Raw genomic sequence first — 55,290 nt, 5'->3', positions numbered from 1 at the left:
CTCGACTCGCGGCCGAAGCGGGCGGGGCCTGGAACCGCTACGCCCCCGATGACCACAGACGGTGACCTCCACAGTTCCCAGCACAAGGAACACAGATCACTCGATCAACGACTCCTGCCAGTCTCACGGCCCGACTGGGGGACGGCCGACGCCATCGCCTCTCGGGTTAAGTTCGCGCAGCAGCGCTTGGGCCTGCCGCTTCCGCTGGTCTGTGCCGCTGCGGTCCGCGCGGCAGCACAACCGGGCTCGGCGCCGGACGCCTTCCTCGTTCTGAACAACCGTGTTCCCTCGTCGGCCTGGGCTTCGGGCAGTTCCGCCGACCCTGTTCATGTCGCCGAGTTGCTGCGCCGGACTCGACGCCAGCTCCTCGGCCGTCGCCCTGCCACCACGAGTTCTCCGCGCGAACGCGACACGTCGCCGTGACGATGGTGTGCCAGGAGGGCCCGTCGCCGTGTGCCGCAAGCGTCGGCCAGGGCGACGCTGTCGTTTGCGATGTCGCAGGTCGCGGCGTGGCGCGAGGCGCTAGTGTGTCGCCTCCGCGACGGCGCGACGCGGAGGCGACATCTCAGGGGCGGGCTCGGGGGAGTCTGCGCCTGATGTCGTGTCGCGATCCCGGCAACGCACGCCCAAGGCGACGCCGCCGTTCCCTTTGCCGCAGTTCAGTGCGGAGTTCTAGTCGTCACGCGCGGCGGAACCCGTCGATGTCGGCCGCGACGGGGTCGGGGGCGGGGGTGAGGTACTCGGTGACGGCCCGGCGGCACCAGGCGGTCGTGGCGGTCGTGTCGGGGACGCGTTCGGTCTCGCTGTCGAGTTGGGCGTTGGCGATGCGCTGGGCGTCGGCGGGCGGCTGGTGCCGGGTGGTGAGGTCGTCCAGGGCGTGGCGGATCGCGGTCCGTTCGGGGCCCTCGGGGAGGGCGCGGCGGGCGGTGTGCAGGGCGCGGGCGATGGTGGCCTGCCCGACATCGAGGAACGTCCGGTAGGTCTCCCCGCCGCGGGTCAGGCGGGCGGTGGCCTGCTGGCGGGTGAGGCCGCCGCGCTCGGCGAGCGCGTCGATGAGTGCGTCCTGTTCGGCGCGGCGCGCGGCGTCGATGAGCCGGGTGCGTTCGGCGACGGTGGGCTGGGGGAAGCGCTGGCGTAGCTCGCGGCCTTCCTGGGTCCAGTCGTGCAGGTCCCGGTCGGGGTGGCGCGGCCCCCAGTCCTCGGCCCACTCATACGGCCCGCCCGCCCCGATGTCCAGGTTCTGGGCGATCAGCGCCGTCTGCCAGTCGGTCCAGACCAGGGTCCTCCAGCCGGTGCCGGTCCACACGATCAGCGAGGAGTTCGGCGGGTTGCCCGGTCCCCGGGTCCAGGCGGGTTCGGGCACCTCGGACCGGCCGGGGGAGGCGGGACGCGGGCCCTGGGCGACGGTGGGGCGGGGGCGTTCGGGGGCGTCGGGGGCCGGGAGGTAGGTGTCGACACTGCGGGAGACGACGCCGTGGTCGGTGCCGTGCTCGATGACGTCGGCGCGGGCGTAGTCGCCGCGGTGCGCGGTGAACGCGCGGGCGATCTGGCGGGCGTCGTTCCGGGTCGCGCACCAGCCGACGGTCCGCCAGTGCGAGGTGCTGCCCGCGTAGTCCTCGCCCAGCACCTTCCTGCCGCCCGCGGTCAGGTCGTGCCAGACCGTGACCTGCCAGCGCAGCTCGGGCGCCGGCGCGAAGGCCTGCGGCGGGTCCACGAGCTGGCCGGGGGTCTCCACCGGCCAGCCGGTGTGAGCCCAGATCCACCCGCCCTCGTGCAGCCACGCCCACTCGGGCATCGCCACCACGCTCACGGTGCCGTCGGCCGCGCGCACCGGGACCGGCACCCGGGGCCCGCGGCTGGTCGCGGTGTAGCCGGAGCGGTTGGGCCCGTACCGGGTCTCGCGCAGCACGTAGCCGTCCACGGCGGCCTCCACCGACGCCCACCAGCGTCCCTGCGGGTCGACGCCCTTGTCCTGGGCCCGCCGCCGCGCCTGGACCACCTCGGGGTCGGGCTCGGCCATCCGCAGCGGCAGCAGCCCACCCTCGGCCGCCAGCGCCCGCAGCCCCTCCACCACCAGGCGCACGTCCTCGGGCAGCGCCTGGTCGTCGAAGAGTTCGAGGCGGGGGTGAAGGCCGTCGGCCTCACGCAGGGCGGCGACGCTTGTGCCGCAGTCCTCGGCGAGGCGGCGGGCGGCGGCGGTGTAGGAGATGCCCTCGGCGGCGGCCAGCTCGCGGGCCGCGCGCTTGCGCTGCTTGTCAGCGGTCATGATCCCTCGTCCCGGCGGAGGTCCCACGCACACCCCGCCGAACAAGATCACGTCGCGATGACCGGCGGAACACGCACACGAGAGGCGGCGCCCCTTGTCCTCGTCGCGCGGCCCGGCGTGGGCGGGACCGGCTCGGAGTCAGGCCGTCGTGGCAGCCGCCTCCACGGTAACCGCGCGCACCGACACAGCGCAGAAGAACCACTCAGACGGGGCATGACGGCATACCGGGCGCCTGCCCAGCCGCCCCAATTGTCCCCACGAACACCGCGCCGCCCCCCGAGGCTCAAAACTGGTCGGGGTGGTGTCTGAGTATGGGCAAGGTCGCGTTCGGCGCTTAGCGGCTACCTCAGAGCCTTCTGTATCGTGATCTTGGGTTCAAGATCTAGAAGTTTTGACTTTCAATAATTATGAAATACTTATGGATTCTGCGAAACGAAACTGCTAGCATAGTCTCATGACGGAGACGACTGTGGACGCGGCCGGTCGGCCGTGCGGGTACAGCCAGTGCGACCGCCGGATCACCTACTCGGGTGCCGGTCGGCCGCCCAAGTACTGCACGCCGACCCGGCACTGGCCCGAGCACGGCGGCAAGACGTGCAAGGCCCTGGCGGCCGAGGAGCGCGCCGCCGTCCGGACGGCGGAGCTGGAGGCGGTGACCGCCGCCTACGCCTCAAGCGAGGATCCCGTGCTGTCGGCGATCAGCACGCTCACGAGCGTGCTGGCCGACCGCGCGGCCGCAGGGGAGAAGGTGCTGGAGGCGGTCGGCGGCCGCGTCGCCGAGGTCGAGCGCCTCGCCGCGCAGGCGCAGGCCGAGCGGCAGCGCGCCGAGGACGAGCGCGACACCGCCGTCCGGGACGCCGCCGCTGCTCGGCGGACCGCTGAGCAGGCCGCCGAGGCCGCCCGGGTCAGCGAACGGAGGGCCCGTGACGCCGAGGCCGCGCGGACCCGGGACGTGGACGCGGCCTGGCGGCAGACCCTGGCCGCCGAGCGCGCCCAGGCCGCTGCCGAGGAGCGCGCGGCCTCCGCGCGGGCGGCGGCGACCCGCGAGGCCGAGCGCGCCGACCGCGCCGTCGCCGACAACAAGACCCTGACCGCCGACAACAAGACACTGACGCGGGAGAACACCAGGCTGGCGGCTCAGGTGGAGGCGGCGACCGCCCGCGCCGGGGCGGCCGAGCAGGCCACCGCCGACGTGCGCGCGGAGCTGGAGGATGCGCGCGGCGAGCTGGAGACGGCCCGGACGGCGTTGCAGGCGATGGGGAAGGAGTTGCAAGGCGTCCGCGCCGAGCTGGCCGCCGCGACCGCCCGCGCGGACGCCGCCGAGCGGCACGCCGCCCAGCAGGGCGACCGCGCCGTGCGCGCCGAGGCCGCCGCCGCCACCGCCGAACAGGCCACCGCCGACCTTCGCGCCGAACTGGAGAGGGCGCGGGCTGAGCAGCAGGCCACCCGGGCGAAGCTGGAGGCGAACCAGGACGACCTCCAGCAGGCGCGCGGTGAGCTGGCGGATGCGCGCGCGGAGCTGGCCGCCGCGACCGCCCGCGCGGACGCCGCCGAGCGGCACGCCGCCGAGGCGGCCGAGCGGGCCGAGCGCGCCGACCAGCGTGCCGACCGCGCCGAGGAGCGCGCCGACGCCGTCCAGGGACGCGCGGACGCCGACCGGGCCGAGCAGGCCGCGCGTGTCCGGGAACTCAAGGAGCAACTCCGCCAGGCCCGCGCGGTCGCCGAGGCGACCGGCCGGGACGAGGGCCAGGACGAGGGCGGGGCCTGATGTCGCCGGCTCACGGCGAGGTCGCCTTGCTGTGTCCGGTGTGCGGTCGGCCGGTACCGGATCGGACCGGGCTGCCCGGACGTCGGTCCTCGTGGTGTTCCAAGGCGTGTCGGCAAGCGGGGTGGCGGGCGCGTCGCGGAGCCGAGCAGGCCGCGCGCGCCGCCGCCGAGGTGGCCGGACGGATCCCCGCCGCCCGCCGTGACCTGGACGAGGTCGCCGGGGCCCTCCAGGCCGAGCTGGAGCGCGTGGCCGACGCCCACGACGTCGCTGCGACGCTGCGGCGGGCGACCACCCGCGACCCCAACGGCGACATCAGCGGCGACATCGGCGCCGGGGACGTCACGGGCCCGCCGGTGGCCGGGTGGGAAGGCGACGTCGCCGAGGCCGCCCGGCGGCTGGCCGTTGTCGCGACGCGCGTCGCCGAGCTGGCCGACGCACACGCCTCGCATGTCGCCGAGCACGAGCGGCGGGCCCGCGCGCTGATACGTCGCGCGCCGGCACCTCGCGGCCGCGACGACGAATCGTCCGGCGGGATCGTCGCCCGCACTGCGACGGGGGACCCGGAGACGAATCACCCCGCCGCCGCGCCGCCGCCCACCGCGACGCCTACCGGGCGGCAGGGCGGGCGGCCGCCGCGAGGACTGCTGAGTGAGCCGCTGTGGCGGGCGCTGGTCGAGGTGTACGGCACCGGCGAGCATGGGCTGTCCTACCGCAGGCAGTCCGGCGCCTGGAGCCATCTGGGCGAGTACCGGTACCGGCGCGGCCAGGACCGGTTCGTCACCGACATCGCGCCCGGCGGCGGGCCCAGCGACCGCGATGAAGACCGGCGGTGGATCACCCCGGCGGGCCGTGAGCACGTGACCGCGCACGCTGCCCGGTACGCCGAGTTGTACCCCCATGTGGTCCTGCGCGAGCCGGGCGAGCGCGCCGCCGACCCGCTCGTCGACCCCAACGCCTGGCGAGTCCTGGTCGGCGTCGCCACTGGCGCCCTGGCCGATGGCCCTTGGCAGGCCGCGGGTTTCGCCCTTCCGGGTTGGGACGGCCCCACCACCCGCCACCGCCTCGGCGAGGGCATCCATCGACACCTGGAACACCTCCGCGACCTCGGCCTGGTCGCCGTCGACGGCGGTCGTTACGCCCTGACCCCCGCCGGACACGCCCACTACGCCACCCACCACGCCGCCTATCGGCACGACTGGCCCGACGTCCCCGCCCCGGCGCCGCGCGGCCGCGACGACGAACCACCCGGTGGTGTCGGCGGAATCGTCGCGCCCGGACCGGCCGAGGCCTCGGAGACGAATCATCTGGATCGTGACGAGGTGTTCGACGCGATCGAGGATGTGGTGGCCGAGGTGGTGGACGCGCCCGGCATTCCGCAGGACCTCCTGGCGGGACTCCCCGACGCTCCTGGAGGGGGTTTCGCGGACGCGCTGGAGGCGCTGGTGGCCGCACATGAGGGCGCGTCGGGGGACGGGCCGCTGGAGGGTCTGGTGGCGGCCGCCGCCATGGTGGTGCGGACTCGTCCTCCGCACCTGCCCGCCCGAGCTGAGCGCGCGCTGAGGCGCCTACAGGACGCCCTCGACAGCGGGCCTGTCGGTGGGTGAGCGGTGGCCCCGCTGGGCTCCTGGTGCTCCTCCTTCGCCCAGCGCTGCCCGGCCGCGTCGTCCTGGCCCTCGCCGTCCTGGACCTCCTCGGCGACGTCGTCCTCGTCCCGGACGACGTCGGCGGGCTCGGCAGCGGCGGTCAGTACCGGGGCCGGGCGGGCGTCGCCTCGGGGACGTCCATCGATCACCCAGTCAAGACTATGGGCAGCTTTCGTAACACATCTGCCCAGGTCGGATGCGGTGTGGCCTCAGAGAGATGTTCGACGCATCGGTGAAATAATGCCGTGACCTCGGCAAATACCATCCGCCCGCCCGCTGATTCGCGTTAGGCTCCCCTCCAGAGCGGGCAGAAGTGTGCCCGGTCGACGTCAAGCCCTTGATCCCCAGCGGGATCAGGGGCTTTTTTCGTTGCGCCGACCTCCGCCCGCTTCCACGACGGCCCCGCCCTAGGGCGGGGCCGTTGGCATGCTCACACGAGGAGGAAGCACGTGTCCCCCCATCCCCTTCTGCTGGACGCTGTCCCATGGGCCGTCCTGCTGGTCATCGCCTGGCCGCTCACAGCGGTGATCACGTATGTCCTGCGGTGCCGGATCGCCCGGGCGGCGATCAACAAGTCCGACGCCCGCGACCTGCCCCAGGTGCTGACCGCCTTGGGGCCACTGCTCAGCGACACCTCCACTTCGGTCCCCAGTTGGCCGGCGCCACCGCTCCTGGTCCTGCCCGCCGAGACAGCGGCCCCGGAAGCGGCGATGAACTTTCAAGAGGCACCAGGGACGGCGGAGACGACACAGTGACCAGGCTACGTACGACCTTCCGTGATCCGGTGGCGGACCTGGCGACCCGTGACCCCGACTACCTGGAGGCGCTGCTGAGCGACCTGCCTGAGCGTCATGCCCTGCTGCTGAAGGACTTCTACGTCACCGAAGGCGGACGGCTGTCGTGGGCCTATCTGGAGATCAGCCACGGCATCGCCAAGGACAAGGTCCTTGAGGCCGTGGCTGAGGCCATCCAGGCGGCACGGGAGGCGGGCCTCGACCGGCGGTTGCCGGACGGCCTGATCGGCATCGGTCGTTCCCATCTTCCGGCAGCGCTGCCTGGCGAGGTCAGCGTGTGCCTCTACGAGTGCTGCGACCGCTCAATGGTCGCGGGCATCCCGGTCGATGAAACCTGGGAGGTGACGGTGAACGGGACTGTAGTTCCCGTTCACCTGCAGATGGTGATCCAGCGCGGCCGGCCTCGTAAGTACTGCTCCGACCGGTGCCGTCAGGCGGCACATCGCAGCAGGAAGGCCCGCGACGCAGCAGCCAGGCGCGCACGCCGCTAGCCGCCGAATCAATCGCCGGCCGGTGGGAAGTTCCCGGCTACCGCCGACTGGCGATGAGTCGCTGCTCCCCGACCGAGACCACCCCAGTGATTCTCAGAAACCCTCGATTGCGGGACGGTGCTGGTCAGTGGGTGCGGTGGGGTGGGGCGAGGATGCCGGTGATCTCGGCGACGGCTTCGCTGCCGGGGCGGGTGTAGCGCATGGCGGTGCGGGGGTTGCGGTGGCGGGTCTTGGCCATGATGAGCTGCAGCGGGACCTTCTGCTCGCCCAGGTGGGTGGCGGCGGAGTGGCGGAGCTGGTGGGGGTCCAGGCCGAGGTGTTTGTCCATGAGGACGCGGACGCGGTCATAGCCCAGGCGGGCCCGCCCGGTATGGGGGCAGATGTGCTCAGGCCCGGGGCGGCGTGCGGGGACTGGGCGCCGCTCGGCGAGGAACAGGGGCCCGTGGGTGCGGACGGGCCCGTCGGGGTGGCCGTCGGGGAGGCGGAGGAGGCGGGGGAGGAGTCGGGCGGTGCCGGCGTCCCAGTAGACCCATTCGGTGTCGCCGCCCTTGGAGGTGAGCAGGGCGCGCCGGTTCTCCAGGTCCAGGTCTTCGACGTTGAGGGAGAGGATCTCGGCGACGCGGGCGGCGGTCTCGTACAGCATCCGGTAGAGGGTCTTGTCGCGCAGCGGGATGTCGCGGCGCGACAGCAGCCGCTCCAGCCTGGTCTTGGGCACGGCTTTGGTGTGGTCGACGTTCTCGCGGCGGCGTTCGGCGTCGGCGGGAACCGTCGGGGCGGTCCATCTCTTCTTGGTGGCGCACCAGGTCAGCCAGGAGGAGACGGCGGCGCGGTTGCGGTTCCAGGTCGCTGGCGCGCACCGGCCCCACAGTGAGGTGAGGGCGTCGCCGATCTCGGTGTCGGCGACGTCGGCGAGGCGGCGGTCGCGGCCGCCGACCGCGGCGATGGTGCGGTCGATCGCCGAGGCGTAGGCGCGGTGGGTGTTGGGGTTGGCGACCCGGTGCGTCCCGAGGAACTCATCGGCCGCCTCGGCGAGCGTGACGCCGCCGCCGCGCAGCGCTGTGATCTTCCGTTCGGCGGCCGCGCTCACCGGCCGCTGCCCGACGTGGGGGCGATGTACCGGATAACGTGCCCGAGTCGCGCATCGGCTGGCGGGACGGATCCCCAGCTCGGCCGGAGTCGCTGATGGCTCATGTACGTGATAATAGTCAATTATCACGTACATGCATGTGGGGCGATGGACGGGAAACGGCTGGCTCGGGGGTCAGGTAGTGAGGCGGCGGGACTCCCTAGCCGATCATGAAGTCGCGGCGGGCGGCGTGGAGCCGATCCTTAACGCGCTCGGAAAGCCGCACAGGCTCGTCCCCGCCGTCGACAGGCAGGTACGTACAGTGAGCAACTCAAGATGAACGGCGAAATGGTGTGCTGGCTCGGTACGGATGGGTGATGCCGCCTAGGCCGGGCCCCCTGCGGAAGGATGACCCGGCCGCTCGGTGTGCGCAGTCACCGGAGGGTGGCGATGTACTCCTGGACGTGACGCCGGTGCAGCAGGTCGAAGACGCGGTTCCTAGTCCACCGCTGGGCGTTGCCGGGGGTGGGCATCCCTTCCCTGTTCAACTGGTCGCTGATCGCGGCGAGGCTCAGGCCTTGCAGGTGCAGGGCCACCACGCGGTGGCGTACGTCCGGGGGGCAGACCGGGGGTCGGCCCGGACGCCGGGCCGCAGGCGCGGCCATGGTCGAGGAGGTCACCGGCGCCGCCAGTGAAACAACCGCAACAGGTCTCGGAAGACTTGGTAGCGGATCTTGGCGCGGGCGGGGTCGGTAGTGAACAGCGTGACCGTCATCGCGGCCCCGATGTACACAACGAACGTCGCAGCGATTGCCGCAACGAACACCGCCACCCAGGCGGCCATCGGCCCCATCTCCGCCGACAGGCGCAAGATGATGTTCAACATGGACCAAGCTCTCTCTGCTCAAGGCGAGGAGCATCGGTCCTAGCGGGTTGCCAGCACTGTCCTCGCCGAGGTCGTTCGGCATCTGCGTTTAAGCAGAGAGAACTGGTGCGGATCATCATCGTTTCGGGGCCCGGACCGTAGGCGGGCCACCAGCACGACTGACAGGAAGGTGATGTCCCAAAGCCGCGGCACCGTGATGCGGGCGCAGGCCAGGACTCGCATGACGAAGGCGACGGCAATGAGGAACATGACGGCGACGATGGCCAGCAGCAGCCGCTGCATGCGCTCCCGATGATCGGCGCCCGCTTCGGCGGGGACCTCAACTTGCTGCTTCAACGCCACCTGCTCCGGGACGGGTATCGCCAACATCGCCCGGAGCGGCGTCAGCGCACTTTCCGTTACTCGGTCGTCCTCCTCGGGCATCCGGCCAAGCCGATCAGCAGGCTCAAGGCAGCGCAGAAGCGCCACGGCCGCCGCGATCACCGGACTCGGATCAGGCCACCGCCCGGCCCTCACCTCGGCGTCGGGATTCAGCCAACGGGTGATGAGCCTGAGCTCGGTACGCCTGCGCTGGCTCTCCCTGACCAGTCCCTGCAGCACCTTGTCTAGGCGCCCAAGCAGGCCACCGCCCAACAGAGCGGATCCTCCCGGCAGCAGGCCACGGGCCAGCGACCCGGAAACCTGTGACCGCAGCGCTGCGGTGACCTGCGAATTCAAGCCGGTGAGACCTGTGAGACTCCCCGGTGGCAAAGTCGACACCAGCGACCGCGTCGCCCTCGGCGAGAGAGCCCGCATCACCGAGGAGTTCACCGGCAGCAGGCCACGGGCCAGCGACCCGGAAACCTGTGGCCGCAGCGCTGCGGTGACCTGCGAATTCAAGCCGGTGAGACCTGTGAGACTCCCCGGTGGCAAAGTCGACACCAGCGACCGCGTCGCCCTCGGCGAGACGCGAGCCAGCGATGCGTTGAGCTCGGGCGTTATCGACCGCGCCAGAGAGCGAGAGATCTGCGGCTGTATCGCCTTGGCGACCTGCAAGCTGACGATGTTAAGGCTTCTGTTCACTTCGGGTTGCAAGCTGCGCAGCATAGACGCCGCCAGCCTGTTGAGCGAAGAGGACTCAGGACCGTAAGCGGTCACGCGGTCCTCCCCTCAACGATGCCTCCGAACGGCTTGCCCAAGAGCCTAACCGGATCGAAATGCTGTTCGGGTAATTCCTCTGGCATGGAAGGACGACTCTGCAGCAACTGGGACCACAACCGCAGGCACGACTCCAATGACGACAAGCAGGATGAGGTACTGCGGCTGCTAGGCGCCGGTCTCGATCCACCCGCACACCACATCGACTAGAAGCCCTCACCGCACCAACCGCACCAACAAAGAAGATCCAGCATGACAACCAAGGCGGCGGGCCACGACGCCGTGAGCGCCGACTGCTGCGCGGGTTTAGGACTGGCCGAGGTAACCGCGCGAACGAGCCGGGGGCCTGCACCCGAGCACGACACGATTCCCAACGCCTCCCGGATACCTCTTCGCCATCTCCCGGCACGCTCGCGCTACCCGCCTGGCCGTCCGCAGGGGCGCAGTCGGCCAGCGCCGCGCCCATCCTCACCGCGTCGGTGGGGCTCCTTGATCGCCTAGCTGCTCAAGGGAGCGGTGGCGGCCCCGCGGCGACCTGCTCAGCGCCCGCACCTGCTCGCCCGGCATGGTCGCGTCGATCGGCGTGCCCGGGTTGAGGACCAGCGTCCACGACACGTCCGGCCACGCCGACACCATCTCCAGCAGCGTCGGCATGACGAACCGCGACGACCCGATCGCCTCGTTCATCCACTTCAACGACGTGAACAGCTGGACGCACACCTCGCCGTGCACGGCCACCGGCCGCCAGGGGAACTCCGGGTCGTCCGGCGCGATGCCCCACGGCGTCTCCGGCTCCGCCGGGACGAGCACCTGCGCGCCCAGCAGCACCTTGAAGAACGCGTCGGTGTCCCGCCGCGTCGCCGCCTCGAACAACCGCTGCTCGACGTCGTTCTGCGGCTCGAACCCGTCCGCCATCCGCTGCGCGGCCTGCTGGTCCGCCCAGCGCGCCAGGTCCGCCAACTGATGCGCCAGGATGGTCCCGCCCGCTGGGGCCCCTGGGTTGATCACCAGCGACCACTCAGAATGGGGCCAGTAGCGCAGCGCCACGGTAAAGGGCAACGCGATGTACTCCATCCCCGTCCCTGCCGCCCGCGCCGCTTCGATCAGCCGCTCGGGCGAGGTGAACACCGGGACCACCGTCGCCCCGTCCACCTCTCGCCTCTGCCACGGGAACCCGGTACGTCCGGGCCGCAGCGTGTAGTCCATGTCCTCGGGCGTGGGCAGCAGCACCTCCGCCCCGGCCATCGTCTGCAAGAACAGGTCATGGTCGTTGTTCGCGGCGGCCCGCAACAACTCCCGCTCGACCTCGTTGGCAGGCTGGAGGGGCTGTAACCCGGGCCACCCCGGGCTAGTTCCTTGACCTGCGTTCGAATGAGCTTCAACGGCTGGCTTCTGGATCTTCTCCGTCCTCACCGACAGCGTCTCGACCAGGTCGGCCTTTCGCTCGGCGGCTTCGGCGCGCTGACTCGCCTCGACCACGCGCCGCCGGATCTCCGCGTGCTCTCGCAGCGCCTCGTCCCGCAACGCGTCAGCTTCGGCGCGGGCATGTGCGATGAGCGCGTCGGCCTCGGCACGGGCGGCCTGCAAGGCGTGATCGCGCACTCTTTCGCGTAGCCGATCCAACTGAGCGGCCTGCGGGCTTTCATCCCCCCGCAGGCCCATGTTGTCTTTGACGCGTTCCCAGGCCCGCACCCACGGCAGCACATCAACGCCCGCCAACCCGCAGGCACATACGAACGCCACCAACTCATCCCTCCCCAGGAAGCGGGTGCCGTTATAGATGTCGCCCACCTTCGACTTCGACAACCTCATGCCCAAGCCACGAGCGCGGATCTCCATAGTCCGATAGGACGGGCTGCCCGCACGGTTGTACAGCATCAGCAGCAACGCATACAGCTGCTCGTCGGTAGTGGCGTCATCAAGGTCCAGGTCCCCCGTGTAAGGAGCAATATCCACCCCGACCCCTTGTCCGCGAGCGTCCGACAATGTCCACGAGCGTATGACTGCCCAACGCCTGGAACAGGGTGAACGTCCACGCCTGGTCGCCCGCTGTCCGTCCCTGGCCACCCCTGGCAGCGATCCGTCAGTTACTGGCGCCTGATCGTCTTCCCCCTCGAAGCCACCGCAGCGCAAGCGTTTGCTGGTCGTACGCCAAGCGCCCCTGATCGGGGGCATGCCAGCGCCATGACGGGCTCCAGGGAGGCGCCATGACCGACAAAATGATCATCAAGTCCCTCACCATCGCGATCATCACCCTGTTCGGTGTCCTGGCCGGGATCGCCGTCGGTGGCATGGCGTTCCTGCTCGCCGCCCCCGCCGCGACCGCCGTCGTCGCCGGCATCATGGCCGGGCTCGCCGTCATCGGCGTCAGCTTCGCCGCGCTCGCACACCTCACCAAGTAGCCCGGGCCTTACCGAGATCAAGGCGCCCAGGTCACGCCGCCCGTTCACCGGGTCCCTGCGCGGGTCACGAAGCCGTGGCCGCCGCCTGCCACGCGGGCGATGGTGATCACTAGGCCGCGGCCAGCGCCACATAAGCGGACACGGCTTTTAAGACAACGAGAACGGCACCAACACCCGCGTACGGCCTCGCCACCGTTTCAGATCCGATCGATTTACGACAAGTGATCAGCCATGCCATCCGGCAAGCTCAGAGGCCGCTGACCAGCCGCCCCGGCGTTGAGCGGAGATCGATGATTTTCCGGTGCCGGGCGGGTCTGCACCTCAGACCGTGCGAAGGAGAGAACATGGACCTGCCCCAGGGAGACCCCGGACTACTGGAGTCCGACACCGCCAGGCGCCTGCTGCGGTCGACCATCCCGGCACGCGTCGCCTACATGGCGGTAGACGGGACGCCGCGGGTGATGTCGAGCTGGCACGTCTGGACGGGCGAGGAACTGGTGATGGCGACCTACGTCCGCTGCCCGCCCATGGGGATGCTGACGCCCGCACGGCGGCTGAGCGCGTTGCGCGCCAACCCCGCCGTCGCGATCACGATCGACACTGAGCGCCAGCCCCCGGAGGTGCTTCTGCTGCGCGGCCGGGTCACGATCCAGGAGGTGGAGGGCATGGTGCCCGAGCAGGCGGAGGCCGCCCGGCGCTTCCTGGGAGAGAAGGGCGGCGCCGAGTACGTCGCGGGCGCCATGCACCCCGAAACGCGGATGGCCCGGATATCACTGCGCCCGGACTGGGTCGGCGTGCTCGACTTCCAGACCCGGCTGCCCGGGATCATCGGCGCCCCCTGAGCAGCGAACCCCACCCTCGAAGCAGGCGGACCCGGCCACCTGGCTCCACTGATCGAGAAAACGAACGACAAGGTGAACGGATCGAACCGGACAACCAGGGGATGTCCCGACGATTACGGGGCGCCCGCGCGCACGTTCGTCAGAGGTTCGTTAAATGAACGCGTGACCGCGTGAAGCGGACGCGGCTGCTCGGCGATTCGCAGAGCCTTCGGAAGGTGAGGTGTCGGTAGCGGTATGGGCCGGTCTGTCCAGGCGTTGTTGACCCCCGATGCCAGCGGAGCTCACTCTCGTCGAGGAGACAGCCAACGAGAGAAGGTTCTCCCATGGGCAGCGTCATCGACGTCACCGACAGCAGCTTCCCCGGCACGGTGGAGCAGTCCAAGATCACGGCCCTTGCGGTCTTCGGCGCCGTGTGGAGCGATGTGTGCAGGGCGCTGGACCCGGTGCTGGCCGACGTCGCCAACGAGTACGACAGGCGCCTCGTCGTGGCGAAGGTCGACATCGACGACGAACCGCAGACCACCAAGAGGTACGACATCACCTCGATTCCCACCCTGCATGTGTTCAAGGGCGGCAAGATCGTCGGGACCTGGATCGGGCCGGCCAACAAGGCCCGCGTGGTGTCGCTGGTGACGCCCCACCTGTGACCGGGCGCCGGAGGCACCCGGAGCCCGTAAACCGGGCTTCGGGTTTGACCTGCGTCTACGGCGCCCCAAAGACGACCTCGGCGTGCGTCTGGCACAGCCCGCGAACCTTGCGCCGGCGGCCCGGGAGTTTCTCCCCGCACACCGCCGCCAGGCCGCACAGCCAGCAGGCCCCGCCGGGCGAGGGCACTCGCTGCACGCCAGCGGTGCCCTCGGGGCCGCCTTCGTCTTTGGGTCTGCCAGCAGCACGACGGTCGGTCATGCCTCGATCGTGGCGGCCCGCGCCCCGGCAACACATGGCGGTGAAACATCCTCGGCCGCGTCCAGGGGGCGGGGCTTGGCCGAGCCGACGGGCTGGTCCGCTCAGGAGGTGACCAGCACGCTCCTGGTGTTCCGGAACTCGGCGCCGCTGTCGGGGTCGAGCCTTCCCGCCAGGCCCTGGCAGTCGTCGTCCCTGTAGATCTCGAGGATCGTGTTGGTCCTGTTCCCGATGGACTGGACCGTGATGCCGGTCTTGGAGTTGTAGCAGCCTCGGTCGGGGTTGAGGTAGACCACGTCGTTGAGGTAGAGCTTGCCGGTGGCCGCGAAGGCGTGGGCGGGCGTCACCAGGGTCAGCGTGCCGGCGGTTGCCAGGGCGGCGAGCAGGGCTGTGAGGCGTCGCATAGGGGGCAGTTCCTTCCGGTGTCGTCCGAGCGTGTGCCCGGACCTGGGGTGATCAGACCAGTCCGACGTCCCCAATTGCACACATTAAGAAAGCATTTGACTACTAGCGGTAGCGGGATGGAGTTGTGCGGCACCCGGCGGCCCGCACCCGGACGCGGTGCATGGGGGGCGCGCCCTGGAAACCCACAAGGTTCGCTTTCCGTGCGTTGACCAGCGGCAACGTAAACGACCGCGTCCGCCTGGCCTCGACCGCGGGCTCGGGTGGGGCCGGATAGCGGCGCGGTGTCGCCTCGGACGCGGGGGGTTCTGTGAAACCTGTGCTGGTCAGCGGCCGGGTCCGGCGGCGGTTGCGGGCTGGGGGGCTCCGGGTGGTGTGCGTGCCCTTGTGACGGTGCATTCATCAGGAGACCGGGCGTTTGCTCGTGTGGGGATCAAGAGGGGATGAAGATCATGAGTGAGTCTGAGTTCTCGCAGATCAACGAGGGATCTGCCGCTGAGCCGGTTGCCTTGACGCTGCCTCAGGCGGCGTCGTGGATCGGCCCGGGCGCCAATGAGCCGGTGACCGCTGCCGAGATCGCCGACGCGCTCGGCGAGGAAGACCTGGGACGGGTCGCGGTCGCGCTCGGAAAGGATCCCGCTGAGGCCGCGGCATATCTGGCTGACCGGCTGCCGCAGGCGACCGACGCAGCGACGCCGGACGGGCCGGTGACGCGCGCGCTCCGTCAGGACACCCTCGGTCCTGACGTGCTGCTTGTCCTGTTCGCCGCCGTGCCCGACGAGATCGAACTCTCTGAGCCCCCGGAGGGGATCTCCTTCGGGATCGATTTGGCTCCCTTGGATCGCTAAGGCCCCCAAGCTCGTCCCCGGATCCGCCGCCCGCCGCCTCCCCAGGCGCCTCGTCCCCTGCCGTCTCGAAGACGTCGCCGGCGCTCCCTCGTGGCCGCCGCGCTCCGGGTTTTTCGACTTTTTCGACACGCCTACGCGCGCACGCGCGTCTTAGGGCGTCGCGAAAGTCGCGGACGGGCGCGGTCGGGCGCGCGGTTGCCGCTGGGTGGGCGGGTGGTGATGAGGGCGGGGAAGAGCTGGTCGAACAGGTGGGTCTTCAGGGCGTCGCCGGTGGGGAAGCGGGTCGGGTCGGTCAGGGGGTGGGGTCGGTGCCCAGGGTGAGGTAAACGGCGCGCAGCAGCCACAGGCCCAGCGGGGTCGCGGCGACGTCAGCCAATGCCGCTGCGGGGTGGCCGGGTGGGCGCCGGTCGGGCGGCGGCGCGTGTCGTAGGGCGTTGAGGGTGTGCTGCCAGTGCGGCCCGGGCTCGGGGGGCAGGCAGGTTTCCAAGTAGGCGGCGGCGACGTGGGCGTCCAGCGGGCGGGGCTCCAGCACGGCCGCGGAGGTGATCACGTCCCCGGCCTGGGTGACCGCCTGGGTGAACTCGGCGGTTCGGCTGGTGAGGATGAGCTGGTCGTCGCCGCCCAGCGACCGGTTCAGCGCGCCGATGACGGCAGCCTGGACGGGTGGAGGGAGTTCGTCCAGCCCGTCCAGGACGGGCAGGAGATGCCCGCGCGCGGTCAGCGCCCGCACCATGCCCTCGCCGAGTCCGGGTGCGCGCAGCGCGAGATAGCCGGCCAGGAGCCGGTCGGTGAGCCAGTCATGCAGGCCGGGGTGCCGCTCGGTGTCCCACCCAGCGATCGGGAATAGGACGGGAACCGGCTCGCCGGGGTGTTGGGGGCGGGTGGCCAGCAGGTGCAGCAGCAACTGCACCGCCAGGGTGGTCTTGCCCGCCCCCGGGCCGCCCAAGATCACCAGGCGGCGTCGTCGGGTTCGCCGGAACCGGGTGGTGAGCGCGGGGATGTCGGCGCTGGAGGCCGTCCACCACAACCCACGGCTGTCGACCACAACGATCACCGGCGCCACCGCCGCCACCACCACTGTCAAGGCAGCCATCATCTGGTCCGCTCCCCGTCCCAGCCCGCCCGGAGCCTCGCCGACATGTGCTCCGCGACGGCGGGCCGTCACCCGTAAGAGACCTGAACGCAAGATCAACAGGAACCCGAGACCAAGATTCTTTTCTCGGCGCGGTTGTTGAGCGCGAAGAGATTGTCAGTCGCCCTGGCGGATCATTTGTCAGTCGGTAGGCCTCTTGTTGGCCGGCTTGGGCCGGGGATTGACGCGTGTTTGCTGGGCGAGGGTCATGTCCAGGACCTGCGTGTCGCCCGGCGGGGGCTTGGTGATGTCCCACCAGCAGATGGCGCTGATCTCGTCGTTGGGGACGAAGTCATGGTGGTGGGCGGGAACCTCGGCAGTGTAGACCGCGGCGTATTCCTGGCGTGGCGGGACGATGAGCCGGAAGCGTGCGTACCCGGCGAGGGTGAGGCCGGGCAGGTCCAGGCCGCTTTCCTCGCGGAGTTCGCGGAAGGCGGCTTGGCGCGGTGTCTCGCCATGGTCGATCCGGCCGCCTGGTAGCTCCCATTGTCGGCGAAAGCGGTCGAACACCAGGAGCAGTTGCCGACCGCACCAGACCGCGGTCAGCGCTGCCGGCATCGGTGCGTCGTCAGGCACTACAGCGTCGTCTACGGCGTGCACGAACGCCGTCAGCGTGTTCCCCGTGTTCTCATCCACGGCCAAGGGTTGGTCCATCTGTCCACTCTGGCCTGGCGGGCGACCGTTCCGGCTCCTGTGGATATCTGCCTCGAGGCCGGTGTTGAGCGACAGGCTTTGGGCCAGAGCCAGAAGTTGTCAGCGCTGTCGGCGGAGTAGATGTCCTGGTCCGGGGCGGTCGTCTGACAGGAGCGTGCGGCTTGCATCAGATGAAGGCCGCCTTCATCCGATGCAAGGGCCGAGGGGGGATTACGGCGCCGGTCGCCGGTTTGGTGATGGTGACCGAATCCCGGCCTCGTCGGCCATTAAGACGCTGACCTGGTGAGAAGCGTTGACAGACGCCGGACAGACCCGCGCTTCTGCCCGGTCAGCGCCACCTCCCGGCCCCTTTCCGCTGTATTCGGTGGCACTCCATCGCAGCCGGACCGTCGGTACGTCATCGTCTTCACGTACGCGATGACGGTCGGCGGTGCAGGGCCGGAGCGGCCCGCCGCGGGGCACGGACTCAGTGGTCGTCCGCGGAGGACTCGGCGGAGCCGGCCTGGCCGCCCGCGATCGCGACGGTCTCGTCGAAGTCCATGGCCCGGGCTCCGCGGTCAGGGGGGCAGGTGGGAGTTCGCGACGGGGATCTCATGGCCGATCGCCGAACCGCGGGGGGCACAGCCGGTCGATCCCGTACTGACCGGACGTTGGCCGGACTGACGGATGGCGAGCGGAGAACGCCACGGGCGCAACCTCTGATCGCGGGCGTTGGCGGGTGCCGGACGTACGGCCTGTGCGGGCGCCGTTCCCGCCGCCTGCGAAGTCCCCAGGGCTGTCCGGGGCGGTCCTGGGGACTTTGCGTGGTGTGGTGGTGCGGGGTCAGGGGAGCTGGGCGGGGGTGGGGGGATGGGTGTTGATGCGGTCGCCGGTGGTGGTGTCGATGCGGAATATGCCGGTGGCGCCGCGGACGGCGTTGGTTCCGGTGCGCAGGAACAGTTGTCCGCGCACCGCGTCGGTTCCGGGGCGTTGGTGGGTGCCGTTGGGGCCGAGCGACGCTTGGGCGATGGCGTCGGCGGTGGTGAGGGTGGCGTCGTGGGCCAGTGCCGCCCAGCCGGAGCCTAGGTGCTGCTGGGGGAACTTCTGGTCGTGGACGAAGTCGGTGACGAAGCGCTGGTACAGCTCCCGGTCGGGGTTGTTCTTGCCGGTGAGCTGGCCGGGGTCTGCCAGCGGGCAGTAGATCAGCGTGATCGGTGCCTGGTCGTCGTGCAGGGCGGGGTCGTTGTGGCGCTGCCCGGTGGTCTCCGATCCGGCGATCACGGTGACGGGGATTCCGTGGCAGGGGCGGTCGTGGAGTTTCTGCAGGAGGGTGGGCAGGTATGCCTGCCGGCCGCCGTAGAACACCAGTTGGGGCTGGGAGCCGCACAGGGTGTTGGAGATGGTGGTCAGGACCGTCTCGCCGCTGCGCGGGTCGAAGGGGAAGACCAGGTTGCCGGCGTCGACGTAGCGTTTGAGGCCGAGCCGGGGGTCGAGGAACCCGTCTTTGAGGGTGCGGGCGTACAGGTCGGGGGTTCCGTTCGGGGTGACCTGGGACCACACCAGCGCGGCGGTCTTGTACCGGCGCTGGCCGGCCAGGTACTTCTCCAGGGCCCGCAACTGGGTGCCGACGTTGGTCGCGGTGCGGACCAGCCCGGGGATCGGGCCGCGGCCGTCGATGGTGCCGGTGGCGTTGAACCCGTCGGCGGTGATGATGTCGGCGACCATCGGGATCTTGGCGGCCGCGAGCGCGCGGGCGGCGTCCACGCTTTCCTGCTGCGATAACCCGAGTCCGACCGCGGCCACTAAGTGGCCGTCACCGCTGGTCATCGCGGTCAGTGGGCCGGTGGCCTGTCGCCAGTGGGTCTCGTCGGCGCCCATGTTGGCCACCACCAGCCTGATCTTGAAGGTTCCGGTGCGGTTGGCGTTGACCTGGGCGACGTGGGCGCCCTCCAGTTGTTGCAGGGTGCGCGAGACCGTGGGGTCGGCGGGGTCGACCGGCGACCCGAACGCGCCGCCGCCACCGGGGCGGCGCAGCGGTCCCACGAACGCCACCGTCACATACCGCTCGGGGTTGTCGATGGCGCGGGCGTTCTCGGCGGCGATCTTCGCCATGACCGGCTCGTACTCGGCCCCGAACACCTTCGCGCCGCCCTGGCCGGGGCTGCCGTCGCTCACACCGACGCACTCGCCGCCCTGGGCGGTCAGCGTCCGGCTGCGCGTGCCGCAGTGATCGCCCGAGGGGGCGTGGCCGGTGATGAGCCAGCCCGCACCCGCCGCGCCCAGCGTGACCGCCAGCGTCGTGACGGCGATCGGACGCCGCCGCGGGGGAGCCTGGAGCAGGCCGGCCCACCAGGCACCGACCGCATCCCACCAGCGCCGCCCGGGGAGAGGGTCTTCCGGCTCTGTCTGGGATACGGGGGAAGCCTGTCCTGGCCCGGAGTCGGAGGAGGAGCGGGCAAGCTGATTTCGAGTCGTCATCCAGGCGCCGTGCCGGTCGTCCCCTTCCTCGACCGGCAGGCACACCTTCACGATCTCCGACACCGCCAGCGCGCTGGGCGGCCGGTCGTCCTTGCGGGTGTTGACGTAGACGGTGGTCCGGCCGATACGGCCGCCGCTCTTGGCCGGGATCGAGTTCAGGGTGTTCCCGCTGCTCTTCATCAACTCCCGCAGCCCCTGGCGGAGTGCGTGGTTGCTGGTGAAGCACGTGGGATCGATATCGCGGGGATCGGCGACGGAGGGGCTCACGGCTCACACCTGGCCTTCGGTCACGGCGTGCCGGTCGGTCCTGCCCAGCCACGAGGCGATCTCGATCGTGGATGCGGCGACGGCCAGCAGCAGACGGACCAGATCGGCGGCGGCGTGGTCGACCGGCCAGACCACGGTCACCACCACCAGCACGACCACCAGTGTGATCACCAGTTTGGTGAGGCGGCTGCGGCGTGCCGGCAGGCAGGGGGGACGGAGGACGGCGAGACGGACGGGTGTTGCGGACATGACGCACCTCGTTCTTCCTGAGCACGGCGTACTAGCCATCGAGGGAACCGGCCGGGAGCGAGGGCCGCCACCGCGGTTACCGGCCGCCTGGCGCCCCGAACCGCTCCCGGAACCTCAGGCTTGTTCAGGAATTGACGCCTCCGCAACGGGTCAGGTCGTTTCAGAATCACCCGCCCCTGCCGGCCGGATGGTTCTGTGGTGACCGGCCCCTGGGACCGAACCCACCATCCAGCCGCCTTGCCCGCCAGCGCCGCCCCCGGGGGGATTGCCCAGCCTCCGGTGTCCGCGTTCGCGCACCCGGGCCACGATTCGGCACCGGTTCGACAACCCCGACCGGACACGCACGTGTCGAGCGCGGAGAGATTGTCAGTCGTTTCGGCGGATCAATTGTCAGTGGTTATCTGTGATCTACAGCTTCCGTGGCAGGTGCTGGCGTTGACCTCGCTGCGGGTGTTAGAGGTAGCGCAGCCGTAGGTAGGGGACGCACAGTGCGATGGTGATGGTGGTGACGATCAGGCCGTAGCGGGTGAAGTGCCAGAAGCTGATCGGGGTGCCGTTGCGGGCGGCGATGCCGAGGACGACGACGTTGGCGCTGGCGCCGATGGCGGTGGCGTTGCCGCCGAGGTCGGAGCCCAGCGCCAGCGCCCACCACAGCACGTGCCCGTCGGTGCCGGGGTGTTGCTGGACCAGGTCGGAGACGATCGGGCTCATGGTGGCGACGTAGGGGATGTTGTCGACGATCGCCGACAGCACGCCGGAGGCGCCCAGTAGCAGCATCGACGCGGCGCCCAGGTCGCCGCCGGTGACGTCGGTGGCGGCGCGGGAGACGTCGGCGATGACGCCGGTTTCGACGAGCCCGCCGACCATGACGAACAGCCCGGCGAAGAACACCAGGGTCGGCCATTCGACCTCTTCCAGTGCCTGTTCGGTGGTGACCTTGGTCGCGGCGACCAGCAGGCCGGCGCCCAGCAGCGCGACGACCGATGGCTGGTAGTGCAGCACGGGATGCAGGACGAACGCCGCGATCACCGTTGCCAGGACGGCCAGTCCCTGCCACAGCAGTCGCCGGTCGGTGATGGCCTCCTTCTCCCGCAGCGCCATCACCTCGGCCGCGCGTTCGGGGTCGTAGACGAACGCTGACCTGAACAGCCATCGGCACAGCCCGCAGAACACGGCGACCAGCACGACGATCAGCGGCGCGAGGTGGACCAGGAAGTCGTTGAAGGTCAGCCCGCCGCGACTGGCGATGATGATGTTGGGCGGGTCGCCGACCAGGGTGGCGGTGCCGCCGATGTTGGAGGCCATCACCTCGGCGAGCAGGTAAGGGGTGACGGCGAGGGCGAGCCGGTCGCAGACCAGGAAGGTGACCGGGGCGATCAGCAGCACGGTGGTGACGTTGTCCAGCAGCGCCGAGGCGACCGCGGTGATGAGGATCAGCATCACCATCAGCCGGTACGGTCTGCCATGCGCGCGTTTGGCGGCCCAGATCGCCACGTATTCGAACACCCCGATCTGGCGGAGCACCGAGACGATCACCATCATGCCCAGCAGCAGGAAGATGACGTTCCAGTCGATGCCGGTGTGCTCGGCGAGGACGCCGCGCGGGCGTCGGTGATGTGCAGCAGCAGCATCAGCGCCGCGCCGCCGAGCGCGACCGCGGTCCGGTGGATCCTCTCCGAGGCGATCAGCGCGTAGGCGACGACGAAGATCGTGACTGCGGCTGCGGCGGTCAAGGCGGCTCCTGAACATCACGGGTCGTCACGGGGTCGTCATGGTCGTCAGGGGGTTGTCATTGGTCGGTTCGGTCGGTGCCGCGGACCACGCCGCGGGCGGTGTCGCGGGCCCGGCCGAACCAGGCGGGCACTTCGTGTTCGTCGTCGAAGCCGCGGGCCACGATGATGTCGGTGGAGGAGTGCGCCAGGATCGACAGTGCGATGGTCACCCCGACCAGGTGGAAGATCTTCTCGCCGGTGGCGATCCCGGCGTCCAGGACCAGCAGCCCGTACACCACCGAGGCGAACCCCTTGGGCCCGAACCACATCACCGCGGCCTGCTCGCGGGCGGTCAGCCCCGAGCGCAGGAACGACACCCAGATCGCCGCCGGCCGGGCGACCACCAGCGCCAGCACCGCGAACGCCCAGCCCGCCCAGCCGACACCGCTCAGGAACGCCGGCGAGATCAACGCGCCGAACACCAGCAGCGCGGCCAGTTTCAGCAGTTCGGCGACCAGTTCGCCGAACTCGGTGAACGCGGCGCGGTGCTGCTCGCCGACGGTGGCCACGGTCACCCCGGCGGCGAACGCGGCCAGGAACAGGTTGCCGTGGGTGACCTGCGCCAGAGCCAGCACCAGCAGCCCGATCGCGACGGCGTTCAGCGGCTGGTACTTGGGGGAGATCGCAAACAGCCGGGTGCGCACCAGCATGATCGCCGCCCACGGCACCGCCACCCCGATGGCCACCCCACCGGCCAGCTCGGCGGCCAGCTCACCCAGGTGCAGGTCGCCGGAGTCTTTGGCGAGCGCCAGGAACACCACCACGAACGGCAGGATCAGCCCGTCGTTGACGCCCGACTCGACGTTCAGCAGGTGCCGCAGCCGCGGCGGCACCCGGTCGTTGCCCACCAGCGCCGCGGCGAACACCGGGTCGGTCGGGGTCAGCACCGCCGCGATCAGCAGCGACTCCACCCAGCCCAACCCCACCACCCAGTGGGCGAACACGGCGGTGAGCAGCAGGGTCAGCGGCAGTCCCCAGCCCAGCGCCCGGCCGGGCAGCCGCCACGCGGACCGCAGGTCCGCCCAGCCGGCGCGCATCCCGTCGGTGAACAGCACCGCGAACAGCGCCAGCTCCGCCAGTCCCGACACCAGCGGGTCGCCCGGCCGCAGCGTCACCGCGCCGGTGACACCCTCCCCCAGCAGGAACCCGCCGATCAAAAACAGGGCGGCCGTGGACAGCACCGTCCGGTGCGCCAGGCTCGACACCAGCACCGCCAGCAGCAACAGGGCGGCGAACGCCAGCAGCAGACTCATCATCACCGGGGTCTTTCAAGGGTCGACGAAACCAACGCCGACCAGACTTCCCGGCACACCGATCACCGACCCTAACGGCAACCCGCTGCCGGAACCACATTCCACCTGGCGAGGCCAATCCTCGGCCGTCGCCGCGGCGGCGGTGCGGGGCGGCACAGGACCCTCACCGCGGACGGGTCGTTCGCATAAATGACCGGTTGTGCGAGACCGGCGAACGGCCGTGGCGGTGCCGTGTCCGCCCAGGTCGCGATTCTCAGAATTCCTCGCAGAACCTGAAGGTTATGCGAGGGGGTTCTGCGAGACTGGCCGGGTGGAGTTGACCCCGGATGAGGCGGCGGACGCCGTCGAGGCGCACGACTGCCCGGCATGTGAGGTGATGGCGCCCTCGCCGTGCCGCACCCGAGGCGGCAAGGTCGCGGCCAAGTACCACACCGCGCGGTTCATCCTGGTGCCCGCGCTGCGCGACCTCCTGGAGGTGCCCGTCCCGGCCGGGCGCCGGCCCGGCGCGACCTGGCAGGCGCTGCCGCCGGTGCCGGCCGCCGAGATCGGCCCGGCCGCGCCGCCGATCCGGATCGGGTACGCGCGCTGCTCCACCAAGGGCCAGGAACTCGACAGCCAGCTGGTGGCGTTGCGCGCCGCCGGGTGCACCCGTGTCTTCGCCGAGAAGATCTCCACCCGCGTCAAAGTGCGGCCCGAGTTGGAGGCGGCGCTCGCGCTGTGCCGGGACATCAAGTCGGCCGCGCCCGGGCAGACGGTCATCTTCACCGTGCACGAGCTCAAGCGGCCCGCGCGCAATGCCGCCGAGCTGATGACGCTCGCCAGTGGGTTGCAGGCCGCCGGGATCCAGCTGGAGTTGCTGTCGGGGCCGCTGACGGGCATCTACGACCCGAACGGGCTGGGCGCGATGCTGTTCGCGGTGCTGGCGGTCGCCGCCCAGCTCGACCGCGACTACATCCGTGACAAGACCCTGGAAGGCCAGCAGGCCGCGGCCGCGCGCGGCAACCACGGCGGCCGCCCGAGGGTGATCGACGACGACATGCTCACCTTCGTCCTGGCGCTGCGCGCCAAGGGCGTCCCGGTGCCCGCGATCGCCGCCAAGCTGAAGATCGCGACCGGCAAGAACGCGGGCAAGCCGCCCTCGGTGGCCTCGCTGTACCGGGCCCTGGCCGACGCTGACGCCTCGGGCGTGGAGGTGGCCGATAGAGCCAGGTGATCGGGCGGCGGCCGCGATCAGGACCACGAAACCGCGCCGGTCAGCCGGGGAGACGGCGCGCCTCAATGGTCTGGCACCTGGCCGGCAGGATGCTGTTCACCTGCACGGCAGCGCGGATGGAAGGGCACAGCGATGGGCAAGGCCGCAAGGAACCGGGCACGACGCGGTGAGGGGCGAGGCGAGGGGCGAGGTGGCGCCGGGGCGGGCCGCGCTGCCACTGGGAGTTCGGGCTCGCGACGGCGTCACGTGGTCGTGGAGACGAGGGAAGTCGGCCATCGCGAGGGGATGGTCACGGTGCGGATGGGCCCGGAGGACGGCGAGCCGGTGCGCTTGGCGGTCCCAGCCCGGCAGGCCGGGTCGCTGCTGGAGGGGCTGCGGGCGATGCGGCTGGACGCCGAGGAGACCTACTGGACGCAGATCGCCCCGGGTGAGGTCGCCAAGCAGCGCCAGGGCGTGCCGTTCCCGGTCGTGCTGGCCGAGCGCCGGGACATGCTGCTGCGATCGGACTGGGACAAGGTCTTGGCCGCGACTCCCGATGGAGGGCGCGGGTTGTTCCTGGTCACCTTCGCCGGCCATGTCGGGTTGTGCGCGGAGCCTCCGCACGCCGCCGGGTGGGTGCTGGCCATCATCGATCCCCTGCAGTTGCACCGGATGGACCAGAGCTTCAACGCCGCGCTGGCCGGCGCGCTGGCCGAGGAGCAGAGGCTGACGCACCAGCCTGTGCTCGCGCGGATTCGTTACGTCCACCGCTGCCTGGAGGCGCGGCCCTGGCCGTACGCGCCGCCCGGGTACGCCGATCCGACCCCAGAGCAGGCCGAGGCCGAGGTGAGCGGCCGCTATCGCGACTTCCTCGCCCGCGCCCCCTACCGGCGGCCCCTTGAGCACGACCTCCCCGGCGCCGCGAGCCTGTGAAAGCAGTACGCCACCTTCACGGGGTGCGCTGATCACCGGTGCGAACCCGGCTGCAGGCGGAGGTCATGGACGAGGCGACGGCGTATCAGACGACGCTTGAGTGCGTTCGCGAGCGCGTGGCGTGGCTGCGCAGCCGCGCCACCGAACCCGCGGCGATGCCGGCATCCCAGGCGGTGCGGTTGCCGACCCTGGAGTTCGTGGAAGATGTGCTGGCCTGCCTCCTGGCGAAGGTTCACGCCGAACAAGCGGTCGCCGCTGTCGACCGGCGCGAAGCGTGCCGTCACTGCGGTGCTGTGCTGCCGCCGAGCTTCCGGCGAGGCCGGCCCCGGGTCTTCTGCAGCGACCGGTGCAGTGCACGTGCTCGCCAAGAGGCCGCTCCCCGAGGAGCCGCTCGCCGTGGGACCGCCCGGCCGATGCCGCCGCACTACCTCAAGGTCTTGCAGCTGCGCCGGGAACATCCGCAGGCGTCGCTGTCGCAGCTCGCCGCCCGGCACGCGCCTGCGATCACCAAGCACGCCTTGGCCGGCCGGTTGCGGCGAGCGCGCGAACTGGCCGAACTGCTGGACATCGACGCGTGACCATCCGTTCGGCTCCGCGCGTCGGCCTGGTGACCGGATTCGGCCGAGAGGTCGCTTCCCGGAAGTCGCTCAACTGTCCGTAATTCTCCTGCTACCTTCCGATGTCGTTCGGTTGCGCGTCGTGAGCGATTGACCGCTCTCATCCGGATTCGGGTGTCGGGTCGAGGGCCATCTCGCGGGAGGTCTGTGGTGCCGTGGGTCAGCCGGGAGCAGCGGGAGGCCACGACGGTCCGGCTGCGGCACCTTCGCCAAGCGGGTGATCTGTCGGCCGAGCACGTGCGGCTGGCCGCGTCGGGGCTCGGGATCACCGAGCGGACGGTGTGGCGGTGGCTCGCCACCCCAGAGCAGGGCCGCAAGCCGCAAGGCCGGGCCCCGTACCGGCTGACCGACACCGACCGGGAGGCCTACGCCTACTTCCGCGGCAACGTCGCCGCGGTGCACCGGGCCCGGACCGCCGCAGTGTCGGGCTCGGGCAGTGCCGCCGAAGTCAGGGCTGCCGGGGTGGCGGTGCCGGACTTCCTGCGCGCCGGGTGGGCGGACGCGGCTGCGGTGTCGCTGCGGACGTTGCAGGAGAGCTTCGCCCGGGAGCTGACGCCGGCCGAGCGGGCGGCCTGGCGCACCGGGGAGGAAGGCCGCCGGGTGGCGAGTGTCTACTTGACCCGCGCGCCGGCGCACCGCAACCAGATCTGGGAACTGGACCACAAGCAGCTGCCGGTGCTGGTGCTGCCGCCGCGCGGCACGGCGGTGTGCCCGTGGCTGACCACGATCGTCGACGACGGGACCCGGGCCCTGGTCGGCTGGGCGATCTCCCTCACCCCGCACGCCGGGACGGTGCTGACCGCGATCCGGATGGCGCTGGTCTACGACCCGGCGCGCGGCCCGTTCGGCGCGGTGCCCGCCTCGTTCCGGATCGACCGGGGGCTGGAGTTCGCCGCCCGCGCTGTCGGCGATGTGTTCGCCGCGCTGTGCGTGACCGGGCATCGGCTGCCCGCCTACCAGCCGCACCGCAAAGGGAAGGTGGAGCGGCTGCACGCCACCATCGACACCACGCTAATGAGCGGTCTGCCCGGGTTCACCGGCGGCCCACGCGACGCCGCCGGGAAGCTGTACGGGCCGCTGGACGACCGGGCCGCCGCCCGCGCCCGCGCCCGCGCCGCCGACCCCGGCACCGGTGGAGCTGGCGAGGCCGCGGTGCGGCCGATGCGGATCGAGCGATTCGCCGAGACCTTCGCGAGCTGGGCGCGCTGGTACAACACCGAGCGCCCGCACACCGGACTCGGCGGCCGCACCCCGGCCCAGGCGTGGAGCGAGGACACCACCGCGCTCGTGCGGATCGGCGCCGAGCAGCTGCGGCACCTGCTGCTGGCCGAGGCCGAACGCACGATCGGCAAGGACGGCATCCGCTGGGGCGGCCTGTCCTACGTCGCGCCCGAGCTGCAGGGCCGGGGCGGGCAGAAGGTCGCCGTCCGGTACATGCCGCACGACGACCGGTTCCTCGAGGTCTACTTGAACGGCGCACACCTGTGCACCGCGCACCCGGCTGAGCGGCTCACTGCCGAACAGGCGGAGGCGTTCCGTGAACACGCCCGCGCCGAGAGCCGGCGGCTGGGGCGCGCCCGCCGCCGGGCGACCGCTCGCGCCCGCACCGAGCTGGTGCCGCTCACCGGGGACGGTCCGGCCACCGAATCGCGGATCCTGCCCGCGCGCGCCGGCGACGAGCTGGCGGCCCGCCGCAGCGACGAACGGCTACGCCGCCGCGCCCGCACCAACCTGCTCGGCCTGACCGACCCCACCACCCAAGCCACCCCGGCCCCACTCGAACCCGCCCAACCCGACCCCGGCGAGCCGGCTCCGCCCGGCATGATCGAGCCCACCTGCCCGACCGCGAGCGACTCCGCAGCCGCCCCCGCAGCCGATGCGGCGGCCGATTCCACTGCCGGGCAGGAGAGCTGATGCCGGCCCAGTTCGCGAACCTGGCCGGGGCGGCCACGCTGACCACGCGCGAGTTCCAGCTCACCGGACGGATCATCGATGACCTGATCGCCCACGGGGCGACCGGGGTGGTGCACGGCGCCGCCGGCACCGGCAAGACCTACGCCGTCCAGGCGAGTTTGGAACGGCTGCGCCGCGACGGCCAGGACCGCCACCTCGGCGTGGGCGTGGCCGCGGTGACGCTGGCGTTCCCCAGCCGCCCGAGCATGCGGCTGGTCGCCGACGAACTGCTCCAGGCGCTCACCGGCGCGGCGGCCCCGCGCAGCCGCAACCGCTTCTACCTGACCGCCGCGCTGGTCGAGCACCTGTCCGGGCCGCAGCGGCTGATCGTCATCGACGAGGCCCAACGCCTCAACGGCGACTGCATCGAGCTGCTGCGGCATCTGCACGACCATCCCGACACCCGGTTCGCGCTGCTGTACGTCGGCGGGGACGGCTGCTGGGAGGTGCTGTCGCGCGAGCCGATGCTGGCCTCCCGGGTGTTCCGCCGGCTGCCGTTCAAGAAGCTGCCCCGCGACCAGGTCCCCGCGCTGATGCGCACCTACCATCCCATCTACCGCGGCGACGGCCGGTCGGTGGGCGGGACCGATGGTGGGGTCGACGGTGGGGTCGACGACGCTCTGCTGCTGGAGGTCGACGACGGCTACGGCCACGGCACGCTGCGCAACTGGGCCGCCTTCACCCAGACCGCCGCGATGCTGTGTGCCGAATCCGGCCGCGACCGGCTCGACAACGACGTGGTCGCCAACGCCTACGCGCTGCTGGGCGGAGGACTGAATTGACCTCGCCATCGACCCAGCCTCCCGTTCCCGGCCGCCGCTCCCGCGTCCGCCCCGATCCCGGCGACCCGTGGAACCTGCGGCCGGTCACCCCACCCGACGCGCCGCCGTCCCCGCCCGCGGGCCGGCCGCCGCCGCTCCTGCTGATCGTCGACAACGCCGGCGACGACGTCGCAGCGGTCCGGCATCTCGCCGCGCTCGGCCATCCACTCGAAGGCCGGGTGGTGGTGCGCCCCACCCCCGGCGCCGGTGACGTGGGCACGCTCGGGTTGGACCTGCTGGTGGCGATCGGCAAACACCCACACGCGGCCAAGTCCGAACGCCGCGCCGGCTTCACCTGGGAGCTGGGCACCGCGTGGCTGAACGGGACCGGCGCCCGCGACGTCGTCATCGACCGCGCGCACCTGCTGAGCGCCGACCAGCTCACCCAGCTCGCCGCCACCGCCGCCGCGATCGGCGCGAACCTGTGGCTGCTGTGGTCGGCGCCGACCAACCCCTTCCACGACCACGCCGTCGCGCGAGTCCGCGGCATGTTCGGCGACCGCACCCAGATGCTGGACCTGTGGGAATTTCAGCAACGTCTGCCGCCGCCCGCGCGGCCGCCGCTGGCGACCGGGCACACCGACCCCGCCGCGTGGCCGGTGCTGCCCGCAGCCGACTTCACCACCTTCCTGGCCGCCTGCCGCCGCCGGCTTTCACGCGCGGACTTCGCACCGGTCCAGGCGGTGTTCTACGACACCGCCGAAGCCACCGACGCCTGGTACGCCGCCGTCTTGGACAACCCCGCCGGCCCGCACGTGCGCCCTACCACCGGGATGACCCGCGCGCAGGTGACCGGCGCGGTCACCGGGTGGCTGCGCGACCACACCGTCGGCCCCGCCCCCACCCCGCGCGCCGCGCTGGTCCGGCTGCGCGCCGTCCAAGCCGCGCTGCTGGTGCGCGGCATCCTGCTGCGCTGGCAGCCCGACGCCCTCGGGCCCGATCCCGCCCACCGCCTGCCCGGCGACCTCACCCCGGACATCGCCGGACGCCTGCACGCCATCGTCCGCACCGACGCGGCCGCCGCCACCGCCCTGAGCCTTCATCTCAACCACACCGCCTACCGCCTCGGCGAGCTGAGGATCGCCGACGTCGCCCCCGACGGAACCCAGGTCCGCGGCCCCGGCGCCGGCCGCCATCCGGTCCGGCGCGTCTACCGCCTGCCCGGCGCCTTCGACACGCCCCGCTCACGCGCCGAAGACAGCGCCTGGTGCGAACTCGCCGGTCCCGAGCCGATCGAGATCCCCCGCCACGCCCGCACTCTGCTGACCGTGCACCTGGCCTACCGCCGCAACGAAGGCGCCGGCGACGACGACCCGCTGTTCACCCACCCCGCCGACCAGCACCGCAACCCCACCCCGATGCTGCGCGATGCGATCCGCCGCACCTGCCGCGCCCTCGGCCTGGACCCACCCTGGATGCACCCCGCAAGCTGCATCAACGGCCTGGACATCGGCCACCTTCCACGCGCCGTCGGGTGGCTGGTCGAACGCGGCCTGACCGTCACCACGCTCGACCCCGACCTGGCTGCGGCGCTGACCCCACGGCACCTGGACGTCACTGACAACCGGCCCCGCTGGATCACCCCCGCCTCCACCAACACCTACCTCCCCGACGCGCCCGTGTCCGGCCCGGCCTCCATCGACGACCGACCATGAGCCAGCAGTCCGGCCCGCCCCCAGAGCCGATGAGCTTCGCCGACCGGCTGCGCGCCAGCGGCCTGTCCCTGTGGGAGCTCGGCGACCTGCTGGGCATCCACCCCCATGATCTGCGCGGCCGCCAACCCGACCTGGACAGCCGCTCGGTCACCGTCCTCATCGAAGTCTGCCGACGCCTCGACATCCATCCCGCCGACCTAGTCCCCACGCTGGAAGGCATCCTGCGCAACCGGCGCGGCACCGCGCCCCAAGACCAGGAACCGGGCCCCGAGCAGGACGCGCAGACGGTGCTGACCGCGTTGACCGTCGCCTCCGTCCCACTCACCCGCGACATGCTCGCCGAAGCGCTCGACTGGACGATCCACCGCGTGCAGCACGCACTCGACCACGCCCAGGACCATCCCGAACTCGCCGGGCCGCTGGCGCTGCGGCGGGTCCCGCCCGACGCCTACACCCTCACTGCCCGCCTGGACATCCTGACCTCCGAGCAACACCTCGCCCTGGCCGGCGCCACCCGCCACCACTCCACCCTCACCGACGACGAAGCCACCGTCCTGCTCGCCGCGATCGGCGTCAGCCGCTGGCCATCTCAGGTCGACTGGAACGAGCTGCGCGCCGACCCGCGCTACCAGGCCGCGGTCGCCGCGCTGAAGGAAGCCGGAGTCCTCTACAGCGACACCGGCCCACACCGCATCGGCGTGCACCCCGATGTGCTGTTCAGCCTGCGCTACGAAGACGACACCCGCCTGGCCCGCCACCTCGGTGAGGACCTGCCGCCCCTCCCCCACCGGGACCCGTGGCCCGGCACGCTCGCGACCAACCCGGACGGCACGGTCGCCGACGACGGCCCCACGCGCTGACAACTACTCCGCGTCGCCCGCTGACAACTAGTCCGCGTTCCCACTGACATTTGCTCCGCGCTCGACAAATACCGGCCCCATCTGACGCAATACATCTTGGTCCACCCCGGCGGAGCAAGATGAAGAACAGGCGCCTGATCGGCGCGACGAGCTTCCGCCCGAGTGGATCACCCTCCTACCTTCGGAGGGTGATCATTCCGCCCCTGGATCACGGGGCGGGCGCTCCGCTCGGAAGGGGGGCCTGCAGGTGGACGACGGTGAAGGGACCGCCGACGTCGACGCCGACGTCCCGGCTCCTCGCCCAGCCGAGTCCGTCACCGGACCGAGCGCCGAGCGGAACGAACGCCAGGGCGAGGCGGGGCAGCCCGCGCGGCGGCGGCGCGCGCAGGGCGGGCGAGGCAACAAGTACAGCGTCCGGTTCACCGACGAGGAGCAGCGCCTGGTTCAGGCTGCCGCCGACGCAGCTGGTCTCACTGTCCCGCACTTGATCGCCGAGACTGTGCTCGCCTCGCTCACCGGACGCGGGACCCGGCAGATGCCGGTCGCCGACCGGCGGGCGCTGGCCTCCGAGCTGGCCGCCGTCCGGGGGTTCCTCGCCGCGATCGGCGGCAACGTCAACCAGCTCGCCGCCGCCGCCAGCTCCGGGAACGTCCCGGCCGCCGGTGCGGTCGAGGCGACTATGGCCGCGGTGGCTCGCGCCGTCGCACGGTTGGACGTGGCGATCGCGCCGCTGGACCCCCGCCCCACCCGCCACACCGCCCGCTGCGGCGAAGACGAACGGCGGGTTACCGGATGAACAACAAGATCATGAAGCGGGGCTCGAACATCGGAGGGCTGGTCCGCTACCTGTTCGGCAAGGGCGACTCCGATGAGCACCGGGACCAGCGCGTCATCGCGGCCGCCGCGACGCTGGGCATCGCCGACGGCACCCGCCTGGAGCGGCCCGGGGACTGGCCGCGGGTGCTGGAGGTGGCGCGGGACCTGGACGCGCACCGCCGCATCGCCGGGGTGGCCCCGCACGACGGCTGGGTGTGGCACTGCGCGATCTCCCTGCCGCCCGGCGAGCGCCTGGACGATGGGCAATGGGTCGAGGTCGCCCGCACCGCCGTGCGCCGGCTGGGGTTCGAGGCCGACGAGGCGGCCGGTACCGCCGGGTGCCGGTGGATCGCGGTTCACCATGGCCCCTCCTCTGGCGGCAACGACCACATCCACATCGCCGTCAACCTGGTGCGCGAGGACCTGAGGATCGCGGTCCCGGGACGGGACCGGATGGCCATGTCCCGCCTGTGCGCGGACATGGAGCGCCGGTACGGGCTGTATGTCGTCCCGGGCCGCGCCGGGCGCGGGATGCCCGGCTACACCCGCGCCGCCAAAGAGCGCGCGCAGCGCGCCACCGACCGGGCGCGGGCGCAGGGACGGCCCGGCGGCCGCGCCGTCCCCGAGACCCAGACGCTGGCCCGCAAGGTCCGCGCCGCCGCCACCCTCGCCACCGGCGAGGCCGAGTTCGTGGACGCGCTCGCTGAAGCCGGGCTCCTGGCCCGCCCCCGCTACGCCCGAGGCGACCGCACGCAGGTGATCGGATACTCCGTCGCGCTGCCCGCGCAGGCCTCCGGCACCGACCGGCCGATCTGGTACGGCGGGGGGAAACTCGCTGCCGACCTGTCGCTGCCCAAACTCCGCACCCGCTGGACGACCTCGCCGGCGACGGCCAGGACCACGCCGCCGGACGCGCTCCCGGCGTGGCAGCACGCCAACGACGTCGCCGCCGGCACCCGCGCAGCGCCGAACCCGGCGGGCGCGGCGGGCGCGGCGGGCGCGCGTCGGCACGTCGACGCCGCGCCGTCCGCGCCGCCCCTACCCCCTGCAGGTGGGGCGGCCGGGCAGTGGTGGGACGCCCTCGACCGCGTGGAGGCCGCCGCCCGCCAACTGCAGGACCTGCCGTTGGAGAACACCCTCGCGTGGTCGAAGACGGCGTCCGATACCGCCGCGCTGCTGAGCCTGCTGGCCGACCGGATCGAGGGGGAACTGCCCGCCGACCTCGCGGCTACCGCCTACACCCTGGCCTGGTCAGCGCAGACACCCCACCGCCCGCACCCTGCCGCCCACCATCACGACCATCACCACAGCGGCGCCCGCCACGGCGGGCCCGCGCGGGAGCTGGCCGACGCCGCCCGGGCCGTCCGCGCCGCCTCCCGTCCTGGCGGCGGCGCCGAGGACGTCGCGGTGGTGGTGGCGATCGCCGCCCTGGTCCTGGCCGTGCTCGCCCTGGTGGCCCTGATCCGGGCGTGGCACGACCATCAGCAGCACCGCCGCCAGGCCGCCGCGCTGACCGAAGGCGCGGGGCGCTGCGAGTACGTTGCGCGCGCCCATGTCGACGGCGTCGCACCGCCCTGGCACCGGCGCCCCCACGGACGCCTCGGCGATGCTGCCCTGCACCGCCGGATCGACCGCGCCGCCGCCGACCTGGCCAGGGACAGCGCGCTCCAGGACCGGACCGCCGAGCTGCTGCGGCAGGCCCGCGCCGGGGACGGCCCGGCCGCCACGCGACTGCGCGAGCGCGCCGGCGCCCTGGTGGACGCAGCCGCCGCCGAGGTCGAGTTGCCCGCCGCCCGGATGCGCCTGGACGCCGCTCGCCAGGACCAGGACACCGCCCGCGCCCGCCTGGCCGAGCTGGCCTCCCTCGCCGACCGAGGACGCCTGGCGCTGTATGCGCACGGCACCACCCGCGCCCAGCTCGCCCGCGCCCAGGCCGCCGCCCACGCCGAGCTCGCCGCCGCCACCACCGCCCACCAGTACGCCCACGCCCACCTCGCCGACCTCACCCGCCGCGCCGCCGCGCCCTACCCCACACGTGGCCCCTCGGCCTGGCGCGAGGGCACCGCCACCGCCGAACACACCGACCTGACCGACCGCTGGAACCACCACCTCGCCGCAGCGATCACCGACGACGTCCACACCGCACCCGACCGCGCCGCCGACCTGACCCCCGAGGCCCGCGCCGCCTACCGCGCCGTCCGCCACATCCTCCACGCGTCCGCCCAACACGCCCCCACCACCGCCCGTGCTCGCCTCGCCGAACTCCGCACCGAACACGCCGCCCGCAACGCCCTACCCGCCGACCGCGCCGACCAGGAACAGCGACAACGCCAGCACACCCCACCCCAACAACCCACCCAAACCACCCGCCCCGACGACCCCCACCGCCGCCCCAAACCACCCCACCACGGCCCCAGCCGCCACAACGGCCCGACCCGATAGACCGCCGCCGCTGGCCGGCTGCGGACCGCGGTGATGCGCGCCCTTCCCGTCCCCGGGCATCACTCATTCCCAGCCCAGCCGGACGTCGCCAGAGACCTCCAAGAGCGGTCGCTAGCTCGACTTCCAGCCGCCACGAGGTTGGATCATCTGTCCCCCGCGGTACAGGTTGCCGTTGCAATCGCGCCAGTCGGCCGGGGCGTGCGACACGCTTGGCGGCTCGGGTCCGAAACCACCCCCGCCGCCACCGCCGTCATTTCCGCCGCGCAGGAGTGCCAAGCCCGCCATGACCACCACACCCAACAACACCAACAGAACCGAGGGGTGCGAGCGCATGAACTGCACTGCCTCGTACAGAACAAGGAAGACAAGAAGCCCGACGATAAGGCTGGCCTCGATGCCCAGAATGATGTAAGCCGCCCGGCGCCCAGGCGTGGGCTGGCCGCCCGTAACCGCAGGCGCTTCCTGAGCGTACGACGGCTGCTCGTAGGACTGGGCGTACACCTGACTGTAGAGCTGGCCGTAAGAGTCGGTGACCCAGCCAGACGGCGTCCAGTGCGCCGTTGCGCCACTGCTGTGATAGGCCCAGACGCCGCCGAGGTTGTGAACGACGGTCGTGTAGCTCCCGTCGGGATGCCAGTACCGGTTCTCGTGTGCCGCAGTCGTCATGGCAGGCCCCCTTGAAAGGAGTATGCGCTCGCAAAAGTCCCCTTTCCTCGTTGTGACCGGACCAGGCCCTCAGACTGCAAGATCCCAAGTGCCCGGAAACGCAAGCGGCCTCCTTATCCCGTCGTGCCGGACCGGAAGCCAGTCGGCGGGCGAGGCGCGACGTGTGCCAGGACGTCGGCGAGGCGGACGCGCAGCGCTAGAGGTCGGTGGCCGCGCCGACCGGTGCCCTGTCGAGTTCGACGGTGTCCTACTTGCCGGGGCACGGGTGTTGCACCGGGGGCTCTACGGTTGCCGGGGGATGATGAGGGAGCCTCCGTGTGATGGGGGCGGTGATGCGGGCGGCTCAATAGGGCGTTGTGATGGGTTGAGCGGCCCAATGGGGCCTGTGGGTGGCGCAATGGGTTCTAGCGGTGAGTGGAACCCCCTAATAGGGCGTGGTGGGGGGAGGGGAGGTAGGTCGTGCGGGAGGGCGGGCGGGGCGGCTGCGCTTGCGGTGGTTCCTGCCAGCAGTAACAGCGCCAGCGTCGCTGCTGTCAGCGTGCGGCGGGTGGAAGGCGGTGTCTCCGGCCCTGCGGTCGGCTGAGCTGATCGGAGTCGTTGTTCAGCGGCGGCTACCTGGTCTCTCAGGCTGTTGGCCTGTTCTTTCAGGGCGTCGACCTCGGCGGTCAGGCGGGCCTTGTCCTTGCGGACTTGCGCGAGCGCCCGTTGGCGTACCTGCTCGCGCAGGCGCTTGAGTTCCATGGCGTGCGTGCCGCCGCTGGCGATGCGCTCCCAGGCCGCCACCCATGGCCTGAGCTGGTCGGCCGGGATTTTGCAGGCGCGCACCAGCGCGATCAACTCGTCCCGGGTGGGAGCGCGGTCTCCGTTGAGGATCTTGTTGGCGGTGGCTCTGGGCAGGTGCAGGCCGGCGCGGCGTGCCCTGCTCTCCAACTCGCGCAGACTCAGCCTCCCCGCCCGGGCCTGCAGGATCCGCAGACTCGCCACCAGCTCGGCATCGGTGGCGACTGCGGCCAGGTTCAGGTCGTGGATGTCGGGAGGGATGTCACGATCGTTTTCGTCCACAGCCGTCTCCACGTGTCCATGGGCGCTGCAGCCCAGCGTAGGAGCGGTCGCCGCCGGTGAGGGCCGGGTGTCCCCGGCTGTGGTGCCGGTGTCCACAACCGGGCGTGATCGGTCCGCTGGCGCCGGTGACCCGTCCACGCCCCTGGCGGCTCGGAGCCGACCGCAATGTCCTGGTCGCAGGCCCCGGGGCGTCGCGCTCCGGCCCGGCGATCCCCGGGCACCCTGGCCCGGAGGCAGGAAGGACCACCACGCCATGACCGACCCCAGCACCGACCCCGGCCACACCCGCGACCAGGCCCCCGAGAGCCGACACGCCGCCAGGTACTGGCGCGCCCGGCTGCGGCTGGAGTACCTGCGCCTTGCCCTGTGGAGCGCTCTCCAGATCGTCTGGGAGACCCTGCGCTGCGGCTGACCCACGCGCCACGCGACGCCCTCCTCATGCTGGCCCCCGTCGAATGCGAACTCTGCGACATGGTCGACCGGTGCCCTGCCGTATTCGACTGTGTCGTATTCACGACGGCAGTCCTCGCTCGGCGACACCGTTGCGAGGATGGGATGTCTCGGCTAGTGACTCGCCCATCGAAGGGAGGAGCGTCTGGGCCGTCAGGTCCAGAGTTCCTCTCCGGCAAGTGCTTCGAACGCCTCCTGACGTGGTGAGGGTGCTAGCGCGCGTGCTGCATAGGCCCCGGGAACCCCCACCTCGCGCCGAGCTTGTTCGTGGAAGTCGTTGATGGCTCTGTTGTAGGCCCGTTGGGCGTCTTGCCACTGCTCGTTGTCTGCAGTAAGGAGGCCCCTGGCATAGCCTTCCAACTGCCAGCTTGCTCGGTTCAAGGCCCTTGCCGCGCGAAGAGTCTGCGCATCAGCCAGTAGGGACATCTTTCCATCGCTCGACCTCGCGCTAGCTCTGCTCTTCGTAACAGCTCCAAGCCCTCGTCCCGATCGATTGGGGGTGTCCGATCGACCAGACCGGCGGTGGCGGCGAGCGCCCTGGTGAGCGTGGTGAACTCCTTGATGCTGGCGATGAACTCTGTGTAGGTGTCCAGTCGCTTCTCAGCCCACCTTTGGTTTTGCTCTCTGCGGGATCGGGTTCTCTCATTGAAGGCGCTGGTCAGGTAGGAGGTGAACGCACCGACCATGACGCCTAGCAGGGTGAAGACTTGGGCGGCCATCTGACCTCCATCGGCGGCTGTTGTGAGTCGGTGTGATCGTGAACTGGGATGACGTGGTGGGGGCCGGGGGGCGGCGTTGGCGGTGTCATCGGGACCTTTCGCGCGTAGTGGAAGGACTAGGCACCGTGTTGTCGTCGATGATGTCGCGGTGGCTGGGAACCTCGCGGCGCGGCGGCGTCGGCGTTTGCAGGGCGGGAGGCGGTTCCGGGTGTCGGTGCGGTTCACCGAGGAGGAGCATGCTCTGGTGCAGGCGGCGGCCCGGGCAAGGCCGGTGTCACGGCGGCGAACCTGGTGGCTGAGGCCGCGCTTGAGGCCGCCCGGTCCGACGGCGCGCCTGTTGACGAGCGGGTGCTGGCGGAGTTGCAGGTGATGCGGCGGCTTGTGCAGGCGTATGGGAGTCGGCTGACGGGTCAGGCCGCGGCGCGCGAGGGTGAGCCGGATCGTTCGCGGGTGGACCATGCCGCTCGCGCGTTGGAGGCTCTCAGCGGACGTCTGAGCGGGTTGTTGGACGGCCTGGAGGGCGCGCGGGCGCGTCACCGCTGAGCGGGGTAGCGGGCCCACGTTCCACCGGCGGCGGCGACGTGCTTGGTGGCGGTGCCGGGGTTGTAGCCGAGTGCTTGGGCGACGACGGGGGCCGGGGCTTGGAGGACGAGCTGGCGGAACGCGGCGGTGCGGGTCTGGGCGACCGGAAGGCCCAGGGCGCGAAGCTGCTGATGGAGAGCACCGGGGGTGAGAGGTCGCCCGGCGCGGCCGCCGGGGAACAGCCAGTCGGCCTCGGGGTTGGTCGCGGTGTTCATGTTGGCGCGGTTGGCGGCCAGCTCGGTGAGCATAGTGACGACCTTCAGAAAGTCCTGCACGACCGGCTACCCCCCGCCGGAACTTCCTAGCCGCGTCCGCAGTCGTGACACGCACCCTCGCCCGCCTGGACCAGGCGGGCGCTGACCCCACCCCGCCCCGAGCACGTGGGGACGGCCCCGGAATGCGCAGCGAGCATGGTCACCCACAGTGACTTTTGGGCGCTTCTGGGATGGAGAAGCATCCGATGAAGCCGTCAGAGCATCGGAGAGCCGCGAAGAGACTGAACGGGACCTGGCATATCGCGCGCAGGAGTTAGGCGCCAGAAGCCCTCTGAGGGCTTCAGTCGTTAGATAGAGGGGACGAGGGGCGCTTGAATATCGAAGCCACCAGCCGGCGCATCTTACTGGACCGTCGTTGACGGGACTTTTCGAGCGGTACCGCAGGGGGTGGCGGCTTTGGACTATGGGCGCGCAACTGCGGAGGGGGTGCGCGGTGGACCTGGTGCTCTGAGGGGGCCGGCGCGCCCGCCATGACCAATGAAGGTGGTAGGTCGCTGGCGGGGATGCCGTCGTGGGACGCGGCGATGTCGCGCAGGTCGCTGACACGACCGAATGCGTCCTGGGACTGCCAAAGCCGGAGTTCGCTGCGTTCTTGCCCCAGTTGGTCAAGGATCTGCTCGTTGTGCGCCCGGACACGTTGCAGGGCGATTCCCAGGCTGGCGGCCCTCTGATTGGCGGCGTCCTGGAGCGCCTGGTGCTGTTTGATCTGCTCCTCATACTCCTCGAACCGGGATTGGGCCTGGGTCCGCTCGTGCTGGACCGCCGCGTCGATCTTTGCCTGCCAGGCGTCCTCTACCCGCCTCCACTGAGCGGGCACTGCGGCCAGGTGCTGGATCTGCAGGTCAGCAGCGTGCTCGAAGTCCTCCCCGCGCTCGATCCCGTCGTGGAACACGGCCGCGAGGGTGCTGTCGAGCTCATCGACCACGCCCAGGGCCTGCGCTGAGAGGGCACGAGCCTCTTCTCGTGCACGTTCGAACGCCTGGTGGTCCTCCGTGCGCAGCCGCTGGAAGATCTCGGCCTGCCGCTGATGGATCTCGGATTTGCGCTGGTAGCCCTCGGCCAGTTGGAGATGCCGGTCGGCCCGGTGCTCGTACAGCTTGGCCCGCAAGCTGGCACCCAGCTTGTCCAGCGGGGTGACCGCCGGCTTGGCTGCGGCAACGGCGTCCCTGTACAGCCGATCGAGTTCGGTGCCCTCCTCATCGGTCAGCCGCCTCGCCTTATCGAGGACCTTCAGGATGAAGTACCCCAGGAAGTCATCACAGGGCAGCACATAGCCCAGGAAGCAGTCGTTGAGAGGGGTGCGGTCACCGATGCCCGCTAATTTTCTCACTGCTTCGGTGGAGAGATAACGGGTGTCTCTCAATTCGCACAGGAACCGCGCAAAGGCCTGGCCCTCCGGAGACGCGTCCGGATTGATCTGACGTTGCTTGCCCTGGGACATCGGAGCCGTCCAGAAATATTTTGATGTTGCGGGGGTTTGAGGACCGTGACCTGCAGATATGTAAGATCTTCTGAGGTGCTGAAGATTGTGATCAATGCTACGCCACGTTATCAACGAATAGTCCGAAAATGATCCGGATGGTTCCCCTCCATTCCTTGCGATGCCACGTTCCGGATGGAGGGGAACCGGCGCGAGCCCGGATCTATCGCAGCGATCCGCACTCAGGAGTCCAGCATGAGGCCTACACCTCGCGATGGCCAGCCCCCGGACGTCCTCCCGGGCGCACGTGAGGAGGGCGCGGAAGACCAGGAGCGCGTCCGGCCTGTCGGCAGGGCCGCCTGGATCGACCCGACCAGCAAGATCGGAGCCTTCTTGTACAACTTCTCCGCAGGTCTGTTGCTGTGGCTGCTGCTTGAGATAGGCAGCCATATAGAAATCAACTGGCACTGAATACGACGGCCCCTCCCGCTGCTGGCCGGGGCAGCCAACAGCAGGAGGGGCCTGTTAGGGCGCGGGAAGATCCGAAAGGGCGGCATGCTGACCACAGGGAGGCCCCCTCCGGGCCGAGTAAGCGCGGCGCTAGGGCAGGTCGTGGTCCCCGCGTTTGATCTGGTTCAGCAGCGTCCGCCAGTGCGGGACGGCGGCGGTGATCACAGGCCCGGCGGGGTCGGTGCTGTCGCGGACAGCGACGGCCTGGTGGGCGGCGGCGAGTTCGACGCATTCGTGGGTGTCGTCGCAGTGGGTGCTGGTGCGCCAGTTCAGCCGGTGCGCGGGGTGTTCTGTCTTGTGCAGCGGGTCTAGTCTCGTCATGACGAGCAGAACCTTTCTGTGATCACGGACGGTCTGGTCGTGCTGGAGAGGCGGGTCCCGGTCGCAACGGGGTGCCGCCTCTGGCTGAGGCCCTTCCTGCGCTCTGATGGCGGCGGGAGGGCCTTCGCCGTTTCCCGGGGTTGGCGGGGGTGGGCTAGTCGGCCTCGGGGTGGGGGGCCGGGGGGACCGAGAGGCGTTTGTGGGCCTCGATCCACTGGTCGATCTCGGTGTCGCTGCCGCCGCAACCGGCGATGTAGGCGCAGACCAGGTCGCGTTTGGGTAGCTTGTCGTTCTTGCCGATGGTGGAGAAGGCGCCGAAGGAGTAGGGCCGCTCCACCTTTGGGTGACGGGCGCATTCCTTGGCCATCTCGCGTAGCGGCCGGTCGCCGTAGAAGGTGCGGAAGGCCCTCATCTGCGCGACGAACTCACCTTGGTCGGCGGCGGTGCCGGGATCGGGCGGGGACACCTTGTGGGAGCCCTTGCGTCGGGCTCGTGGGGTTGTGGCGGGCGCGAGTTCCTCCTCGCCGTCGTCTTCTCTGCCGCCCCCGCCCCCGTCGTCGTCGCCGCTGTCGGGGGAGGGGGGTTGACATGGCTGGGGCTGGACCGCGTCGACGTGGTCCTGCGGGTCCACCTCCTCGGCCGGGGTCTTCGAGGCCTCGGCCAGGCCGTCGGATGTCAGCGGGTTCGGCGACAGAGACGGCCGGATCACGATCGAGTCCGATGCAGTCGAGTCCGGTTCCGGGGGCGGCCAGACCCAGGACGGGGCGCCCCGGGCCTGGGTGCGCGCGACGCGGCCCTCCTCGGGTGGGGGCTGGCTCGCATGCCATTCCTGGACCTGGTCGAACAGCTCCATCGCGACCTTCAGGTCGGCCTTAGCGGCGAGGCAGGCCACCAGCACCCCCTCCAGGGCTCCCCAGCTGATGCCGGTGAAGTCGCCAGCGACGATCTGGGCGAACTTGGCCGGGGTGACCCCGCGGGCTTCGGCCCGTGCGGTGAGGTCGTGCTTGCCGGACCTGCCGCCCTGCCGTCGGACGCGGTAGAACACGCCGCACACCAGCGCGTGCAGCAGGGTCGGGGCGTCCGCGCCGGGATGGGTCTCGGCCAAAAGCGCCTGGACGTCGTGAGGAGTCCACTTCTCGCGTCCCCGTCGGATGGGGCTCATGGGGGCGGCGGTGTCGCAGATCGGCGGCGCTCACGCAACTCCAGCCACAAGCAGGCCGCAGCTCTGCCGGGCCGACGGCCCGGTCGCGAGGGGAAAGGAGATCGAGCTCATGACGCTCCTAATTCGGTGTGTGCGAGGGGGATCCAGCTCTCCCAGGGCGGAGCAGGCGTATGGGCCCGCTGGGCTGATGGCCCGTCCGCGCGGGGAAGGGACTGGGACATGACGCTCCTGATGTCGCGGGACCGGGTGCGGTAGTGAAGGAAGATCGGGCGGGTAGCGACCGCCGGGTGAATACGTGGTAATGATCTGCCTCCGAATCGGGAGCATAGCCCCGGAGATACAGATCGGCATGCACCTCCAAGGGGGATTGGAGGGGCAATTCGGGGCATGTTGGACGCCCTACACCAAACTAAACAGCCACTACCTTTGACCTGCGAAAACAGCAAGATCAAGCATGTTTAGTCTTGTTAAGTTGTGTCCGGTGACACAAAATATGTGATGTAGCAGTATTTTTTCGAGATGCTGGGAGTTGTGCACCCCGGAGTTGAGACTGTGGTGCGCGTGCACGCGGTGTGCCTGTCCGTGGGATCGGGTGGCCACCAAACAGAAAAAACGGGAGACTGCGCGCAATCCGCAGTAGCGGCGGAACGCTCGGCACCCCACCAGCCGGTGCGTGCCGGAGTAGAGCGGGCTCCACCGCTCCAGCACGCACCGGCCCCAGCCCTCACCGTGACCGGAACACCCTCACAAACCACGCCCGTGACCTGCATGTTCAGTCATGTTCGACGTACGCTCGGCCCGTCCATGAGGCCTCGGCGAAGGACAACCCGCCGAAGGCCTCGCGCCGGCGCGCTCACCGCGTCTGCCGGCAACGTGCGCACCTTGGCCGAGGCCCTGCTGACCGCAGCGGTCGCCGACGAACGCGCCGCCGGGGCGGACTGGGAGACCATCGGCGCGGCGCTGAACGCGGATGCCTCCACCGCGCGCCGCCGCCACGGGCGAGGGCCTCTCGCCCGACCCGGTCCCCAGACCAGATGACGACGGGACTTTTTCGACTTTTCGACACCCCCACGCGCGCACGCGTACGCGCTTCTTAGGCGTCGCGAAACTCCCGGGCAGGCTCGTGGCGGCACGCTAGTCGGCAGCCGCGGCCGGACAAGGTCCAGCCATCCGGGCGGCTTGGAGGTCCTGGAATGGCCCCGTGGGTGAACGGTTCCTCAGTCGTCGTCCCACGGGGGTCGGCGCAGCCCATCGTGGAAGTCCTCCCAGAAACGTTCCAGCGCGTACTCCTCCTGCCGCCCGTCGCTCTCGAACCGGACCACGTCCAGGTCCATCGCGTTCGCTGCCGCGAGCACCAGGAACGCCAACTGCGTGTACTGCTCCTCCGAGGGGTCGTCGAGTCCGATTCGCAGCCACCGCTTCGCCATCGCATGCCCTTCCCCGGGAACCTGGAGCGTCCTATCGTCGGCGTCCCCCTGCGCGATCACATCTGACGAGATCGCCACAAAGCCCCAACCGCCCGGACCACACTCCCGAACTCATGGCGAAAGGTCCTGATCGCACGTACGTGCGATCAGGACCTTTCGCCTATCCGAGATCAGCTCACAGCTGACCACGCCGTGCTCCTCGGCCTCCTCTAAGTGGCCTCAGCTGCGGGATGCTTTAGGCGACCAGGCGGGTGGTGAAGCCCCGGTCCACCAGGCGCTGGTAGGCGTTGCGGACGTTGTCGGGCATCGGCTGGGGGATGGCGAACCCCCGGTCGGCGTAGAGCTCGATGCGCTGGGTGTCGCCGACCAGCATGTTCACCACTCGGTCGACGTCCCCGAGGGCGGCGACGTAGTGGTCGAGGGTCATCGGGATGGACCCGCAGATCACCTCGACCTCGGGCCAAATCTTGCGGCACGTGGCGTAGGCGCGTCGCTGCTGATACGGGCGGCTGATGAGCATGACCGTGCGGGGGGTGACGTTGTGCTCCGAGAGCAGCTTTCGGGTCAGGGTCAGGTTTTCGGCGGTGTTGGTCGCCGCCGGCTCCACCAGGATCGCCTCGGCCGGCACGCCGAGAGAGAGGGCGTGCTCGCGGTAGTGCACCGCTTCGCCGCGCGGGAAGCGCCCTCTGGTGGTGGGGGCGTTCGCGCCGGTGAACACGATGAGCGGAAACGTCGCCCGGCGCCACAGATCGGCGGCGTAGGTGGCCACGCTCAGGTCGTGCGAACCCAGGCCGATCCCGACGTCCACCGGCCGGACCTGGTGCCCCATCTGGTGATAAGCCCACAGCGTCGCCACATCGTCGCGGATGGCCGGGGACAGTATCGCCGGACGATGTTCGTCCTCGTCGGCGGCGGCTCGGGTGTGGTGACGGTATGCGGCCTCGGCGGCCGCCGCGAGCGGGCCGGGCAGGTCCTTCAAAGCCGCCATGTCCGCGTACACCGCGGCGATCTTGTGATGCGCCGCGCTCACCGCGCGAGCCAGTTCGCCCAGGTCATCGTCGAAGCCGGGACGGCGTCGATGCATCATCGCGCGACGCACCTCGGCGTCCGCAGCCTCCCAGCGAACCGCCAGGTCATTGGGGATGTCGGGCATTGTCGCCTCTCAGACCGGGATGGCCTACCGCCAGCCGATACCGGGTACCTGGAGGTTGGCCGCGCGGGCGGCGGCTAGGTTCGCCGCGAGCATCCCGCCCGGATCCCCACAGTCCAGGTAGGTTCCGGTGGTGGGGTGGATCAGCACAGGGCTGGCGGCGGCGAGATCGTTGATCGCGTCGGTGATCTGGAGTTCGCCGTTAGCGGCCGGGGTGAGCTTGCCGAGGTAGGTCATGATGTCCCCGGGTAGGACGGCGCGGCTGAGGTAGGCGTGCGCTTCCGGCGCTGTCCAGTCCGTCGGCTTTTCCACCAGCCGGTCAAGGATCATGTCGCCGCCCGACCTGGCACGCAGCACCCCGTACCGAGACGCCGCCGTTCCGGGCACGACGGCCGCCGCGACGGCTGCTGCGGCGCCGGCCCGCTCACGCGCGGCGACCAGGTCGGCCATATCTGACCCGCCGTCCTCGCGCAACAGCAGGTCATCGCCCGACATGCATAGGAAGTCGTCGCCAGCCACAAACGCCTCGGCGACCAATGGCGGTATCGCGGTTCCATATCGGCCGTCGCGAGGCTGCTCAAGGAAGGTAAAGCGGGCCAGCTTGTGCAGGCCCGCGATCCGCTCGTACTTGGCGTCCCACCCCCGGGCCTGGAAGTGGTCGCGTAGCTCGGCGTCCTCGGTGAAGTAGTGCCGGACCTGAGTGTCTCCGGGCGCGGTTATGATCGCGATTTGTTCGACGCCCGCTCGTAGGCAGTCCTGGACGGCCCAGTGCAGGACTGGCCGGTCCAAGACGGGGAGCATGCACTTGTTGATCGTCTTGGCGACGGGGAAGAACCGGGATCCGTATCCCGCCACCGCGATCACTGCCTTACGTACCGCCATGCTCGGTCACCTGACCTTGATGTTGTTGATTCGGCAGTACGCCGCGACCGCGTCGTCGTAGATCTTGGGGCGCGGCCACGTGGTGGCCTCGGCATCGCCTTGCTCGGCTGCCCGGACATGGCACAGCAGCTCGTCAGGGCCGGCCGTCTCCAGAACGGCCAGCAGGCCCGCCCAGTCATGGAGGCCGAACGCCACGGCGCGCGCTGCGCCGTCGGACAGGACAGCGGCCTGGCGGACCTTGCCGGGGCGCATGGACCCGGTGACCGCGTAGTCGGCGGCATCGGGCAGGGCGGCCGCAACCCAGTATCCGCCCACTTTGTTGCGGGCGGTGCGCCGCTCGGCGATCATCTCGCGCCGTGCAGCGGCGTGCGCGGCGGTCCCGGCCGGAGAGGACAGTAGCGCCTCGGAGTGCGCCATGGCGGTTTCGTTCACACGCCCGTCCTCGATGACCTGGATGCCCTCATAAATCGTGTCCAGGACCACCACGGCGTCGGACAGCACCAGATACTCCACATGACCGGCGGTCCGCAGGATCGCAACGGTGGCGGCCGGGGTGCCCGGGTGGGTCAGGTCGCACGTGTCGGCGTGCAGCTCGGCGACCTCGCGGATCGCGTCGGCTAGGGCCTCGGCGAGTGGAACCAGCGGAATCTCGGTCACCCGCCCCAGCAGGCGCGTACCGAGCTGCTGGACGTACCACGGGGTTCCGTGAATACATCCGGTGTCCATGCCGTCGGGCACCGACAGGCCGTCCAGGACCACCACGGCGTGACTGGTGGCGGCCACGTAGTCCTCGTTCACGTGGCCAGGCGCTGGCCGGGTCGCGAATGACACATCCATGATCTAGCTCCGATAGATGGGTGAAGCGGCCTTGGCCGCAGTGGCGATCAGGGTGTTCGGGTCGTACTCGCACTCGATCAGCATCGAGAACCGGTTCGTCTTGACCTGCGCGTACAGGTCGGCCATGGACGACTCCAGGTAGGCAACTGCGCCCTGCGAGGCGATCGCGTGCAGGCCCGCGATGCACAAGAACGTCCCGGCGCCGTCCGGCCGGGGCAGGCGCCCAAGGTAGGCGTAATCGCGGTTCTCGCCGACGTCGCGCGGTGACCGGAACTCGGTGCCGGTGTCCAGGTCGCGCAGGAACCACCGGCCGTCCTTCCCGGTGTCGAATCGCAGGTGCCGGTCACTCTGGAGGATCTGCCCCACCAGCGGGAACAAGCGTGGCCCGCCGATCACGATCAGGTTGTCCCGGTTCAGGTCCACCAGGCCGGGCGGCGGCACATCGTCCTCGGTCACGTCGAGCTGATGTGTCTTGGCCAGCGCGGTTAGCCGGGAGATGGCCTTAAGCGTCTCGACAGCGACCATTGGCTCCCCCGTGCCCTCGCCGGCCTTGCGGCCCATGGCGATGGTGAGGTTCCCGCTTCCCAGGAACGCGCGCTCAGGCGGCGGTCCGCTCCGGGTGATCTGACCGACCCGGCTACGGCTCATGCCGAGGCGTTCGGCGATCTGCGCGTACGACAGCCCTCGTCCGCCGTCGTGCAGGTTCAGGACGGCTTCTTTGCGGATGCGCGCCAGCTCGGCCCAGGCCGCGTGATAGTCGCCGAGCAGCGCGTCGGCCTGCTCTGCGCGCTCCGCGTCGTCCGTGATCCGGTCGATTTCCCGGACCCGGTCCCACAACTGAGGGTCCACTTCGCCCCCTTCCCGGTCCGTGTTGGGTGTCTAGGGGGCGCAGTCTAGGTGACAAGGGCTGTTCCGCAACCAGGGCCCCTCAAGAATGTGGCTTCCTGGATAGGGGTCTTGTCAGTCTCACGTCCTGGTCTTGACAGTGGATTGTGCAGCGACTTACGGTGGCCCCGCTTCCACTGTCAAGAACTCTCGCCAGCTAACGGAGAGGGATATTGGCGGCGGAATGTCCGAATCGACGGAAGCGGCCCCGGTGGTCGGACACCGGAGCCGCAGCAGGCCGAACGATGGGAGTCCAGCCTGTGGCCATCATCCACACCCCCGGCCGTGCCACGCACGACAACCCGGGCGATCTGCTGACCCGAGACGAGGTCGCGGACCTGTTCCGCGTCGAACCGTCCACCGTGAGCGAGTGGGCCCGCAGGGGCCGTCTCCGGTCCATTCGCACCCCCGGCGGGGCCCGCCGCTTCCGCGCAGAGGTCGTTTACGCCCAGCTGCAGGAGGCCGAGGCCGAGGGCACCACCGCCACCGAGTCCGGCGAGGCCAGCGCCGAAGGGGCAACGGTATGAAGCGCAAGCCCAACGTCCAGCAGGTGGTGCCCGAGCATCCGGACGAGCTGGCGCGAGAGCTGGAGCGGCGCCGGGATCTGGAGGCCGCGCGGCGCGCGGACGAGTTGGCGCGTGTGCGTGCCGAGGCCGGTCACGGGCGGGCCCGCGCTGATGTGCGCGAGGAGAGCACGCTGGTGGAGTTGGCGCGTGCTGAGCGTGAGGCCGATGTCCGTGCCAAGACCGAGCTGTCGCGGATGTACCGGCAGTTCCGCGCAGCCGGTGAGCGGACGCGGCTGACCAGCGAGATGGCGCGCAGCGGGGAGGCGCGTGCGCTGGGCCTGACTCGGCTGCGGGTGCAGAACTTGAAGGTTCTCGTCCCGGTTCTGCTGGGGTTCGCGGCCTGGTCCACGACGGGTGTGCAGCAGGGTGCGGCCCGGCTGATGAATGCGGACACGGCCGCGCCGACATGGTGGGCGCTGTGGATTCTGGAGCCGGTGCTGATCGGGGCGGTGGTGTGGATCATCGTGGCCCGCGCACGGCTGGCCGCGTCCGGCGGTGAGATCGCGGAAGCCGCGATCCACGCCGCGATTGGGTTCCTGACCACGAGCATCTTCCTGAACCTGGCCGCCGCTGTCCCGGACGTGGCGCCCGAGGGTGGTTGGGGAGTCAGCGATACAGCGGCCGTGCTCGCCAGCATGCTGGCGCACGCGGTCGCTCCGGTCGGCGCGGCGGTGACCGCGCACCTGATTGGCCTGATCGATACCTCGATCAGCGACGCCGATCCCTGGCACGACAAGGACGGCCAGGACGTGCCGCGGCTGGCCGAGATGGATCTCAACCTGCCTACCGGCTCCGCCGCCGCTCCCGCGCTGGAGACGGACGCCGTCGGCGACGGTCAGGGTGATGCCGAGGCCGTCCCGGTGACGGCCTGGCCGGTGCGGGTGGGCGAGCGCCGCGCCCTGCCGCTGGTGTCCCCGCCGCAGTCCGAGCCGGTGATCGTGTCCCTGCCGCATCCCGGGCGCGAGCCGCACGTCGACGACTACGAGCAGGACGAGCAGGCGGGGGGTGAGCGGTTGGAGTACACCGGTCCGCTCACCCAGGAGGAGGAGTCGGAGACCTCGGCGCCGTGGCGGCGGGAGCCGCCTGCGGTGCGCGAGGCGATCGCCCGGGTGTTGGGCGAGGACGTTGTGCGCGGCGCTGAGCAGTACCTGACCGAGCAGGCCGAGAACCCCGGCGCGCTGCGGGAGCTGCCGCCGCCCGCCAAGCGCCGCGAGCGCCCTGAGCGGCGGGTGAGCAGCCGGGATGAGCAGGCCGGTGAGCACGCGGGCGAGCGGCCGGTGAGCAGGCCGGACGAGCGCCCCGGTGCGCGAGCTGGTGAGCAGGCGGGGACGTGGTCGGGGCCTGCTCACAAAACCGGCGGCGATCTGCCCGGCGGTGGCGGAAATGAGCAGCCGGACGAGCGTGGTCAGGAGCGGGCCGTCGCTGATCCCCGCGCTCGGTTGGCCGCGGTCCGCGCTCTGCTCGCCCGCGAACCGGAGCTGAGCAGCAGCCAGATCAGCGAGCGTCTGGGGATGCCGCATTCGACGGCTCGGCGCCTGGCTGCTCAGGTCCGTCGTGAGCAGGACGGCGGTGAGCGGCGATGACCACGCCCCGCATGAGCACGGCGGGAACCCCCAATGAGCTGGACATCCGGCGCCAGCTCAACCAGGCCCGCCAGGACCTGGCCGCCGCGCACATCGACTTGAGCGTGTTGCGGTCGACCTTGCAGGCGCTGGCCAGCGACTCCCAGGTCATGGCGCTGCGTTATACGGAGCTGCACGTCGCCTACACCGAGTTGCTCACCCACGCCCGCGCGACCGCCGCGGCGGCCGCACGCGAGGAGCTGGCTCCGGCCGCCTTCATCACCGGGCATCTGGAGGAGATCGGGCTGCTCCCGGAGCCGGGCGCGGTGCCCGACCAGGTCGTCGCCGAGGGCCTGGCCGCCACCGCCCGGGTGGAGGGCAGGCGATGAACGCCCCCGCGACACCGATGGCGGCGCCGACGCCGGTGGAGGCCGAGCTGGCCGCCGAGGTTGCGGCTGTGCGCGGTGAGCAGGCGCGGTTGGATGCCAAGTGCGGCACGCTCACCGCCGTCGTCGCCGCCGTGACGGCCATCCTGACCAGCCAGATCGCCCGCGCGCCCTCCCCCGTCCGCGTCGTCCTGGCCCTCGCGGGCCTCGCGCTGGCCGCCTCGGCCGTGGTGTTGCTGGCCGGAGTGCTGCGCCCCCGGCTGGGCGTGGGCGGGTTCGTCCGCTACGCCGTCATGACCCCGGAGGCGATCGCCCAAAGGTTCGCCACGCGGGCACCGGAGGTCGCCGTCGCTGACCTGCAGTTCCTGTCGTACCTGGTGCTGGTCAAGCAGCAGCGGCTCAAGGTCGCGATCGACCTGCTGACCGTGGGCCTGGTGCTGATTGGGCTCGCGCTGGGCGTGGCGGTGATCGCATGACCGGCCACCAGACGCGGCGCGCGGCGCTGGCGGTCACGGCGGGCGGGCTGATGACGGTGCTGGCGGTCAGCGGCCACGCCGTCCCCACGACGTGGGCGGGCACCCCTGTGCGGGTGGTGGCCCCGCCCCGCCCCGGTCCGGGACAACCGGTCCCTGACCAGGAAGAAGGCCCCACCGGCAGCCCTGAACAAGTCACCGGTGAGGCCACCTCACAGAGAGGCGGTTTCCAGTATGGCCGACGCCAAGACCCAGAAGGCGCTGAGCAAGAAGGAAGAGGAGTGGACGCCGCTGCCCGGCAGCAACGGGCGCCCGGAGGCTCCCACCGGCAGCGCGAAAGGTATGGGCCGGTGAGCGCCAATGCGTGCTGCCCGAAGTGCCGGAGCAGCTCCGGCGTGAGCTACGAGGGCCGCGAGGGCGGCACCGGCCGCAGCAAGGACGTGTGGCGGTGCGACTCGCACGGCGAGTTCACCACGCCCGCCACTTGACCAGGTAAGACGCGGGGCCGGTCCTGGTCCGACCGGCCCCGCCACCCAACGGATCCACCCAAAGCGAACCGAAGGAGCACCCATCATGTCCCACCTGACCCCTCCCCGGCCCAGCACGGCGGACGCGGCGATCACGGCGGCCGGTCTGCCCCAGGCGCCGCCGTCCCAGGTCACCGGCGTCGTCCTCGCCGCGCCTCCGCAAAAGCCCGATGCCGCGCCTGGTGGCGCTGCCGCGGTCGGCGGTGGCCTGGGCCTGGTCATCGTCGTCGCGCTGGGGTTCCTGATCCACAAGCAGCTCGATAAGAAGAAGCTGAAGTTCAGCCACGCCATGATGTGCTTCACCATGGGCGTCCTGCTGGCCGGGAGCGTGTTCGGGATCATGGCCAAGCAGATCGCGGGCTCGCTGGGGACCGCGGGCGCGACGATGTTCAACACCGTCGCCACCAACGGCGGCGCCAGCTCCGGCGGCACGGGCGGCAACTCCAGCAGCGGCGGGTCCGGCAGCAGCTCCGGTGGCGGCTCGGGCGGCTCGAACGCGACGAACACCTTCGAGTACGGCCCCTACGACCCTAACAAGCCGTGACGGCTTGGGCGGCGGGCCGGACGCCGTCGCCGCCGGGTGGCGGCGCCGGTCCCGCCGCCCCCGGGCCGCGCCGACGGGCGCCTCAGGCGCCCGGTCTCACCGGCCGTCTCATCCCCTGTCTCACGGTGGTGTCTCACCGGTTCGTCTCACCCTCTTGACAGCCCCAAGACGCGCGCGTACACGCGCGCGCGATCCCCGTGAGACAGCCTCGGTGAGACGGCCGCCCAACCCCTTGATCGCTGGAGGTCGTCATGCCCCGGTCGCTGGAGTCGCTGGCGGCCCGCCGAGCGCGCAACCGGATCGAGTGGGCGCGGCACCGCCGTGACTCTGCGCATACAGAGACCGAGAAGCTCGCCGCCGTCTACGACTGCCTGAAGGCCGTCCTCGCCGAGCTCCCCGAGGAACGGGCCGACGCTGTGCGCGCCGAGATCCGCTCCGTCCTCGAAACCCATCTCGCCCGCCTCGCCCCGCCGCTGAAGGACTGATCATGAACATCCGTCCGGGCCGCTCGCGCGGCCGCGCCGACCGCCAAGCCCAGATCGACGCCGACTACAAGCAGGCGTTCGGCGACGGCGGCCCGCCTGCCTTCCTGCTCCCCCCACAGCCTCAGCAGCAGCCGGAGCGGCCCGAGGGCGCCGACACCCCCGCCGCCACCGCCAACCCCGAGGCCGCGCCTGCCATGCCTGCTGGGCCCGCCGTCGTACCGGCGTCCGGCGCGCCGGGCCAGGCCGCCGTGGAGTACCCGGCCGCCGTGGAGTACCCCTCGGAGGAGGGGTGGGTGCGGCGGCAGGCCGAGTGCGTGCGGGTGGGGGTGCAGGTCACCGGTCAGATGACGTGGGCGTGGGTGATGGCCGAGAACCTGTCGCAGGAGGAGATGGCCGCGCGGGTGGTGGAGGCCCACGAGGAGGCCGCCGAACGGGCCCGTGAGCAACTCGCCGAGGAGCGCGGCGGGAGCGGTGAGGAGCACCGGGCCCGCCGGGAGACGCGCCGTAGCGGTGGGCAGTCCCGGTCGCGGATCCCCTACGTCCCGGCCCTGGAGGAGGTGACCGGGCGGGAGATCCGCAAGGCCCGCGGCAAGCTCAAGCTCCAGCGGATGGCGTTCGCCGGCGCCGTGGTGGTGCTGGGGGCGCCGATGCTGCCCGCGCTGGTGGTCACCCAGCCGCTGGCGGTGCTGGGCACGCTGGTGATCGGGGTGCTGGTCCTGTGGGGTGTCGGCCACTACGAGCTGCGTGGGGAGGAGGACGAGAAGGACGACGCCGAGGGGCCAGGCGAAGGCGGCGCCGACGCCGCGAAGGCGGCCGTCCCGGCAGTGGAGGCGGGCGCGACGGCCCCCACCTCGGCGGACGCGGCGGACGCCGTCCCGACCGTGGAGCCGGACGGTGCGGCGAGCGGACCGGAGCTGCCGGTGGTGCAGGTTAACGGGGAGCCGATCGTGGACCGGTGCGCGGACTACACGCTGCCCTCCACCGAGAGCATGCGCAGCGTCCCCGCCAAGCCCGGCGGGGACCGCGAGGCCGAGCGGCTGGCCAAGGTGCTGGGCAAGGTCCTGAGCGACTTCGGCGTCGACGCGAGGGTCACCGGGTTCGTCCGGGGCCCGCGGATCACCCGGTTCGAGGTCGAGCTGGGTCCGGCGGTGAAGGTGGAGAAGGTCACCGCCCTGGCCAAGAACTTCTCCTACGCTGCCAAGTCGGCCGAGGTGCGGATCCTGTCGCCGATCCCGGGCAAGTCCGCGATCGGCGTGGAGATCCCCAACGCCACCGCCGACCTGGTCGCGCTCGGCGACGTGCTCCGCTCCCCCGTCGCTACCGAGGAGAAGCACCCGATGATCGTCGGGCTCGGCAAGGACGTCGAGGGCCGCACGATCGTGGCGAACCTGGCCAAGATGCCCCACATCCTGATCGCAGGGGCGACCGGCGCGGGCAAGTCCGCCTGCCTCAACGCCCTGATCACCAGCATCCTGACCCGGGCGCTGCCGTGCGATGTGCGGATGATCCTGATCGACCCCAAGCGGGTGGAGATGACCGCGTACCAGGGCGTCCCGCACCTGCTCACCCCCATCATCACCAACCCCCGCAAAGCCGCCGAAGCCCTGCAATGGGTCGTCGGAGAGATGAACCGGCGCTATGACCTGCTGGCCCACAACGGCGTCAAGCACCTCGACGAACTCAACACCAAGATCGCCGCGGGGAAGGCCCGCCACCAGGACGGCACCCCCCTCACCGAGCGCCTGCCCTACCTGCTGACGATCGTGGACGAGCTGGCCGACCTGATGATGGTCGCGCCCAAGGACGTCGAGGACTCCATCGTCCGCATCACCCAGCTCGCCCGCGCCTCGGGCATCCATCTCGTCCTGGCGACGCAGCGCCCGTCGGTGGACGTGGTGACCGGGCTGATCAAGGCCAACGTGCCGTCCCGGCTGGCGTTCACCACCTCATCGCTGGCCGACAGCCGCGTGATCCTGGACTCCCCCGGCGCCGAGAAACTCATCGGCCAGGGCGACGCCCTGTTCCTCCCCATGGGCGCCAGCGCCCCGATCCGGCTGCAGGGCGCCTACGTCTCCGATCCCGAGATCACCGCGATCGTCCGGCACTGCAAGGCCCAGAAGATCGCGATGCCCACCACCGACCCCAGCACCGACCAGATCACCCAGACCGCCCGGGCCGGCACCATCACCAACCCGTCGCCCCCGGTCGCCGACACCGGTGTCGGCGACGTTGACGAGGCGCGGCCGAACGCCCCGGCCGAGGCCTCGACCGGCGCGGACGACACAGGCCGAGACGATGCCGTCGAGAAGGCCGCGCCGAGCGCCTCGCCGACGAACGCCCCGGCGGCCGCGGACCGGATCCTGGCCGCGCTCGCCGCCGCCGGCGGCCCGATGTCACGCGCCGATCTGATCGAGGCGACCGGGATCTCCCGCGCGACCGTCTACCGGCAGTTGCCCACGCTGAAGGCCGCCGGACGCGTCGTCCAGGACGACAAGGGGAACTGGGCCCTGCCCGCCGCATCCGGCAGCTCGGCCGGGGCGGCCGCCGCGCTGCCCGACGACGTCGACGTGCCGCTGCTGCGCCAGGCCATCGAGCAGGTGGTCACCACGCAGTTCGGGTCGACCTCGATGCTCCAACGCAAACTCCGCGCCCCCTACGCGCAGGCCTGCGCGCTGATGGACCAGATGGAAAACCTGGGCGTGGTCGGCCCGGCCGACGGCTCCAAGGCCCGCGAGGTGCTGACCACGCCCGAGGGCCTGGACGCCGTCCTGGCCGAACTCCCCGCCGCCTGAAACCCCCGTACTGCCTGAACCTTCACCTGCGACAACTCCGAGGAGAGCCATGTCCACCTCCACCCTCGACAGCCTCGACTACACCGAGGAGCGCCTGGAGTTCATCCTGGCCCGCCTGGCCGAGGACCACCCCACCATCGCCGCGGTCACCGAGCGGCTGCTGAACCTCACCGCCGACGGCCAGGACGACGACGAGATCCCTGACCAGGCCTCCGAGCTGATGGACGTCGTCTACGCCGAAAGCGGCGAGATGCGCCGCTCCCACCTGGCCGTCGTCCTGGCCCTGGCCGCCGACGCCCAGCAGATGATCCAGGGCCTGCTCGCCGGAGTCGACGAAGCCCGCCTGCCCGACCCCGACGCCCTCGACAACATCTTGCAGGGGCTCGAAGAGGCCTCGGCGCCGCTCGCCGACCTCGCGCTCAACCTGTCCCGCCCCCGCGAACGCGAGGAGGCCCGGCGATGACCGACACCGCCCCGGTGAACCGCATCGCCGCCCCCAACCCGAAAGAGAGCACCACACACATGTCTGACCTGACCGGCCTGGAGGCGCTGGCCCTGGCCGACCTCACCAACGTCGACGCCCTCAACAAGATCGCCGAAGACCTCGCCGAGGACTTCCCCGCCGTCGCGCTCGCCATGGCCGCGATGACCACGTTCCTGGACTCCTCCGAGGACGACCTGTCCAACCTGTTCGAGGAAACCCTGGACCTGCGCCGCTCCCACGTCCTGGCCCTGGCCGCGCTCCTGGACGGCGTCCGCTCCCGCCTCGCGGGCCTGCTGGCCGAGTCGGCGCTGAACGTGTGGACCAGCGACGCCGCGCTCGACCCGGCCGTGGAGGCGCTCCGCGCCGCCGGCGGGCCTCTGCGCGACCTCGTCAAGGACCTCCACGACGACCTCACCGCCCGACAGTCGCGCTAGCCACACCGGCCCGGGCCGCACCGACGCGGCCCGGGCCTTCCTCGGCCCGTCAAACCCCACCAGCCCCACTCACCCCAGCGGATTTATCAGGACGAAAGGGCGCAGATGACACCGACCGCCCCGCTCGTGGCCGCCAGCCCGAGACGTAAAGGGGCTCGCTCTGCCACG

Annotated in this window: 56 protein-coding genes; 30 read left to right on the top strand and 26 right to left on the bottom strand. The window is 70.9% G+C overall.

Annotation, left to right across the window (positions count from 1 at the left end):
* Window positions 1-679: 679 nt before the first annotated feature.
* Entirely contained in the window at window positions 680-2,266 is a 1,587-nt protein-coding gene (locus tag K2F47_RS40120; protein WP_242911505.1) for a hypothetical protein, read from the bottom strand.
* A 454-nt stretch (window positions 2,267-2,720) separates the two neighbouring features.
* Between K2F47_RS40120 and K2F47_RS40115 the strand changes: the two genes are divergently transcribed.
* The 4 genes from K2F47_RS40115 to K2F47_RS40100 all read left to right on the top strand — a co-directional run bounded on the left by K2F47_RS40115 (window position 2,721) and on the right by K2F47_RS40100 (window position 6,962).
* On the top strand, window positions 2,721-4,034 hold the full coding sequence (locus K2F47_RS40115) for a coiled-coil domain-containing protein (RefSeq protein ID WP_242911504.1): 1,314 nt from the start codon (window positions 2,721-2,723) through the stop codon (window positions 4,032-4,034).
* 170 nt (window positions 4,035-4,204) lie between these two features.
* Complete coding sequence (locus tag K2F47_RS40110; protein ID WP_242911503.1) at window positions 4,205-5,638, top strand: hypothetical protein; 1,434 nt, start codon at window positions 4,205-4,207, stop codon at window positions 5,636-5,638.
* Between the two features lie 488 nt (window positions 5,639-6,126).
* Window positions 6,127-6,432, top strand: coding sequence for a hypothetical protein (locus tag K2F47_RS40105; RefSeq protein WP_242911502.1), 306 nt, complete (start codon window positions 6,127-6,129; stop codon window positions 6,430-6,432).
* A gap of 29 nt (window positions 6,433-6,461) precedes the next feature.
* Window positions 6,462-6,962 carry a hypothetical protein gene (locus tag K2F47_RS40100; protein ID WP_242911501.1) on the top strand — a complete coding sequence of 167 codons (501 nt, stop codon included), beginning with the start codon at window positions 6,462-6,464 and terminating at the stop codon, window positions 6,960-6,962.
* A 124-nt stretch (window positions 6,963-7,086) separates the two neighbouring features.
* On the opposite strand, the gene K2F47_RS40095 is transcribed toward K2F47_RS40100, so the two are convergent.
* The 4 genes from K2F47_RS40095 to K2F47_RS40080 form a co-directional block, all read right to left on the bottom strand.
* Window positions 7,087-8,049, bottom strand: coding sequence for a tyrosine-type recombinase/integrase (locus tag K2F47_RS40095; protein ID WP_242911500.1), 963 nt, complete (start codon window positions 8,047-8,049; stop codon window positions 7,087-7,089).
* Window positions 8,050-8,462: 413 nt separating this feature from the next.
* A complete protein-coding gene (locus K2F47_RS40090) occupies window positions 8,463-8,693 on the bottom strand; it encodes a recombinase family protein (protein WP_242911499.1) in 231 nt (76 codons plus the stop codon).
* 11 nt (window positions 8,694-8,704) lie between these two features.
* The gene (locus K2F47_RS40085; protein ID WP_242911498.1) at window positions 8,705-8,914 is read right to left on the bottom strand and encodes a hypothetical protein; all 210 of its coding nucleotides are present in this window, start codon (window positions 8,912-8,914) and stop codon (window positions 8,705-8,707) included.
* A gap of 39 nt (window positions 8,915-8,953) precedes the next feature.
* Entirely contained in the window at window positions 8,954-9,631 is a 678-nt protein-coding gene (locus tag K2F47_RS40080; protein ID WP_242911497.1) for a hypothetical protein, read from the bottom strand.
* A 13-nt stretch (window positions 9,632-9,644) separates the two neighbouring features.
* Between K2F47_RS40080 and K2F47_RS40075 the strand changes: the two genes are divergently transcribed.
* The gene (locus tag K2F47_RS40075; RefSeq protein WP_242911496.1) at window positions 9,645-10,043 is read left to right on the top strand and encodes a hypothetical protein; all 399 of its coding nucleotides are present in this window, start codon (window positions 9,645-9,647) and stop codon (window positions 10,041-10,043) included.
* Window positions 10,044-10,519: 476 nt separating this feature from the next.
* Here K2F47_RS40075 and K2F47_RS40070 read toward each other — a convergent pair whose 3' ends face one another.
* Window positions 10,520-12,007, bottom strand: a complete 1,488-nt coding sequence (locus tag K2F47_RS40070) for an SseB family protein (RefSeq protein WP_242911495.1) — start codon at window positions 12,005-12,007, stop codon at window positions 10,520-10,522.
* Window positions 12,008-12,258: 251 nt separating this feature from the next.
* Here K2F47_RS40070 and K2F47_RS40065 point away from each other — a divergent pair, with 251 nt between their 5' ends.
* The 3 genes from K2F47_RS40065 (at window position 12,259) to K2F47_RS40055 (ending at window position 13,942) form a co-directional block, all read left to right on the top strand.
* Window positions 12,259-12,453 (top strand): hypothetical protein, encoded by a 195-nt coding sequence (locus K2F47_RS40065; protein WP_242911494.1) that lies wholly within the window; start codon window positions 12,259-12,261, stop codon window positions 12,451-12,453.
* Between the two features lie 344 nt (window positions 12,454-12,797).
* Complete coding sequence (locus K2F47_RS40060; RefSeq protein ID WP_242911493.1) at window positions 12,798-13,295, top strand: pyridoxamine 5'-phosphate oxidase family protein; 498 nt, start codon at window positions 12,798-12,800, stop codon at window positions 13,293-13,295.
* A gap of 323 nt (window positions 13,296-13,618) precedes the next feature.
* Window positions 13,619-13,942 (top strand): thioredoxin family protein, encoded by a 324-nt coding sequence (locus tag K2F47_RS40055; RefSeq protein ID WP_242911492.1) that lies wholly within the window; start codon window positions 13,619-13,621, stop codon window positions 13,940-13,942.
* A gap of 360 nt (window positions 13,943-14,302) precedes the next feature.
* On the opposite strand, the gene K2F47_RS40050 is transcribed toward K2F47_RS40055, so the two are convergent.
* Window positions 14,303-14,602: a hypothetical protein gene (locus K2F47_RS40050; protein WP_242911491.1), complete on the bottom strand. Its 300-nt coding sequence runs from the start codon at window positions 14,600-14,602 to the stop codon at window positions 14,303-14,305.
* 441 nt (window positions 14,603-15,043) lie between these two features.
* Here K2F47_RS40050 and K2F47_RS40045 point away from each other — a divergent pair, with 441 nt between their 5' ends.
* Window positions 15,044-15,448, top strand: a complete 405-nt coding sequence (locus K2F47_RS40045; RefSeq protein ID WP_242911490.1) for a YidB family protein — start codon at window positions 15,044-15,046, stop codon at window positions 15,446-15,448.
* A 292-nt stretch (window positions 15,449-15,740) separates the two neighbouring features.
* On the opposite strand, the gene K2F47_RS40040 is transcribed toward K2F47_RS40045, so the two are convergent.
* The 7 genes from K2F47_RS40040 to K2F47_RS40010 all read right to left on the bottom strand — a co-directional run bounded on the left by K2F47_RS40040 (window position 15,741) and on the right by K2F47_RS40010 (window position 23,235).
* Entirely contained in the window at window positions 15,741-16,544 is an 804-nt protein-coding gene (locus K2F47_RS40040; RefSeq protein ID WP_242911489.1) for an NACHT domain-containing protein, read from the bottom strand.
* Window positions 16,545-16,721: 177 nt separating this feature from the next.
* A complete protein-coding gene (locus tag K2F47_RS40035) occupies window positions 16,722-17,234 on the bottom strand; it encodes an NUDIX hydrolase (RefSeq protein ID WP_242911488.1) in 513 nt (170 codons plus the stop codon).
* Window positions 17,235-18,056: 822 nt separating this feature from the next.
* On the bottom strand, window positions 18,057-19,958 hold the full coding sequence (locus K2F47_RS40030) for a type 1 periplasmic-binding domain-containing protein (RefSeq protein ID WP_242911487.1): 1,902 nt from the start codon (window positions 19,956-19,958) through the stop codon (window positions 18,057-18,059).
* 3 nt (window positions 19,959-19,961) lie between these two features.
* Window positions 19,962-20,207, bottom strand: a complete 246-nt coding sequence (locus tag K2F47_RS40025; protein WP_242911486.1) for a hypothetical protein — start codon at window positions 20,205-20,207, stop codon at window positions 19,962-19,964.
* A 453-nt stretch (window positions 20,208-20,660) separates the two neighbouring features.
* The gene (locus K2F47_RS40020; protein WP_242911485.1) at window positions 20,661-21,749 is read right to left on the bottom strand and encodes an ArsB/NhaD family transporter; all 1,089 of its coding nucleotides are present in this window, start codon (window positions 21,747-21,749) and stop codon (window positions 20,661-20,663) included.
* Entirely contained in the window at window positions 21,746-21,940 is a 195-nt protein-coding gene (locus K2F47_RS40015; RefSeq protein ID WP_242911484.1) for a hypothetical protein, read from the bottom strand. Before K2F47_RS40015 ends, K2F47_RS40020 begins: the two co-directional genes overlap by 4 nt.
* Before the next feature lie 56 nt (window positions 21,941-21,996).
* The gene (locus K2F47_RS40010; RefSeq protein WP_242911483.1) at window positions 21,997-23,235 is read right to left on the bottom strand and encodes a cation:proton antiporter; all 1,239 of its coding nucleotides are present in this window, start codon (window positions 23,233-23,235) and stop codon (window positions 21,997-21,999) included.
* Between the two features lie 307 nt (window positions 23,236-23,542).
* On the opposite strand from K2F47_RS40010, the gene K2F47_RS40005 reads away from it, so the two are divergent.
* The 9 genes from K2F47_RS40005 (at window position 23,543) to K2F47_RS39965 (ending at window position 34,521) form a co-directional block, all read left to right on the top strand.
* A complete protein-coding gene (locus K2F47_RS40005) occupies window positions 23,543-24,445 on the top strand; it encodes a recombinase family protein (protein ID WP_242911482.1) in 903 nt (300 codons plus the stop codon).
* A 252-nt stretch (window positions 24,446-24,697) separates the two neighbouring features.
* A complete protein-coding gene (locus K2F47_RS41165; RefSeq protein ID WP_272498159.1) occupies window positions 24,698-25,357 on the top strand; it encodes a hypothetical protein in 660 nt (219 codons plus the stop codon).
* A gap of 65 nt (window positions 25,358-25,422) precedes the next feature.
* A complete protein-coding gene (locus K2F47_RS39995) occupies window positions 25,423-25,935 on the top strand; it encodes a helix-turn-helix domain-containing protein (RefSeq protein WP_242911481.1) in 513 nt (170 codons plus the stop codon).
* Window positions 25,936-26,124: 189 nt separating this feature from the next.
* Entirely contained in the window at window positions 26,125-27,888 is a 1,764-nt protein-coding gene (locus tag K2F47_RS39990) for a Mu transposase C-terminal domain-containing protein (protein WP_242911480.1), read from the top strand.
* Window positions 27,888-28,709 carry an AAA family ATPase gene (locus K2F47_RS39985; RefSeq protein WP_242911479.1) on the top strand — a complete coding sequence of 274 codons (822 nt, stop codon included), beginning with the start codon at window positions 27,888-27,890 and terminating at the stop codon, window positions 28,707-28,709. Before K2F47_RS39990 ends, K2F47_RS39985 begins: the two co-directional genes overlap by 1 nt.
* Window positions 28,706-30,403 carry a hypothetical protein gene (locus K2F47_RS39980; protein WP_242911478.1) on the top strand — a complete coding sequence of 566 codons (1,698 nt, stop codon included), beginning with the start codon at window positions 28,706-28,708 and terminating at the stop codon, window positions 30,401-30,403. The genes K2F47_RS39985 and K2F47_RS39980 overlap by 4 nt, the downstream gene beginning before the upstream one ends.
* Window positions 30,400-31,263: a hypothetical protein gene (locus K2F47_RS39975; RefSeq protein WP_242911477.1), complete on the top strand. Its 864-nt coding sequence runs from the start codon at window positions 30,400-30,402 to the stop codon at window positions 31,261-31,263. Before K2F47_RS39980 ends, K2F47_RS39975 begins: the two co-directional genes overlap by 4 nt.
* A 247-nt stretch (window positions 31,264-31,510) precedes the next feature.
* Window positions 31,511-32,059, top strand: coding sequence for a plasmid mobilization protein (locus K2F47_RS39970; protein ID WP_242911476.1), 549 nt, complete (start codon window positions 31,511-31,513; stop codon window positions 32,057-32,059).
* Window positions 32,056-34,521, top strand: coding sequence for a relaxase/mobilization nuclease domain-containing protein (locus K2F47_RS39965; protein ID WP_242911475.1), 2,466 nt, complete (start codon window positions 32,056-32,058; stop codon window positions 34,519-34,521). The genes K2F47_RS39970 and K2F47_RS39965 overlap by 4 nt, the downstream gene beginning before the upstream one ends.
* Before the next feature lie 111 nt (window positions 34,522-34,632).
* Here K2F47_RS39965 and K2F47_RS39960 read toward each other — a convergent pair whose 3' ends face one another.
* Complete coding sequence (locus tag K2F47_RS39960; RefSeq protein ID WP_242911474.1) at window positions 34,633-35,187, bottom strand: hypothetical protein; 555 nt, start codon at window positions 35,185-35,187, stop codon at window positions 34,633-34,635.
* Window positions 35,188-35,469: 282 nt separating this feature from the next.
* The gene (locus K2F47_RS39955) at window positions 35,470-36,249 is read right to left on the bottom strand and encodes a helix-turn-helix domain-containing protein (RefSeq protein WP_242911473.1); all 780 of its coding nucleotides are present in this window, start codon (window positions 36,247-36,249) and stop codon (window positions 35,470-35,472) included.
* A gap of 253 nt (window positions 36,250-36,502) precedes the next feature.
* Between K2F47_RS39955 and K2F47_RS39950 the strand changes: the two genes are divergently transcribed.
* On the top strand, window positions 36,503-36,661 hold the full coding sequence (locus K2F47_RS39950) for a hypothetical protein (protein WP_242911472.1): 159 nt from the start codon (window positions 36,503-36,505) through the stop codon (window positions 36,659-36,661).
* A 415-nt stretch (window positions 36,662-37,076) separates the two neighbouring features.
* Here K2F47_RS39950 and K2F47_RS39945 read toward each other — a convergent pair whose 3' ends face one another.
* The 3 genes from K2F47_RS39945 to K2F47_RS39935 all read right to left on the bottom strand — a co-directional run bounded on the left by K2F47_RS39945 (window position 37,077) and on the right by K2F47_RS39935 (window position 39,716).
* Complete coding sequence (locus tag K2F47_RS39945; RefSeq protein ID WP_242911471.1) at window positions 37,077-37,418, bottom strand: hypothetical protein; 342 nt, start codon at window positions 37,416-37,418, stop codon at window positions 37,077-37,079.
* 533 nt (window positions 37,419-37,951) lie between these two features.
* Window positions 37,952-38,275: a hypothetical protein gene (locus tag K2F47_RS39940; RefSeq protein WP_242911470.1), complete on the bottom strand. Its 324-nt coding sequence runs from the start codon at window positions 38,273-38,275 to the stop codon at window positions 37,952-37,954.
* A gap of 280 nt (window positions 38,276-38,555) precedes the next feature.
* Window positions 38,556-39,716, bottom strand: coding sequence for a hypothetical protein (locus K2F47_RS39935; protein ID WP_242911469.1), 1,161 nt, complete (start codon window positions 39,714-39,716; stop codon window positions 38,556-38,558).
* A 234-nt stretch (window positions 39,717-39,950) separates the two neighbouring features.
* On the opposite strand from K2F47_RS39935, the gene K2F47_RS39930 reads away from it, so the two are divergent.
* Window positions 39,951-40,166, top strand: a complete 216-nt coding sequence (locus K2F47_RS39930) for a hypothetical protein (RefSeq protein ID WP_242911468.1) — start codon at window positions 39,951-39,953, stop codon at window positions 40,164-40,166.
* Between the two features lie 129 nt (window positions 40,167-40,295).
* Here K2F47_RS39930 and K2F47_RS39925 read toward each other — a convergent pair whose 3' ends face one another.
* The 7 genes from K2F47_RS39925 to K2F47_RS39895 all read right to left on the bottom strand — a co-directional run bounded on the left by K2F47_RS39925 (window position 40,296) and on the right by K2F47_RS39895 (window position 46,833).
* Complete coding sequence (locus K2F47_RS39925; RefSeq protein WP_242911467.1) at window positions 40,296-40,526, bottom strand: DUF397 domain-containing protein; 231 nt, start codon at window positions 40,524-40,526, stop codon at window positions 40,296-40,298.
* Between the two features lie 154 nt (window positions 40,527-40,680).
* Complete coding sequence (locus K2F47_RS39920; RefSeq protein ID WP_242911466.1) at window positions 40,681-41,688, bottom strand: hypothetical protein; 1,008 nt, start codon at window positions 41,686-41,688, stop codon at window positions 40,681-40,683.
* A 1,217-nt stretch (window positions 41,689-42,905) separates the two neighbouring features.
* Window positions 42,906-43,115, bottom strand: coding sequence for a hypothetical protein (locus tag K2F47_RS39915; RefSeq protein ID WP_242911465.1), 210 nt, complete (start codon window positions 43,113-43,115; stop codon window positions 42,906-42,908).
* A 235-nt stretch (window positions 43,116-43,350) separates the two neighbouring features.
* On the bottom strand, window positions 43,351-44,268 hold the full coding sequence (locus K2F47_RS39910; protein WP_242911464.1) for a YdcF family protein: 918 nt from the start codon (window positions 44,266-44,268) through the stop codon (window positions 43,351-43,353).
* A gap of 24 nt (window positions 44,269-44,292) precedes the next feature.
* Entirely contained in the window at window positions 44,293-45,147 is an 855-nt protein-coding gene (locus K2F47_RS39905; RefSeq protein ID WP_242911463.1) for a sugar phosphate nucleotidyltransferase, read from the bottom strand.
* 6 nt (window positions 45,148-45,153) lie between these two features.
* Complete coding sequence (locus tag K2F47_RS39900) at window positions 45,154-45,945, bottom strand: integrase (protein WP_242911462.1); 792 nt, start codon at window positions 45,943-45,945, stop codon at window positions 45,154-45,156.
* Between the two features lie 42 nt (window positions 45,946-45,987).
* Complete coding sequence (locus K2F47_RS39895) at window positions 45,988-46,833, bottom strand: sigma factor-like helix-turn-helix DNA-binding protein (protein WP_242911461.1); 846 nt, start codon at window positions 46,831-46,833, stop codon at window positions 45,988-45,990.
* Window positions 46,834-47,129: 296 nt separating this feature from the next.
* Here K2F47_RS39895 and K2F47_RS39890 point away from each other — a divergent pair, with 296 nt between their 5' ends.
* The 10 genes from K2F47_RS39890 (at window position 47,130) to K2F47_RS39845 (ending at window position 55,122) form a co-directional block, all read left to right on the top strand.
* Window positions 47,130-47,396, top strand: coding sequence for a helix-turn-helix domain-containing protein (locus K2F47_RS39890; protein ID WP_308198547.1), 267 nt, complete (start codon window positions 47,130-47,132; stop codon window positions 47,394-47,396).
* Window positions 47,393-49,018, top strand: a complete 1,626-nt coding sequence (locus K2F47_RS39885; protein ID WP_242911460.1) for a helix-turn-helix domain-containing protein — start codon at window positions 47,393-47,395, stop codon at window positions 49,016-49,018. The genes K2F47_RS39890 and K2F47_RS39885 overlap by 4 nt, the downstream gene beginning before the upstream one ends.
* A complete protein-coding gene (locus tag K2F47_RS39880; protein ID WP_242911459.1) occupies window positions 49,015-49,386 on the top strand; it encodes a hypothetical protein in 372 nt (123 codons plus the stop codon). The genes K2F47_RS39885 and K2F47_RS39880 overlap by 4 nt, the downstream gene beginning before the upstream one ends.
* Window positions 49,383-49,859, top strand: coding sequence for a Pycsar system effector family protein (locus K2F47_RS39875; protein WP_242911458.1), 477 nt, complete (start codon window positions 49,383-49,385; stop codon window positions 49,857-49,859). Before K2F47_RS39880 ends, K2F47_RS39875 begins: the two co-directional genes overlap by 4 nt.
* A 347-nt stretch (window positions 49,860-50,206) precedes the next feature.
* Window positions 50,207-50,344, top strand: coding sequence for a hypothetical protein (locus K2F47_RS39870; protein WP_242911457.1), 138 nt, complete (start codon window positions 50,207-50,209; stop codon window positions 50,342-50,344).
* 85 nt (window positions 50,345-50,429) lie between these two features.
* Entirely contained in the window at window positions 50,430-50,927 is a 498-nt protein-coding gene (locus tag K2F47_RS39865; RefSeq protein ID WP_242911456.1) for a hypothetical protein, read from the top strand.
* 251 nt (window positions 50,928-51,178) lie between these two features.
* Window positions 51,179-51,412, top strand: coding sequence for a hypothetical protein (locus tag K2F47_RS39860; protein WP_242911455.1), 234 nt, complete (start codon window positions 51,179-51,181; stop codon window positions 51,410-51,412).
* A gap of 2 nt (window positions 51,413-51,414) precedes the next feature.
* Window positions 51,415-54,204 (top strand): DNA translocase FtsK, encoded by a 2,790-nt coding sequence (locus K2F47_RS39855; RefSeq protein ID WP_242911454.1) that lies wholly within the window; start codon window positions 51,415-51,417, stop codon window positions 54,202-54,204.
* A gap of 49 nt (window positions 54,205-54,253) precedes the next feature.
* Window positions 54,254-54,667, top strand: coding sequence for a hypothetical protein (locus K2F47_RS39850; protein WP_242911453.1), 414 nt, complete (start codon window positions 54,254-54,256; stop codon window positions 54,665-54,667).
* Complete coding sequence (locus K2F47_RS39845) at window positions 54,664-55,122, top strand: hypothetical protein (RefSeq protein WP_242911452.1); 459 nt, start codon at window positions 54,664-54,666, stop codon at window positions 55,120-55,122. The genes K2F47_RS39850 and K2F47_RS39845 overlap by 4 nt, the downstream gene beginning before the upstream one ends.
* The last annotated feature ends 168 nt before the right edge of the window (window positions 55,123-55,290 follow it).

It is taken from the genome of Actinomadura terrae (assembly GCF_022751215.1).
GTDB lineage: Bacteria > Actinomycetota > Actinomycetes > Streptosporangiales > Streptosporangiaceae > Spirillospora > Spirillospora terrae.
This window is presented reverse-complemented; position numbering and strand designations above follow the sequence as displayed.

Bases quoted from the DNA above. Each gene is read 5' to 3' on its own strand.
- K2F47_RS40120 (WP_242911505.1), bottom strand. From the start codon at position 2,266: ATGACCGCTGACAAGCAGCGCAAGCGCGCGGCCCGCGAGCTGGCCGCC.
- K2F47_RS40115 (WP_242911504.1), top strand. From the start codon at position 2,721: ATGACGGAGACGACTGTGGACGCGGCCGGTCGGCCGTGCGGGTACAGC.
- K2F47_RS40090 (WP_242911499.1), bottom strand. From the start codon at position 8,693: ATGGCCGCGCCTGCGGCCCGGCGTCCGGGCCGACCCCCGGTCTGCCCC.
- K2F47_RS40085 (WP_242911498.1), bottom strand. From the start codon at position 8,914: ATGTTGAACATCATCTTGCGCCTGTCGGCGGAGATGGGGCCGATGGCC.
- K2F47_RS40065 (WP_242911494.1), top strand. From the start codon at position 12,259: ATGACCGACAAAATGATCATCAAGTCCCTCACCATCGCGATCATCACC.
- K2F47_RS40060 (WP_242911493.1), top strand. From the start codon at position 12,798: ATGGACCTGCCCCAGGGAGACCCCGGACTACTGGAGTCCGACACCGCC.
- K2F47_RS40055 (WP_242911492.1), top strand. From the start codon at position 13,619: ATGGGCAGCGTCATCGACGTCACCGACAGCAGCTTCCCCGGCACGGTG.
- K2F47_RS40050 (WP_242911491.1), bottom strand. From the start codon at position 14,602: ATGCGACGCCTCACAGCCCTGCTCGCCGCCCTGGCAACCGCCGGCACG.
- K2F47_RS40045 (WP_242911490.1), top strand. From the start codon at position 15,044: ATGAAGATCATGAGTGAGTCTGAGTTCTCGCAGATCAACGAGGGATCT.
- K2F47_RS40040 (WP_242911489.1), bottom strand. From the start codon at position 16,544: ATGATGGCTGCCTTGACAGTGGTGGTGGCGGCGGTGGCGCCGGTGATC.
- K2F47_RS40035 (WP_242911488.1), bottom strand. From the start codon at position 17,234: ATGGACCAACCCTTGGCCGTGGATGAGAACACGGGGAACACGCTGACG.
- K2F47_RS40025 (WP_242911486.1), bottom strand. From the start codon at position 20,207: ATGTCCGCAACACCCGTCCGTCTCGCCGTCCTCCGTCCCCCCTGCCTG.
- K2F47_RS40020 (WP_242911485.1), bottom strand. From the start codon at position 21,749: ATGATGGTGATCGTCTCGGTGCTCCGCCAGATCGGGGTGTTCGAATAC.
- K2F47_RS40010 (WP_242911483.1), bottom strand. From the start codon at position 23,235: ATGATGAGTCTGCTGCTGGCGTTCGCCGCCCTGTTGCTGCTGGCGGTG.
- K2F47_RS39995 (WP_242911481.1), top strand. From the start codon at position 25,423: ATGGACGAGGCGACGGCGTATCAGACGACGCTTGAGTGCGTTCGCGAG.
- K2F47_RS39985 (WP_242911479.1), top strand. From the start codon at position 27,888: ATGCCGGCCCAGTTCGCGAACCTGGCCGGGGCGGCCACGCTGACCACG.
- K2F47_RS39975 (WP_242911477.1), top strand. From the start codon at position 30,400: ATGAGCCAGCAGTCCGGCCCGCCCCCAGAGCCGATGAGCTTCGCCGAC.
- K2F47_RS39965 (WP_242911475.1), top strand. From the start codon at position 32,056: ATGAACAACAAGATCATGAAGCGGGGCTCGAACATCGGAGGGCTGGTC.
- K2F47_RS39960 (WP_242911474.1), bottom strand. From the start codon at position 35,187: ATGACGACTGCGGCACACGAGAACCGGTACTGGCATCCCGACGGGAGC.
- K2F47_RS39950 (WP_242911472.1), top strand. From the start codon at position 36,503: ATGACCGACCCCAGCACCGACCCCGGCCACACCCGCGACCAGGCCCCC.
- K2F47_RS39945 (WP_242911471.1), bottom strand. From the start codon at position 37,418: ATGGCCGCCCAAGTCTTCACCCTGCTAGGCGTCATGGTCGGTGCGTTC.
- K2F47_RS39935 (WP_242911469.1), bottom strand. From the start codon at position 39,716: ATGTCCCAGGGCAAGCAACGTCAGATCAATCCGGACGCGTCTCCGGAG.
- K2F47_RS39930 (WP_242911468.1), top strand. From the start codon at position 39,951: ATGAGGCCTACACCTCGCGATGGCCAGCCCCCGGACGTCCTCCCGGGC.
- K2F47_RS39925 (WP_242911467.1), bottom strand. From the start codon at position 40,526: ATGACGAGACTAGACCCGCTGCACAAGACAGAACACCCCGCGCACCGG.
- K2F47_RS39920 (WP_242911466.1), bottom strand. From the start codon at position 41,688: ATGAGCCCCATCCGACGGGGACGCGAGAAGTGGACTCCTCACGACGTC.
- K2F47_RS39915 (WP_242911465.1), bottom strand. From the start codon at position 43,115: ATGGCGAAGCGGTGGCTGCGAATCGGACTCGACGACCCCTCGGAGGAG.
- K2F47_RS39910 (WP_242911464.1), bottom strand. From the start codon at position 44,268: ATGCCCGACATCCCCAATGACCTGGCGGTTCGCTGGGAGGCTGCGGAC.
- K2F47_RS39905 (WP_242911463.1), bottom strand. From the start codon at position 45,147: ATGGCGGTACGTAAGGCAGTGATCGCGGTGGCGGGATACGGATCCCGG.
- K2F47_RS39885 (WP_242911460.1), top strand. From the start codon at position 47,393: ATGAAGCGCAAGCCCAACGTCCAGCAGGTGGTGCCCGAGCATCCGGAC.
- K2F47_RS39880 (WP_242911459.1), top strand. From the start codon at position 49,015: ATGACCACGCCCCGCATGAGCACGGCGGGAACCCCCAATGAGCTGGAC.
- K2F47_RS39875 (WP_242911458.1), top strand. From the start codon at position 49,383: ATGAACGCCCCCGCGACACCGATGGCGGCGCCGACGCCGGTGGAGGCC.
- K2F47_RS39865 (WP_242911456.1), top strand. From the start codon at position 50,430: ATGTCCCACCTGACCCCTCCCCGGCCCAGCACGGCGGACGCGGCGATC.
- K2F47_RS39860 (WP_242911455.1), top strand. From the start codon at position 51,179: ATGCCCCGGTCGCTGGAGTCGCTGGCGGCCCGCCGAGCGCGCAACCGG.
- K2F47_RS39855 (WP_242911454.1), top strand. From the start codon at position 51,415: ATGAACATCCGTCCGGGCCGCTCGCGCGGCCGCGCCGACCGCCAAGCC.
- K2F47_RS39850 (WP_242911453.1), top strand. From the start codon at position 54,254: ATGTCCACCTCCACCCTCGACAGCCTCGACTACACCGAGGAGCGCCTG.
- K2F47_RS39845 (WP_242911452.1), top strand. From the start codon at position 54,664: ATGACCGACACCGCCCCGGTGAACCGCATCGCCGCCCCCAACCCGAAA.